Annotated in this window: 40 protein-coding genes and 1 pseudogene (1 of these 41 running past the window's edge); 27 read left to right on the plus strand and 14 right to left on the minus strand. The window is 74.7% G+C overall.

Annotation, left to right across the window (positions count from 1 at the left end; translation table 11 throughout):
- From K7B10_RS11140 to K7B10_RS11170, 8 genes and pseudogenes are all read left to right on the plus strand, one after another.
- Positions 1 to 1,078: pseudogene (locus K7B10_RS11140) on the plus strand (hypothetical protein); the annotation flags it as partial.
- 1 nt (position 1,079) lies between these two features.
- Entirely contained in the window at positions 1,080 to 2,387 is a 1,308-nt protein-coding gene (locus K7B10_RS11145; RefSeq protein WP_229335953.1) for a TRAFAC clade GTPase domain-containing protein, read from the plus strand.
- On the plus strand, positions 2,384 to 4,900 hold the full coding sequence (locus K7B10_RS11150; RefSeq protein ID WP_229335954.1) for a GTPase-associated protein 1-related protein: 2,517 nt from the start codon (positions 2,384 to 2,386) through the stop codon (positions 4,898 to 4,900). The genes K7B10_RS11145 and K7B10_RS11150 overlap by 4 nt, the downstream gene beginning before the upstream one ends.
- Positions 4,897 to 6,588 (plus strand): TRAFAC clade GTPase domain-containing protein, encoded by a 1,692-nt coding sequence (locus K7B10_RS11155; protein WP_229335955.1) that lies wholly within the window; start codon positions 4,897 to 4,899, stop codon positions 6,586 to 6,588. Before K7B10_RS11150 ends, K7B10_RS11155 begins: the two co-directional genes overlap by 4 nt.
- Positions 6,589 to 6,634: 46 nt before the next feature.
- Complete coding sequence (locus tag K7B10_RS40810) at positions 6,635 to 6,763, plus strand: hypothetical protein (RefSeq protein WP_267501371.1); 129 nt, start codon at positions 6,635 to 6,637, stop codon at positions 6,761 to 6,763.
- Between the two features lie 36 nt (positions 6,764 to 6,799).
- Positions 6,800 to 7,462 carry a vWA domain-containing protein gene (locus K7B10_RS11160; protein WP_229344935.1) on the plus strand — a complete coding sequence of 221 codons (663 nt, stop codon included), beginning with the start codon at positions 6,800 to 6,802 and terminating at the stop codon, positions 7,460 to 7,462.
- A gap of 92 nt (positions 7,463 to 7,554) precedes the next feature.
- Positions 7,555 to 8,601, plus strand: coding sequence for a PP2C family serine/threonine-protein phosphatase (locus tag K7B10_RS11165; RefSeq protein ID WP_229335956.1), 1,047 nt, complete (start codon positions 7,555 to 7,557; stop codon positions 8,599 to 8,601).
- Complete coding sequence (locus K7B10_RS11170) at positions 8,598 to 9,929, plus strand: protein kinase domain-containing protein (RefSeq protein WP_229335957.1); 1,332 nt, start codon at positions 8,598 to 8,600, stop codon at positions 9,927 to 9,929. The genes K7B10_RS11165 and K7B10_RS11170 overlap by 4 nt, the downstream gene beginning before the upstream one ends.
- A 13-nt stretch (positions 9,930 to 9,942) precedes the next feature.
- Here K7B10_RS11170 and K7B10_RS11175 read toward each other — a convergent pair whose 3' ends face one another.
- The 3 genes from K7B10_RS11175 to K7B10_RS11185 form a co-directional block, all read right to left on the minus strand.
- Entirely contained in the window at positions 9,943 to 10,269 is a 327-nt protein-coding gene (locus tag K7B10_RS11175; protein WP_229335958.1) for a hypothetical protein, read from the minus strand.
- A gap of 29 nt (positions 10,270 to 10,298) precedes the next feature.
- Positions 10,299 to 11,801, minus strand: coding sequence for a PspC domain-containing protein (locus K7B10_RS11180; RefSeq protein WP_229335959.1), 1,503 nt, complete (start codon positions 11,799 to 11,801; stop codon positions 10,299 to 10,301).
- Between the two features lie 171 nt (positions 11,802 to 11,972).
- Positions 11,973 to 12,176 (minus strand): MbtH family protein, encoded by a 204-nt coding sequence (locus K7B10_RS11185; protein ID WP_229335960.1) that lies wholly within the window; start codon positions 12,174 to 12,176, stop codon positions 11,973 to 11,975.
- Between the two features lie 231 nt (positions 12,177 to 12,407).
- Here K7B10_RS11185 and K7B10_RS11190 point away from each other — a divergent pair, with 231 nt between their 5' ends.
- From K7B10_RS11190 to K7B10_RS11230, 9 genes are all read left to right on the plus strand, one after another.
- Complete coding sequence (locus tag K7B10_RS11190) at positions 12,408 to 14,759, plus strand: lantibiotic dehydratase (RefSeq protein WP_229335961.1); 2,352 nt, start codon at positions 12,408 to 12,410, stop codon at positions 14,757 to 14,759.
- On the plus strand, positions 14,759 to 16,270 hold the full coding sequence (locus tag K7B10_RS11195) for an amino acid adenylation domain-containing protein (RefSeq protein WP_229335962.1): 1,512 nt from the start codon (positions 14,759 to 14,761) through the stop codon (positions 16,268 to 16,270). The genes K7B10_RS11190 and K7B10_RS11195 overlap by 1 nt, the downstream gene beginning before the upstream one ends.
- A gap of 128 nt (positions 16,271 to 16,398) precedes the next feature.
- Positions 16,399 to 17,409 (plus strand): threonine ammonia-lyase, encoded by a 1,011-nt coding sequence (locus tag K7B10_RS11200; RefSeq protein ID WP_229335963.1) that lies wholly within the window; start codon positions 16,399 to 16,401, stop codon positions 17,407 to 17,409.
- 131 nt (positions 17,410 to 17,540) lie between these two features.
- Complete coding sequence (locus tag K7B10_RS11205; RefSeq protein WP_229335964.1) at positions 17,541 to 17,822, plus strand: acyl carrier protein; 282 nt, start codon at positions 17,541 to 17,543, stop codon at positions 17,820 to 17,822.
- Between the two features lie 10 nt (positions 17,823 to 17,832).
- Entirely contained in the window at positions 17,833 to 20,124 is a 2,292-nt protein-coding gene (locus tag K7B10_RS11210; protein ID WP_229335965.1) for a lantibiotic dehydratase, read from the plus strand.
- A 198-nt stretch (positions 20,125 to 20,322) separates the two neighbouring features.
- Complete coding sequence (locus tag K7B10_RS11215) at positions 20,323 to 26,676, plus strand: non-ribosomal peptide synthetase (protein ID WP_229335966.1); 6,354 nt, start codon at positions 20,323 to 20,325, stop codon at positions 26,674 to 26,676.
- A 52-nt stretch (positions 26,677 to 26,728) separates the two neighbouring features.
- Entirely contained in the window at positions 26,729 to 34,060 is a 7,332-nt protein-coding gene (locus tag K7B10_RS11220; RefSeq protein WP_229335967.1) for a non-ribosomal peptide synthetase, read from the plus strand.
- Positions 34,057 to 35,403 carry a cytochrome P450 gene (locus tag K7B10_RS11225; protein WP_229335968.1) on the plus strand — a complete coding sequence of 449 codons (1,347 nt, stop codon included), beginning with the start codon at positions 34,057 to 34,059 and terminating at the stop codon, positions 35,401 to 35,403. The genes K7B10_RS11220 and K7B10_RS11225 overlap by 4 nt, the downstream gene beginning before the upstream one ends.
- A gap of 32 nt (positions 35,404 to 35,435) precedes the next feature.
- Positions 35,436 to 36,713, plus strand: coding sequence for an MFS transporter (locus K7B10_RS11230; protein WP_229335969.1), 1,278 nt, complete (start codon positions 35,436 to 35,438; stop codon positions 36,711 to 36,713).
- A 47-nt stretch (positions 36,714 to 36,760) separates the two neighbouring features.
- Here the strand turns inward: K7B10_RS11230 and K7B10_RS11235 are convergent, their stop codons facing one another.
- The 3 genes from K7B10_RS11235 to K7B10_RS11245 form a co-directional block, all read right to left on the minus strand.
- On the minus strand, positions 36,761 to 39,679 hold the full coding sequence (locus tag K7B10_RS11235) for a helix-turn-helix transcriptional regulator (RefSeq protein ID WP_229335970.1): 2,919 nt from the start codon (positions 39,677 to 39,679) through the stop codon (positions 36,761 to 36,763).
- A 109-nt stretch (positions 39,680 to 39,788) separates the two neighbouring features.
- Positions 39,789 to 40,016, minus strand: a complete 228-nt coding sequence (locus K7B10_RS11240; RefSeq protein ID WP_229335971.1) for a hypothetical protein — start codon at positions 40,014 to 40,016, stop codon at positions 39,789 to 39,791.
- Between the two features lie 71 nt (positions 40,017 to 40,087).
- Complete coding sequence (locus K7B10_RS11245) at positions 40,088 to 43,324, minus strand: type 2 lanthipeptide synthetase LanM family protein (RefSeq protein ID WP_229335972.1); 3,237 nt, start codon at positions 43,322 to 43,324, stop codon at positions 40,088 to 40,090.
- A 321-nt stretch (positions 43,325 to 43,645) separates the two neighbouring features.
- Between K7B10_RS11245 and K7B10_RS11250 the strand changes: the two genes are divergently transcribed.
- From K7B10_RS11250 to K7B10_RS11265, 4 genes are all read left to right on the plus strand, one after another.
- Positions 43,646 to 44,281, plus strand: coding sequence for a helix-turn-helix transcriptional regulator (locus tag K7B10_RS11250; protein ID WP_229335973.1), 636 nt, complete (start codon positions 43,646 to 43,648; stop codon positions 44,279 to 44,281).
- Entirely contained in the window at positions 44,278 to 44,715 is a 438-nt protein-coding gene (locus tag K7B10_RS11255; protein ID WP_229335974.1) for a helix-turn-helix transcriptional regulator, read from the plus strand. The genes K7B10_RS11250 and K7B10_RS11255 overlap by 4 nt, the downstream gene beginning before the upstream one ends.
- Positions 44,716 to 44,817: 102 nt before the next feature.
- The gene (locus tag K7B10_RS11260) at positions 44,818 to 45,735 is read left to right on the plus strand and encodes a hypothetical protein (protein WP_229335975.1); all 918 of its coding nucleotides are present in this window, start codon (positions 44,818 to 44,820) and stop codon (positions 45,733 to 45,735) included.
- Positions 45,736 to 45,754: 19 nt separating this feature from the next.
- A complete protein-coding gene (locus tag K7B10_RS11265; protein ID WP_229335976.1) occupies positions 45,755 to 46,498 on the plus strand; it encodes a hypothetical protein in 744 nt (247 codons plus the stop codon).
- Positions 46,499 to 46,504: 6 nt separating this feature from the next.
- On the opposite strand, the gene msrB is transcribed toward K7B10_RS11265, so the two are convergent.
- The 4 genes from msrB to K7B10_RS11285 all read right to left on the minus strand — a co-directional run bounded on the left by msrB (position 46,505) and on the right by K7B10_RS11285 (position 49,867).
- Positions 46,505 to 46,912, minus strand: coding sequence for a peptide-methionine (R)-S-oxide reductase MsrB (gene msrB / locus K7B10_RS11270; protein WP_030863244.1), 408 nt, complete (start codon positions 46,910 to 46,912; stop codon positions 46,505 to 46,507).
- 21 nt (positions 46,913 to 46,933) lie between these two features.
- Positions 46,934 to 48,331: a UDP-N-acetylmuramate--L-alanine ligase gene (murC, locus tag K7B10_RS11275; protein WP_229335977.1), complete on the minus strand. Its 1,398-nt coding sequence runs from the start codon at positions 48,329 to 48,331 to the stop codon at positions 46,934 to 46,936.
- Between the two features lie 107 nt (positions 48,332 to 48,438).
- Complete coding sequence (locus K7B10_RS11280; RefSeq protein WP_229335978.1) at positions 48,439 to 48,906, minus strand: indole-3-glycerol phosphate synthase; 468 nt, start codon at positions 48,904 to 48,906, stop codon at positions 48,439 to 48,441.
- Between the two features lie 148 nt (positions 48,907 to 49,054).
- Positions 49,055 to 49,867 (minus strand): pyrimidine reductase family protein, encoded by an 813-nt coding sequence (locus tag K7B10_RS11285; protein ID WP_229335979.1) that lies wholly within the window; start codon positions 49,865 to 49,867, stop codon positions 49,055 to 49,057.
- A 36-nt stretch (positions 49,868 to 49,903) separates the two neighbouring features.
- Here K7B10_RS11285 and zapE point away from each other — a divergent pair, with 36 nt between their 5' ends.
- From zapE to K7B10_RS11310, 5 genes are all read left to right on the plus strand, one after another.
- Positions 49,904 to 51,016, plus strand: a complete 1,113-nt coding sequence (gene zapE, locus K7B10_RS11290; protein ID WP_372481398.1) for a cell division protein ZapE — start codon at positions 49,904 to 49,906, stop codon at positions 51,014 to 51,016.
- A 72-nt stretch (positions 51,017 to 51,088) separates the two neighbouring features.
- Positions 51,089 to 51,514 carry an OsmC family protein gene (locus tag K7B10_RS11295; protein ID WP_229335980.1) on the plus strand — a complete coding sequence of 142 codons (426 nt, stop codon included), beginning with the start codon at positions 51,089 to 51,091 and terminating at the stop codon, positions 51,512 to 51,514.
- A gap of 89 nt (positions 51,515 to 51,603) precedes the next feature.
- Positions 51,604 to 52,944 (plus strand): alkaline phosphatase PhoX, encoded by a 1,341-nt coding sequence (locus tag K7B10_RS11300; RefSeq protein ID WP_229335981.1) that lies wholly within the window; start codon positions 51,604 to 51,606, stop codon positions 52,942 to 52,944.
- Between the two features lie 246 nt (positions 52,945 to 53,190).
- Positions 53,191 to 54,021 (plus strand): PPK2 family polyphosphate kinase, encoded by an 831-nt coding sequence (locus tag K7B10_RS11305; RefSeq protein ID WP_229344941.1) that lies wholly within the window; start codon positions 53,191 to 53,193, stop codon positions 54,019 to 54,021.
- 84 nt (positions 54,022 to 54,105) lie between these two features.
- Positions 54,106 to 55,035: a polysaccharide deacetylase family protein gene (locus K7B10_RS11310; protein ID WP_229335982.1), complete on the plus strand. Its 930-nt coding sequence runs from the start codon at positions 54,106 to 54,108 to the stop codon at positions 55,033 to 55,035.
- Positions 55,036 to 55,048: 13 nt separating this feature from the next.
- On the opposite strand, the gene K7B10_RS11315 is transcribed toward K7B10_RS11310, so the two are convergent.
- The 4 genes from K7B10_RS11315 to K7B10_RS11330 are packed head-to-tail and all read right to left on the minus strand — an operon-like array spanning position 55,049 to position 57,406.
- Positions 55,049 to 55,249 carry a hypothetical protein gene (locus K7B10_RS11315; protein WP_229335983.1) on the minus strand — a complete coding sequence of 67 codons (201 nt, stop codon included), beginning with the start codon at positions 55,247 to 55,249 and terminating at the stop codon, positions 55,049 to 55,051.
- Between the two features lie 14 nt (positions 55,250 to 55,263).
- Positions 55,264 to 55,923 (minus strand): ABC transporter, encoded by a 660-nt coding sequence (locus K7B10_RS11320; protein ID WP_229335984.1) that lies wholly within the window; start codon positions 55,921 to 55,923, stop codon positions 55,264 to 55,266.
- A complete protein-coding gene (locus tag K7B10_RS11325) occupies positions 55,920 to 56,735 on the minus strand; it encodes an ABC transporter ATP-binding protein (RefSeq protein ID WP_229344942.1) in 816 nt (271 codons plus the stop codon). Before K7B10_RS11325 ends, K7B10_RS11320 begins: the two co-directional genes overlap by 4 nt.
- On the minus strand, positions 56,732 to 57,406 hold the full coding sequence (locus K7B10_RS11330) for an AIM24 family protein (RefSeq protein WP_229335985.1): 675 nt from the start codon (positions 57,404 to 57,406) through the stop codon (positions 56,732 to 56,734). Before K7B10_RS11330 ends, K7B10_RS11325 begins: the two co-directional genes overlap by 4 nt.
- Positions 57,407 to 57,477: 71 nt before the next feature.
- Between K7B10_RS11330 and K7B10_RS11335 the strand changes: the two genes are divergently transcribed.
- Positions 57,478 to 57,671: the beginning of an aminoacyl-tRNA hydrolase gene (locus K7B10_RS11335; protein ID WP_229335986.1), read on the plus strand. The gene runs 574 nt beyond the window's last position; 194 of the gene's 768 nt are visible here — the first part of the coding sequence; the start codon lies at positions 57,478 to 57,480; the stop codon falls past the right edge of the window.

The raw sequence follows: 57,671 nt of genomic DNA on the forward strand, positions 1-57,671 counted from the left end.
CGCCGGGCCGGCCGGCCACGCGACCGGCCGCGAGGGTGTGCGGGCCGAGGGGATCGGGCCCGGGGAGTACGTCCTGCGGGTGCGGTGCCGGTACGCGGGGGCCGGGGGCGAGGTGGTGTCCGGCGGGATCGAGGCCGCCGCCACCGTGCACCCCTGGCCGGAACCGGTGGCGGGGCTCACGGCGACCGCCCGCGGCGCCGGTGGGCTGGAGCTGCGGTGGACGGGGGGCGACGGGGGCGACGTACGGTTCGTCCAGTGGCCGGGACCGGCTCCCGCCGAGGGGGCCGAGCTGACGGCCGCCGAGCTGCCTGCCGCACTGACCTGGGTGGACGCCGCCGGGATCGCGCAGCCGCCGCCCGGCACGCTGGCCACCGTCAGCGCCGTCGCCGTCCTCGGCGAGCGGGCGCTGGCCGGGCCCGGCGTGGCGGTCGAGGCCCCCGAGGCGGTCTCGGGGCTCACGGTCCGGCGGACCTCCGCCGGACGGGCCAAGGTCAGCTTCGACTGGCCCGAGGGCGCCGGCCGGGTCACGGTCGCGGTCACCCCCGAGTCCGGCGGCGAGCGCGCCGAACACCGCGTCGTACGGGCCGTGTTCCTGCGCGAGGGGCTGGAGCTGCCCGTCGGCCCCGGCGCCGCCCGCGTCACCGCGTACGCCGCCCCGCGCAGCGCGCACGCGGTCGCGGCCGCCCCCCTCGACGCCGGGCAGGCGGCGCTCCCGGCCGACGTGGCCATCGCCTACCGGCTCCTGCCCGGGCCCCGGCGGATGCTGCGGCGCGGTCCCGCCGTACTCCGGGTGAGCCTGCTCTGCCCCGGCGGGGACCCCGGCTCCGGGCTGCCCGACTTCGTCCTCGTCTCCGGAGCCGGCGGTGGCGGCCCCCGGCCCCGCCGGCCCGGCGACGGAGCCGAGTTGTGCCGGGTGACCGGCGCCGAGCTCGCGGACTCGGGGACCGTCGAGCGCGAGATCCTCCCCCACCCATCCGGCGGCGGCGGCCCGTACGCCGTACGCGGTTTCCTGCTCGGCGGCCGTGCCGCCTCCGTCCGGCTCGACGAGCCCTCCCTCACCTCCCTGGTGGTCCGCTGACATGACCTCCGTCGTCTGCCCCTACTGCTTCGACCGCTCGGCCGCCGCCCGGCTGCCGTTCCGCTGCCAGATGTCCGCCACCGGGGTACGGGGCGGCAAACCCTGCACCGCCGAACTCGACGACACCTGGGCTGAGTTCATGGGCCCGAGCGTGCCGCCCGCGCTCAAGATGCGCGGACCGGTCTTCACCGCCCCGCGCGGCCTCGCCGGCCGCCTCGTCAGCGGCGGGGGCACGCGCGCGGACTGCCCGCACTGCGGGGTGTCCACCCCCGTCCGGGTCTGCCTGCGCTGCCACAGCGACTTCCCGAGCGACTACACCGACCAGGACACCCGGATCATCGCCCTCCTGGGCCCCAAGGCGTCCGGCAAGAGCACGTACGTCTCGGTGCTGATCAACGAACTGCGCAACCGGGTGGGCCGGGCGTACGGCGCCTCCATCACGGCGATGGGCGGCGAGACCCAGCGCCGGGACCGGGAGATGGCCGAGGACCTGTACGACCGGCTGCGACTGCCGGAGGCGACCAGACCAGCGGCGCTCGGCTTCAACGACCCGCTGCTGTACCGGCTGAGCCTGCCGCTGCGCCGGCGGCTGCGCGGGGACGGCAGCCGGCACACCGCACTGGTGTTCTTCGACGCGGCGGGCGAGGACCTGGGCAGCGCCGAGGCCATGGACCGCTACACGCACTACCTGGCGGCCGCCGACGGGATCATCCTGCTGGTGGACCCGCTCCAGATGAGGGCCGTACGGGACCAGCTGCCGGTGGACGCGGACCTGCCGCTGCCCACGGTGGAGACCCCGCCGCAGCAGATCGCGGCGGACCTCGCGGCGCAGCTGCGGGCCCACGGGCGGGGCACCACGCGCGGCCGGGTCACCACGCCCGTGGCGGTGGCGGTGACCAAGACGGACTCCCTGTTCTCGCTGGTGGGGCCGCACTCCCCACTGCGGCGCAATGCCGACCACGCGGGCGGGGCGGTGGACGACGAGGACCGGCTGGCGGTGCACGAGGAGATGCGGGGGCTGCTCGACGGCTGGGACTCGGGGGCGCTGTTCCGGCAGCTGGACCGGGACTTCGCGCAGCTGTCGCTCTTCGGGCTCTCGGCGCTGGGTTCCCCGCCTCCCGCGCACGCCCCGGCCGACGCCCCGAAGTCGGGGCCGCAACCGCTGCGGGTCGAGGACCCGCTGCTGTGGCTGCTGGGGCTGGGCGGGCTGCTGCCGCGCTCCGGTACCGGCGGCGGCGCGGGCCGTCGCACGGAGGCCGCCGCGGGCGGGGCCGAGGGCCTGCGTCACGGTTCGGGAGGAGAGGCGTGAACCTCGCGCAACTGCACTACACCTCGGCGCCGCCCGGTCCGGACGGCTCGGGTTTCCGGTTCACGGCGGTCAGCCCCGGTGTGCCCGCCTCGCTGCTGCGCGAGGCCGAGCAGCTGATCGGGTACGAACCGCCGCGGGACGCGCCCCCGCGCCCGAGCGCCGACGAACTGGGCTCCTTTCCGCAGGCCTTGAGCCTGAACGTGCTCTCCGACGGCAGCCGGCTGCTGGCCCGCTCCGTCTACACCGGCGCCGACTACAGCGGCCGCTGGGGCAATTTCCACGCCCACGCGATCCATCTGCCGCAGCCCGCCGACGCGGACCGGCCGGCCGGCGGGCAGCTGCCGATCACCGCCTGGGGCTCCCCGCAGTGGGCGGCCGACTCCCCGCCCGCCGGGGCGCCCGTACCGCCGCTGGCTTCGGTGCCCGCCCCGGGTCCGCTGGACCTCGGGGCGCTGGCGGCCTTCGTGGCCGCCCGGGGGCGCTGGCTCGCGGGGTTCTTCGCCGACGTGCGCCGTCTCGCCGAGGAGCCCGCGGCCCCGCAGCTGGTGCTGGTCGAGCGCGACAGCGAGGCCGTGGCCTGGTGGATCATGCTGGCCTGCAGTGTGCTGCCGCACCGGCGCGGGCAGTGGCTCACTTTCACCACGTACACCCGGAGGCCGCAGCTCGCACGGCAGCAGATCATCGGCGTGGTGCCGGAGGACGGGCTGGGCCTCGCCGGACAGGAGCAGCGCTACCGGGTGTACGACGCCGCCCGCGCGGCGGCGCCCGCCCCGGCCCCCGACCCGTGGGCGCAGACCGCCGCGCGGATCTGGCAGGCACAGCGGCAGGAGCTGTTCGCGCACGTCCGGCGGCTGCCGTCCGGACCGCCCGGCGCCTCGTCGGGCGGTCCGTACGAGGCGGGGCCGCTGGCCGCGCTCGCGCTCGCCGCCGGGGTCGGCCTGGATTCGTCGGGCCGGGCCGCGGCCGCCGACTGGGCGGCAGGACACCGGGATGCGCTGGACGACGTACAACTGCACGCGCTGGCCCGGGCGCTGGCCCGGCCGGCCGGCGACCGGGGGCCCGAGGAGGCCGCCGCGAGCGGGCGGCTGCTGTCGGCCCTGGCCGGCTGGGCACCCCCGGCGGTGAGCGAGCCGCTGGTGGAGCTGGCGGTGGCCGGGGCGGTCCGCTCGGGCGGCGCCGCGCCGCCCGCCGGACTGCTGGGCGAGCCCGCCCGGCTGCGGCTGGCCGCCGAGCTGGAGCCGGAGCTGCGGGCGGCGCTCACCGACCCGGCACGCGAGCCCGCCGACCGGGTCGCCCTGCTGCGGGTCTCCGCGCAGCTCGGAGTGGACACCGAGGCCCTCCTGCCCGATGTGGCGGGGCAGTTGGCCCGCGCCCTGATCCGCGATCCGGAGTCGGCCTACGGGGAGGCGGTGGGGGCCGCGCTGGCGGAGCTGCCGCGGCTGCGGGAGCTCGTGCTCGACCGGCTCGACGGACTCGCGGCGGGGGATCCGGCCGCAGGGGCCCGGCTGTTCGCCGTCACGCCGCTGCGGCCGACCGGGGCCGGGGCGCTGCCGCACCTGCGGATGTGCGCGCAGGCGCCCGGGGCTGCTGCCGGGGACCGGATGAAGGTGCTGACCCGGCTCGTGGAGTGCTCCGGCGTCTCGCTGGAGGAGGATCCGCTGGTGCTGCGGACGGCGATGCGGCTGGTGTGGGGCGCGGAGCCGCCCACCGCGGGTGAGGCCTGGCTGGCCCTGTCGGCGCTGGGCGAGCGGGCCCACCGGGAGGCCGGCACCTGGGAGTCGCTCGCACGGGCGGCCGTGTCCGCCCCGGCCGGGGACGGGGACGCGGAGGCCCTGGCGGTGGAACTGCTGCGCCATGGCTCCGCCGGACTCCCCGCCCCGCTGCGGGCATCGCTGCTGCTGCTGGAGCTGGCCCGGAACCTGCGGATCCGGGAGATCGGCCCGGGCTGGGTCCGCCAGGCCATGGCCCTGGGCACGGCGGGCCCCTCGCCGACGGCGCGGGAGCACGCGTACGCGGCGGTGGCCGCGCACCTGCTCGCCGAGGACCGGCCCGAGAGCGAGCTGCGGGCCCTGATCGAGAGCAACGACGCCGAGCTGCTGGCGGCGTACCGCCGGGAGGCCCGCCAGCCGCGGGTCGCGGACCGGCTGAGGCTCGACCCCCGGTACGCGGCGGAGTGCTTCGCCACCTGGTCCTCTCAGCCCCAGGCGGGCCCTGTGTGGCAGGAGGCCCGCACCGACCTGCTCGACGGGGTGCTGCGGCCGGTCGTACGTAGCCTGCCTGCGCCGCAGCTCGCCGCGCTGGAGGAGGCCCTGGCCCGGCTGGGCGGCCGCTGGGCGGAGGACTTCCGCGGCTGGCAGCGCCCCGGCGCCTTCGGGCGGCTGAGGGACCGCTTCGGCGGTTCGGGCCGGCGCGGCGCGAAGGGCGGGACCGGCAATCCGCCGCTGCGGGGCGCCGGTGGACCCATCGCACCCGGGGACGCCGGCGGGTCCGGCGACGACGGGAGGCGGCCGTGACCACCGGCGGCGTGGACCCCGTGGTCGTGGCGAGGATCTTCGGGTTGGCCACCGTGGCGATCGGGGTGCTCATCTGCCTCGGGTACGGGCTGTGGCGCTTCCTGGGGCTGGCCCTGGGGGCGGCCGCGACCGCCTTCTCGCCGCGCACCCCCGGCTCCCCCGACCCGCGGATCTCCCCCTACACCGGCCCGGAGCCGACCCAACCGGCCTACTGGGCGCGGCAGATGTGGATCGACGCGGTGGCCGCCGGGCAGACGGCCGCGCACGCCGTGTGGTACCTGCTGGTCCACCACTGGCTCGACGAACTCGTCCGCCGCCGGCTGCTGAGCGGGCGGGGCGCATCGAGCGGGGAGCGTGCCGAACACGTCCTCGGGCGGCTCGTGCTGCGGCTGCTGGCCCCGGCGACGGCACTGGCCGCGCTGCTGTCGGCGCTGCTCGCCGCCGCGCTGCTCCTCGGCGTCGCGGTGGCGTTCGCCGCCCAGCTGGCGCTCGTCGGGGGCGTGGCGCTGGCCGGGGTCCTGGGCGGGAGGGGCGCGGAGCGGCTGTGGAAGCTGGCCCGCGGCATCCGCATGAAGTGCCCGTACCCGGGTTGCTACCGGCCGTTCCCGCTGGCCGTACACCTGTGCCCGGGCTGCGGGGCCGCCCACCGCGAGCTGCGGCCCGGCCGGTTCGGGGCGCTGCGGCACGTCTGCCGGTGCGGGCGGGCGCTGCCCACCACCGCCCTGGGCGGCAGGCGGGGGCTCGCGCTGCGCTGCCCGCACTGCGATCAGGAGCTGCCGGCGGCGGTGGGCACGACCCGGGTGGTGCACCTGCCGCTGATCGGGGGCACCTCCGCGGGGAAGACGATGCTGATGGCGGCGATGCTCGACGGGCTGCGGTCCTGGTCGCACGAGTCCGCTCTCACGGTCGAGTTCGCGTCGGCAGCGGACCGGCGCGAGGCCAACACCCTGGGCCGGCAGCTGGGGGCCTCGGGGTGGGCGCTCAAGACGCAGGGCGGGCAGCCCCGGGCGCTGATGCTGCTCGTCGGGCGCGGGCGCGGCCCGCTGAGGCGCCGGCGGCTGTTGTACCTGTACGACCCGATGGGCGAGTCGCTGCGCGACGCGGCCACCACGCGGCTGCAGCAGTACCTCGCGCACGCCGACGGGGTGGTGCTGGTCGCGGACGTGCTGGCCGCGCCCGGCGTACGGCGCGCCCTGCGCGAGGGCGACGGGAGGCTGGCGGTGGCGGCCCGGCCCGCCGACCTCGGTCCGGTGGACACGTACGCGGCGTTCGCCGGGGAGCTCCAGGGCCTCGGCGGGCGGCGGGGGCGCCTGGGGGTGGCGGTGGTGGTGACCAAGCGGGACGTGCTGGACCGGCTGAGCTCGCTGCCGCGGCCGGACGGGCCGGTCGACGCCTGGCTGGGCGAGATCGGGCTGGACGGGCTGGTCCGTACCCTCGACCACGATTTCGCGGCGGCCCGGTACTGGGCGGTCAGCGCCCACGCCGCCACCGGGGCGGGCGCCTTGGTGGCGGAGCAGCGGCGGGCGGCGGAGCCGCTGCTGTGGCTGCTGTCACGGACGGGCCTGCGGTTCGGCGGGCCGCCGGCAGCGGCCCGGCGGCCCCTGCTGCCGCGCCCGCGCGGCCGTACCCGCCCCACCGGCCCGATCGATCCGATCGACCCGCCGGCACCGGATCGATCAAGCCTGTGACGTGGGGCAAACGACCCCCTAAGGTCACTGAGAGGAGCAAGTGCCCATGGTGACACCGCAGATCGCACGGGGGCGGCTGCTCATGCTGATCCTGTCGGTGGCGGCGGTCGTGATGACGACGGCCGCCGGGGTGGCGGCGCTCGTGCGGTGCGTACCGCAATGGTTCGGGAGTTGAAGGAGATTAGCGGTGAGTGACATCCCCGGTGGGCCGATGGCGAACCGGCCCGTCCACTTCATCTGGCTGCTCGACTGCTCGTATTCGATGCAGGGCGAGAAGATCGGCCAGCTCAACTATGCGATCAGAGAAGCCGTTCCGGAGATGCGCTCGGTGGCGCAGGACAATCCGGCGGCCCAACTGCTCTTGCGCACCATGACGTTCTCCACCACTGCACGGTGGCACCACCAGGACCCGGTGCCGGTGGAGAACTTCACCTGGCAGGACGTCCAGGTGGACGGCATGACCAACCTGGGCGAGGCGCTCCAGATGGTGGCCCGGGAGCTGGACACCCCGCCGATGCCGCAGCGGGCGCTGAAGCCGGTGCTGGCGCTGGTCTCCGACGGGGTGCCGACGGACGACTGGAAGACGGGGCTGCGGGCGGTCGACGCGACCCCGTGGGGGCGCAAGGCCGTACGGGTGGCCATCGCCATAGGCGCGGACGCCGACCGCACCGTGCTCCAGGAGTTCCTCGGCAATCCGGAGCTCCAGCCGCTGGACGCGAACAGCCCCAAGCAGCTGGCGGCGGCGATCCGCTGGGCTTCGACGGCGGCGGTGAAGGCGGCCTCGCAGATGGTGGCGGGCGCGACGGACCCGCTGGCGAAGCAGCAGGCGTACGCCCCGCCGGTGCTCGACGACGACGATGACGACGTGTGGTGAGCGGGCCCGTGTCACCGGAACCACCGCCGGCAACTCCCCCGGCACCGGCATGGCCGGTGCCCGCGCACGAGGCGGGCCCCGTGCCTGCGGGCGTGACCCCTGTGCCGCTGTGGGCCACGCTCCTCGAAAGCGTCCAGGGCGTGAACAAGACCCGCAACCAGGACTACTGCGAGGTGCAGGGCCGCGGCACCGCCGAGGAGCCGCTGATCATGGCGGTGGCCGACGGCCACGGCTCGGCGGCGCACGCCCGCAGCCATCTGGGCTCCCGCTTCGCCGTGGACCTCTTCGTGGAGGAGGCCCGGCGGTTCGGGGCGCTCGCCCAGCCGCCCGGCGACGAGCGGCCGCCGAGCCTGGCCTGGCTGATGCACTACGCCGAGCACGCCTTCCCCCGGCAGCTGGTCAGCGCCTGGCGGGGAAGGGTGCTCGGCCACTGGACGCGGACCAGCTCCCACGAGGAGCCGGGCGTGTCGGAGGAGCACAAGGTGCTCCTGTACGGGAGCACGCTCATCGGCGCCGTGCTCACGCCCCGGGTGTTCGCGGCCTGGCAGCTCGGCGACGGCGAGCTGACGGTGGTGGACGAGGCCGGGCAGGTGACCGTACCGCTCGCGCCGGCCGAGGCGGACCTGGGGGACGAAACGGAATCGCTGTGCACCCCGAAGGCGTGGCGCCGGATACGGACGCACTGGGCTCCGGTGACGGCCCCCTGGCGGGCACCGCGGCTGATCGCGGCCTCCACCGACGGGCTGTCGAAGAGCTTCGCCTCGGACCGGGGGTTCCTGCAGTTCATGGCCGGACTGGACGACCGGCTGTCGGCGGAGGGCGCGGACAGCGTACGGGCCGTCCTCCCGCAGTGGCTGGCCAGGGCCTCCCGGCATTCGGGGGACGACACCACCCTCGTGGCCGCCTGGCACCAAGGGGATCCGCCGGTACCGGGGCCGGCCGTGGCTCCGGAGCCGGTCGCGGCTCCGGAACCGGCCCTGGCCGCTGATCCGGTCGCGGTTCCCGACCCGGCCGCGGCCGCGGGTACGGGTACGGGTCCGGCGCGGCGGCCGGAGCCGGAGCCGGAGCCGGCCGAGCAGCCGTCCCCGGCGACCACCGACCCGGCACCACCGACCGACCCTCACGGGAGAGACGAATGAGCGGCATGCTCGACAGCGGGACCCTGCTGACGACCGACAGCGGTCTGCGCGTGGAGGTGTTCGACCTCCTCGGGGCCGGTGGGCAGGGAGAGGTCTACCGGGTGCGGACCTCCGCCGGGTACCAGGCGCTCAAGTGGTACTACCCGGCCTGCGCGACCCCCGCGCAGGAGGCCATCGTCCGCCAGCTGGTGGGCCGCGGCTTCGCGGACGACCGCTTCCTGTGGCCCCTGGACTTCGTGGCCGACGCGCGCGGCGGGTTCGGATACCTGATGGACATCCGCCCGGACCGGTTCAAGGGCCTGCCCATGCTGTTCCGGCGGCAGCTGCGCACTTCGCCGCGGGCCCTGCTGAAGGCCTGCCTGTACACGGTCGAGGCGTACCAGGCCCTGCACTCGCGCGGGATCGCGTACCGGGACATCTCCTGGGGCAACATCTTCTTCGACCCGGACACCGGTGACGTGCTGGTCTGCGACAACGACAACGCGGTGGTGGAGGGCGACAGCACCGGCATCTCGGGGACCATGGAGTTCATGGCGCCGGAGCTGGTGCGCGGCGATCCGGGGGTCGCCCCCGGCACGCAGAGCGATCTGCACTCCCTGTCGGTGCTGCTGTTCATGCTGCTGATGAACCACCACCCGCTCAAGGGGCGGCGCGAGTTGGCGATCCACTGTCTCGACGAGGCCGCGGAGCGCAAGCTGTACGGGAAGCAGCCGCTGTTCGTCTTCGACCCGCAGGACCAGTCGAACGCACCCGACCCGACCGAGCAGGCGACCGTACTGGCCACCTGGGCGGCGGCGCCGGACTCGCTGCGCGCGCTGTTCACCAAGAACTTCACCGCGGGCCTGCACGATCCCACGACCCGGGTCCGGGAGTCGCAGTGGCGGGACACCCTGCGGGCCGTGCTCGACGCCGTCGTGGAGTGCGCCCGGTGCGGGAAGCAGAACATGACCGAGCCCCGGGCCGCCGATCCGGGCACCTGCTGGAGCTGCGGGAGCACGCTGGTGCTGCCGCCGCGGCTGGTGCTGACCACGCCCCCGCCGCGCACCGAGCACCACATCCTGCTGCACCGCTCCTCGCGGGTGCAGGCACACCACCTGGACCCGGAGCCGGCCCGGCACGACTACGGCGACGGGACGCTGGTGGCGCTGCTGACCGAGCACCCGCAGAAGCCGGGGCGGTTCGGGCTCGCGAACCGGTCGGCTTCGCCGTGGACGGGCACCCGCGCGGACGGCTCCACCCAGCGGATCGACCCGGGGCAGACCGTGCCGCTGCGCTCGGGCCTGGAACTGGACTTCGGCGGCGCGCGGGCCGTCGTACGGTCGAAGTAGCTCTCCGGCGTGGTCAGTTGCCCAGGAGGCGGCTGATCTCCTGGGCGAGGGCGAGTCCGCCGCTGCCGACTCCGAGGCCGAGGGTGATGGTCTCCAGGGAGCGGCGGATCACCCCCGGCTCGGCGGGGCGGCCCTCCTGCGCGGCCCGGTCCAGCTCCCCGCGCAGGACGTCCGCCGCCTCGATGCGGGCCGGGGCCGCGCCCTGGTCGCGGAGCCACTGGGCCAGCTCGGCGGCCAGCCGCAGGGTCTGGGCGGCGCCGTCCTGCTGCCCGATGTTGAGGGTGCCGTTGTCGCCGATGATGCCGGCGTTGACGTCCCCGTTGAAGTTGAAGGTGCCCATGGGCTCTCCTGTTTCCGCTGGTGGTGGGGTCAGGGCGCGCCGCGGCCCGGGCCGCCCGGGGGGCCGCCGGGCGACGCGCCCGGCCCGCCTTGGTGGTTGACGGTGCCGTTGTCGCCGATGACGCCGGCCTGGACGCTGCCCTGGAAGGTGTAGGTGTGGGTGTTGATGACCTGCTGCGCCTGGTCGTAGGAGCTGGTGTCGACGTTGTGGTCCTTCAGGAACCGCTCGGTCGCTATCAGGACGCCCTGCTGGAGGCGCTGGAGGAAGTCCTGGGAGTCGGTGCGCTCGGCGTAGCCCAACTGGTCCCAGTCCGCCACCCGTTCGCGGATGCTGTCGACGGCTCCGTAGTCGTACAGGACGTGCCGCTTGTCGATCTCGCGGCGCACCTTCTCCAGATCGCGGGCGCGCCGGCGCCGGGCCGAGGAGCGGCGGGAGATCCGTGCGGCGGCGCCGAGCAGCGCGGGACCGGCCGCGCCGGTGGCGTGGGCGACCAGGCTCCACCAGCGCTCGAACCCGTCCACCGGCAGCCGGTTCACCCGGTCGAAGCGCTCCTGGAGCGGGGGGATTCCGTACGCGGAAACCTCCCAGGTGAGGCTGGGGTGGTGGAGGCGGGCGCGCAAGTGCATGGAGACGATGGCGCGGCCGCCCTCGCCGGCCCGGACCAGGCTGAGGTAGGTGCGCATGCCGGCACCCGACTGCATCAGGCCCGCCTGGACGAGCTGCTTGGGGATCTGGGCGAGCGGACGGCTGAGCCGGTCCGGCAGCAGCTCGGCCCCGACGTACGGCACGTGATTGCCCATGACGTAGAGCCGGTTGCGGACCTGGAGGCCCTTGAGGCCGGCGATGTGCTCCATCTCGCGGGCCACGTAGGTGTGCAGGTCGACCGCGTCGAAGGGCTTGATCGGCAGTTTGGCGCCGCTGCCGGCCGGGTCGTCGGCGGGCCGGCTGACGTCGATGGGCTGCCAGACCACCTCCTTGAGCTTGGAGCCGCTGCCGACGAAGGGGTTGGTCCGCTCGGCGCTCGCGGTGTACGGGACCACGTTGGCCCGCTTCTGCTCCAACAGCCGCTTTTCCACCTCGGGTTCCACGGCGGGGGCCAGGTCGGCGGGGCGCTCCGCGCCGTGCTCGACGGTGAGCGCGGCCGTGCGGGCCCGGCTCTCGGCCTGGTGCACCAGCCACCAGGCGCTCGCGTACGCGAGGACGACGAGCCCGAGCGCCGCGCAGGCGAGCGCCCAGACCCCGTTGACGACGGCGTACAGCAGCAAGGGCACGGCGAACCACACCCCGACACCGCAGATCCAGGCCAGCCACCGGTCCCGTACGTCGATCCGCCGGACGGCCGCCCGCCCGTGGCGGGCCAGCGCCACCAGATCGATGCCGAGGGAGAGTCCGGTGGCGCGCAGCCGGTCCTCCGTGAGCTCCACGTCCACGTCCCGCGCGAAGTCCTCGTCCAGATGCGTGCCCGCGCACAGATGGCGCGTCACCGCATCGGTCCGGTACTGCGCGAGCGCGGGTAACTGCCGTGCCCCCATGCACCCCTCCCCCATGTCCCCGCCACCCTACGGAAACGCACGGCCCGTGTCCCGCCGTTGACCACGACCGGCGCGGGCGTGGCCGGCGCGGATCGCGGGGTGGACTGCACCGGTCGGCGGGGCTCCGTTCCCCCGCGGCTCAGCCACGCCGACCGGCGTTCGTGGCCCCGTTCAGGAGGCCGCCATCCGGCGGCGCAGGCTCAGCGGGCGCATGTCCGTCCACACCGCGGCGATGTGGTCCAGGCACTCCTGGCGGGTGCCCTCCGTGCCCTCGGCCTGCCAGCCCGCCGGGAGCTCCCGGTCCGCACGCCAGATGGAGTACTGCTCCTCGTCGTTGCGCACGACCCGGTAGCCGTTCTCGTCGGTCTCGGTCATTGGTCCGGCCCTCCCCTTGTTGTTCGGCTGTTCCGTGATGGGTCACAGCGTGCCGCGCCGGAGCGGGGCGCCATAGGGACAAACGCGCAGAAGGACCGGCGGTCGGTGCTGCCGCTCCTTCCCTGGTGGCGCCGGTGCGCGCGGCGGCAGTGTTCGGGGCAGCCAGGGTGGCGACCGAGAGGTACAGCGCCGCCGGCCACGTCACCCCATCAGGCTGGAAGGAGCTCCGCCATGTCGGACACCCCAGAGATCGTGCACCTGCCCACCGGCGGGTGGCGGTTGTGGGAGCACTTCGCACTCCGCGGTCCGGGTTTCCCGGCCGAGGGGGTCCTGCGCATGGCCCCGCCCGGACTCGCCCTGGCCGCCGACAAGTTCGGTCCCGGCGAGGTCCTCGCCGGCCCGGACTGGGAGGCGTTCACCGGGGCCTTCGACACCGGCGCCGTCGGCACCGCCGGACTGCTCCAGGAGATCGCCGCCTCGCCGCGCTTCCGGGCCGCCGTGGCCTGGCAGAACCCGGCCGTGCTGCGCACCGGCATCGCCCCGTTCCTGAACTGGACGCCGACCGCCGCGAGCCGCACCAGCATGCCCCGCCAGCGCGAGGAGCTCGTCGCCCACTACTGGCAGCGGTTCTGCGTCAAGAACGACACCATCGGGTTCTTCGGGCCCGTGGGGTGGGGCCGCTGGGACCTGGCCACCGACGGGGTCCGCGTCGACCCCGGCAGTGGCGGGTTCCTCGCCGACTCCCGCGTGTACTTCGCCAGCTGGGCCATCGACGCCCTGGCGAAGTCGCTGAACGCCGACCCCGCGATGCGGGCGTGGATCCCGCCGCGCCGGGTGTCCTTCGTGCGGACCGAGGGCTTGACCGTGCACCTGCCGGGCCGGCCGCCGCAGCCGATCGGCGAGGGCGCCCGCGCCGTACTGGACCTGTGCGACGGGACCAGTCCCGTGACCGCGATCGCCGAGACGCTGGGGATCCCGGCGGCGGAGGCGGCCGAGACCGTGCAGTGGCTGCTGGCCAAGCGGTGGGTGCACTGGCGCCTCGACGTGCCGACCGGCACCTATCCGGAGCGGGAGCTGCGGGCCGTGCTCGAGCGGATCGGTGACCCGGCCCTGCGCGAGCCGGCCCTGGAGAAGCTGGCCGTCCTGGAGCGCGGGCGGGACGCCGTGCAGGCGGCCGGTCTCGACGCCGAGGCGCTGACCTCGGCGATCGCCGCCCTGGAGGCGGACTTCGCGGCGCTGACCGCCACCGACGCCCAGCGCTCCAAGGGCGAGCGCACCGCTCCCTGCCGGGGGCTCGTGTACTCGGACGCCCGGCGCGCGGCGACGGCCACCCTCGGCACCGCCCTGCTGGACGAGCTGACCCCGCTCGCGCAGTGCCTGACCGCGGCGCGCTGGATGACGAACCGCTTCGCCGAGCGGGTCCGCCCCCGGCTCCGCGAGGTGTACGAGCGGCTGCGCGCGGCCGGCCCGGTGGACCTGGGGGCGATGTGGCTGGGCTGCCTGCCCTCCCCGTACCCGGAGGCGGCCCGCGACCTCGACGCCGTCCAGGCCGAACTGCGCGCGAAATGGGCGCGGATCCTGGCCGTGCCCGAGGGGGCGCGCCGGGTCCGGGTGTCCTCGGCGGACATCGCGGAGCGGGTGCGCGAGGAGTTCGACGAGCCCGGCGCGGGCTGGTCGCTGGCCCGCTACTTCAGCCCGGACGTCCTGCTGCTCGCCGACAGCGCGGACGCCGTCGCCCGCGGGGACTTCGAGATGGTGCTGGGCGAGATGCACAGCGCGCTCAACACCATGGGCGCCTCGCTCTTCGTCCACCAGCACCCCGACCGCGAGGAGCTGATCGCGGAGACCAGCCTCGACTTCCCCGGGCCCCGGCTGCTGCCCATGCTGCCCAAGGAGCTCCCGCTCAAGTGGTCCACGCGCAGCAGGCCTTCGCTGGACCGGCCGCAGGACTACTACGTCTCGCTGGTCGACGACACCGGCGACCCGCACCGCCCGCGCACCGTCCTGTGCGCCGACGTCAGGGTCGAGGACCGGGACGGCCTGCTGATGGCGGTGCTGCCCGACGGGGCCGCCTTCGACCTGCTCGACGTGTACGCGAACACCCTGACCCAGCGCGTCATGGACCGGTTCACGCTGCGCCCGGAGGGCGACCACACCCCGCGCATCAGCATCGACAAGATGGTGGTGGCGCGCGAGACCTGGGCCTTCCCGGCGTCCGAACTCGCCTTCGCCGACGAGAAGTCCGAGGCCAAGCGGTACGTGCGGGCCCGGCACTGGAGGCAGGAGCACGATCTGCCCCGCTTCGTGTTCGTGGTCTCGCCCACCGAACCCCGCCCGTTCTACGTGGACTTCGACAGTCCGGTGTACCTGACCATCCTGGCGAAAGCCGCGCGCCGACTGGCCCGCAAGGATCCCGGTGCCAAGCTGAAGGTCAGTGAGATGCTGCCGACGCCGGAGCAGGCCTGGCTGACCGACGACGAGGGCGCCACGTTCACCTCGGAGCTGCGCTTCGTCGCCGTCGACCAGACCGTCACCGACGTCTCGCGGCCCGCGCGGGAGCCCGCCGCGGACGGGGGCGCGTGATGCGGACCTTCGTCGACGACATCGCCGCGCACGCGGCCCTCGACCCGGGCCGGGTCGCGGTGACCACCCCGGCCGGGGAGGTGACGTACGGGGAGCTCATCGCCCGCATCGACGCGCTGGCGGCGGTGCTCCGGGCCCGGGGCGCCCGGCCCGAGACGGTGTGCGCGGTGGCCGTGGAGCGCGGGGTGGACGCCGTGGTGGCGCCCGCGGCGGTGATCCGTTCCGGGGCGGCCTTCCTGAGCCTCGACCCGGAGCAGCCGCCGGCCCGGCTGGCGGCGCTGGTCCGCAGCGGCGGCGCCGACATGCTGCTGACCTCCTCGGCGCTGGCCGGCGGGCTCGACCTGCCGGTCCCGGGGAGCCCCGTACTGCTCGACCGCCCGGGGAGCACGGCCGGAGCCGGACGGGATTCCGGGGCGGGCGGGCCGCTCGGCGGGCGGGCCCTCGCGTACGTCAGCCACACCTCCGGGAGCACCGGGGAGCCCAGCGCCGTCCTGGTCGAACACGCCGGGCTGGACTCGTACCTGCGCTTCGTCGCCCGCGACTACGGACTCGGCCCGGACACGGTGGCGCTCCAGGTGGCCCCGCTGGGCTACGACGCCTCCCTGCGGGACACCTTCGCCCCGCTGCTGGCGGGCGGTCGGCTGGTCGTGGTGCCGCGTTCGGCGCTGCTGCGGCCCGAGGAGTTCGGCGCCGCCGTACGGGAGCACGCGGTGACCGCGCTGCTGAGTGTGACCCCCTCCTTCCTGGCCTTCCTGGCCGGGCAGCCGGACGCCGGCCGGCTCCTGGCGGGCGTACGGGTGGTGGTGTCCAGCGGGGAGTCGCTGCGGCCGTTCCTGACCGCCGGCGGCCGGGCCCTGGTGCCGGGCGCGCTGGTCAACCAGTACGGGCCGACCGAGTGCACGATGACCTCGACCCGCTACGTCGTGCCCGCCGAACCGGACGTGCTGACCGACAGCGTGGGCACGCCGATCGACGGGGTCGTGGTCCGGCTGCTGGACCCCGGGCTGTCGCCGGTGCCCGACGGCCGCGTCGGGGAGGTCTGCATCGGCGGGGTGGGGGTGGCCCGCGGCTACCGCGGGCGGCCCGCCCGTACGGCCGAGTGCTTCGTGCCCGATCCGCTCGGGCCGCCCGGCGCGCGGATGTACCGGACGGGCGATCTCGCCACCCTGGGCCCGAACGGGCTGGAGTACCTGGGACGCCGGGACCGCCAGGTCAAGATCCGCGGCTACCGGGTGGACCCGGCCGAGGTGGAGGGCGCGCTGCTGGCCCATCCCGGGGTGACGGGGGCGGTCGTCACCTCCGACACCGACGCGCAGGGGCGGGTGTTCCTGATCGCGCACGTCACCGGGGAGCTGGCGGAGGTGAAGGACGCGGCGCTGCGCGCCCATCTGGGCGCGACGCTGCCGCCGCATCTGATGCCGCGGCGGTTCGCACGGCTGGCGGAACTGCCCACCACCCGCGGCGGGAAGGCCGACCGCCGCGCCCTGTCGCAGACCGGAGGCCGGCCATGACCACCGCACCGAGCGCGCCGCGCGCGCCCAGGACGTCCATCGCGCTGCCCGGGCCGCGCGCCCCCATGACCCCCAGGGCACTGGCCGCGTCCACCGCTCCCGTCACATCCATCCCTTCTGCCACATCCATGACATCGACGGCACCGGCCGCACCGGCCGCACCGGCCGCCCGGGGCGTCCCGCTCGGCCGGGCCGACGTGGAGGCCGCGGCCGCCCGGATCGCGGGCCACGTACGCAGGACCCCGCTGCTGGCGGGGCCGGCCGGGCCCGAACTCCCCCGCGCCGGCCGGCGACTGCTGCTGAAGGCCGAACACCTCCAGCACAGCGGGTCGTTCAAGCTGCGCGGGGCCGCCAACGCCGTCCTGGCGCTGGGCGCCCGCCGGATCGTGACCGGCTCCTCCGGGAACCACGGCATCGCGCTGGCCCGGCTGGCCGCGCCGCTCGGCGCCGAGGTGACCGTGGTGCTGGCCGGCGGGGCGCACCCCGCGAAGATCGCCGTGATCAAGGCGCTCGGCGGGCGTACGGTCCGGGTGCCGGGCGGGGTCGCCGAGCGCGACGCCCGGGCGCGGGAGCTGGCCGAGGAGACGGGCGCGGTGCTCATCCCCTCCTCCGACCACGAGCTGGTGGTCGCCGGGCAGGGCACGGTCGGCCTGGAGATCCTCGCCGAGGCGCCCGACGCCGAGACCGTGTACGTGCCGACCGGCGGGGGCGGGCTGCTCGCCGGGGTGTGCCTGGCCGCCTACGGGCACCCGGTGCGGGTGGTGGGCGTCGAGCCCGCCGGCACCCCCCGTTACGCCCGGTCCCTGGCCGCGGGGCACCCCGTACGGCTGGCGCCCGGCGACACCGTCGCCGACGGGTTGCGCGGGCAGCAGCCGGGGGCGGTGCCGTATCCGATCATCCGGGACCGGGTCGACGACCTGATCACCGTGTCCGACGCGCAGATCCTCGACGCGGCCGCGCTGTTGCGCCGGCGCGGGTTCGAGGCCGAGCCGTCCGGCGCGGTCGCGCTGGCCGGGGCGATCCGCGCGGGCCGCGGCACCGGCCTCGCCGTCGCCGTCATCTCGGGCGGCAACACCAAGACGGCGCTGATGACGGCCGCCGCGGCCGGGCCGCCTTCCCGTACCCACCGCACCGCCTGAACCACCGAACCACGAAGGCACGAAGGCACGAAGGCACGAAGGCACCGGACCACCGAGCCACCGAGCCACCGGCACGACCCACCACCCACACCGCGGACGCCATCCGTACGTCCGCTCCCGGAGGAGAACCCATGACGATGACCGCGAACGAGACCGCCGCCCTGACCGCGCAGCTGACCGCCACCGCCCTGACCGAGCTGGTCGTGTCCGTCTACCGCGAGACCCTCGGGGTCGCCGACCTCGACGAGCAGAGCGACTTCTACGAGTGGGGCGGCGACTCGCTGACCGCGTTCCGGATCACCGCACGGCTGGAGGAGGCGCTCGGGGCGGAGGTCCCGGTGGCCCTGGTCTTCGCCTACCCCTCGCCCGCGGACCTCGCCGACGTCGTCCACTCCGACTTCGTCCAGGCATGAGGGGCCGGTCATGACGGACACCTACGTACCCGGCGGCCGCTGGCGGCTGTGGGACCAGTTCGCCCTGCGCGGAGCGGGCTTCCCGGCCGGGGGCGTGCTGCGGCTGGCCCCGGACGGGCTGGCCGCGGCCGCCGACAAGTTCGATCCCGAAGAGGGCCCGGCCGGCCTCGCCGGTGAGCGGTGGGGGGAGTTCACCGCCCTGTTCGCCGACGCCCAGGTGGAGGTGGCGCACGCGCTCCAGGACATCGCCCGGACGCCCGCCTTCCGGGAGGCGGTGGCCTGGCAGAACCGCCCGGTCCTCACCTCCGGGATCACGCCCTTCCTGAACTGGACGCCCACCGCGGCGGGCCGGACCAGCATGCCCCGCCAGCGCGAGGAGCTGGTGGCCCACTACTGGCAGCGGTTCTGCGTCAAGAACGACACCATCGGGTTCTTCGGGCCCGTGGGGTGGGGCCGCTGGGACCTCGCCACCGACGGGGTGCGGGTCGACCCCGGCACCGGCCTGATCGCCGGCTCTCAGGTGTACTTCGCCAGCTGGGCCATCGACGCCCTCGCCGCGCGGATCGACGGCGATCCGGCGGTACGGGAGTGGGTGGCGCCCCGGCGCGTGCCGTTCGTCCGCCAGTCCGGCACGGACGTGACGGTGCCGGGACGGCCGCGCCAGGCGCTCGGCGAGGAGGGGCGCGCGGTGCTCGCGCTGTGCGACGGCGTCCGCCCGGCGCGGGAGATCCGCGCCGCGCTGCCGGGCGTGGACGTGTCCGCCGTACTGGCCGACCTGGTCGCCCGCCGGTGGGTGGTGTGGAAGCTGGAGGTGCCCGCCGACGCCCGCCCCGAGCGGTACCTGCGGGCCTGGCTGGACCGGGTCGGGGACGCGGGGCTGCGCGAGCCCGGCCTGGCCGCCCTGGACGCCCTGGAGCGGGGCCGGGACCGGGTGGGCCGGGCGGACGGGCCCGAGGCCCTGGTGGCCGCGCTGACGGAGCTGGAGGGCGAGTTCGTCGCGCTGACCGAGACCGCCGCCGTACGCGAGAAGGCGGCCGGTACGGCGCCCTGCCGGGCGCTGGTGTACTCCGACTGCCGGCGGGCGGCGACCGCCACGCTCGGGCGGAGCGTGCACGAGGCGCTCGCCCCGCTGGACCCGCTGCTGACCAGCGCCGGCTGGCTCACCGCGCGGCTCGCCGACGCCGTGATGGCCCGGGCGCGGGAGGTGTACCGGCGGCTGGCCGGGCAGGGTCCGGTCGACCTGGCCGCGTTCTGGTTCGCCTGCATGCCGATCCTGCACGGCGCCGCCCGCACGGAATCCGCCGAGCTCCAGCAGGAGTTCCGCAGGCGCTGGGACGGCATCCTGTCGCCGCCGCCGGGCACCCGCCGGGTCAGGCTGCCGCTGGAGGCCGTCGCGGGGCCCGTCGCCGAGCAGTTCGGCGGCCCGGGCGGGGGCTGGACCACCGCGCGGTACCTCAGCCCCGACATCATGATCGCTGCGTCCGGGGAACAGGCCGTGGCCCGGGGCGACTTCGAGCTGGTCCTCGGTGAACTGCACGTCGCCGCCAACACCTTGGGCTCCTCGCTGTTCGTCAACCAGCACCCGGACGCCGAGGAGCTGCTCGGGCTCACCGGCCGGGACCACCCCGGTCCCCGGCTGCTGCCGCTGCTGCCCAAGGAGCACCGCTCCCGGCTCTCCGCGCGGACCCGGCAGGTCCTGGTCCGCCCCGAGGACCACTACGTCGCCCTCGTCGACTTCACCGCCGATCCGGCCCGCCCCCGTACGGTGCTCAGCGCCGACGTGGCGGTGACCGAACGCGCGGACGGCGAGCTGGCGGTGGTGCTGCCGGACGGCTCCGAGTTCCCCGCGGTGGACGTGTTCTCTCACGTGCTGACCACCCTGGCGATGGACCTGTTCCAGATCCTGCCGGACGGGACGGACCACTCCCCCCGGGTCACCGTTGACCGGCTGGTGGTGGCCCGGGAGACCTGGCGGCTGCCGCCGTCGGACATGGACTTCGCCGAGGAGAAGGACGAGGCGCGCCGCTTCGTACGGGCCCGGCAGTGGCGGGAGCGGCGCGAGCTGCCGCGGTTCGTGTTCGTCGTGCTGCCGACCGAGACCCGGCCGTTCTACGTGGACTTCGACAGCCCGGTGTACGTCAACATCCTCGCCAAGGCGGTCCGCAGGATGACCCGCAAGGAGCCGGAGGGCCGGGCGGTGTTCACGGAGATGCTGCCGAGCCCCGAACAGGCCTGGCTGACCGACGACCAGGGCGAGGCGTACACCTCCGAGCTGCGGTTCGTGGCGGTGGACGAGGGCTGACCGCGGCGGCGTGCCCAGCGGCACGGTCACATACGGAGCGACGCGTACCGGCGGCGCGCACGGCGGAACGACGAGCCGTGCGGGGCCGCCGTTGCGCGTTCTACCCCCCGGCGGCTGCGCACGCGGCTGCGTCTTCTTCCCTACTGACGGATCTCCGCGGACAGCAGTGTTGTGGAAAACACCGCTTGGAGGCCCACAGTGAAGGTTGTCGCAGCGCACGGCGGACCGGCGAGGCACGGCAGCGAAGCCGGCGACGTCGTACGTGACGGTGACGGAGTGTCGTTCGCGCAGCGGAGGCTGTGGTTCCTCGACCAGCTCACCGGAGGCTCCGCCGAATCCCTGCTCCCGCTGGCCCTGCGCATCCGCGGCGCCCTCGACGTCCCGGCGCTGGAGCGCTCGCTGGCCGGCATCGTGGACCGGCACGAGGTGCTGCGCACGCGGTTCACGGCCGTCGACGGGGAGCCCGTGCCCGTCGTGGACCCGGCGGGCCGCACCCGGCTGGCGCGGACGGAGGCGGGCAGTACCGAGGAGCTGTTCGACCGTGAGCTGGCACGTCCGCTGGACCTGGCGAAGGAGCACCCGCTGCGGGCCACACTCGCCCGCCTCGGGGCCGACGAGCACGTGCTGCTCCTGGTGGTCCACCACATCGCGGTGGACGGCTGGTCCTGGGACGTGCTGCTGCGCGAACTGGACGCCGGCTACCGGGGCGAGGCGGTGGACGCGCCGCCGCTGCAGTACACCGACGTCGCCCGGACCGAGGCCGAGCGGCTGAGCGGGCCGCGGATGGAGCGGCTGCTCGGGTACTGGCGGGAGCGGCTGGCCGGGGTCTCCCCGCTCGCGCTGCCCGCCGACCGGCCGCGGCCGGCGTTCTGGGACGGCTCGGGCGACGTGGTCCGCTTCGAGCTGCCGGCCGAACTCGTCGCCGAGGTGGACCGGGTGGCCCGCGAGCAGCGAGCGACCCGCTACATGCTGCTGCTCGCCGTGTACCAGGCCCTGCTGGGCCGGTACTCCGGCCGCTCCGACATCGCCGTGTGCACCACCCTGGCCGACCGCGGGCGGGCCGAAGTGGCCTCCCTGATCGGCCCGTTCGTGAACACGATCGTGCTGCGCACCGACCTGGCCGGCGATCCGAGCTTCGCCGAGCTGCTGGGCCGGGTGCGGTCCGGGGCCCTTCGGGACTTCTCTCACTCCGAGGCCCCGTTCGACCGGGTGGTCGGCGAGGTGGTCACCGAGCGCGACCTGTCCCGCCACCCGCTCGCGCAGGCCTCCTTCACCCTCCTCAACACCGTCCCGTCGGCGGCCCGCCTGGACGATCTGGACGTCGCTCTGGTGCGGACCCCGCTGACCGGCACCCCGTTGGACGTGTTCCTCGACCTGAGCCTGCGCGCCAACGGGGACATCGCGGCGCGGCTGCAGTACTCGACCACCCTGTTCGACCAGAGCACGATGGTCCGCTTCACCGAGGGGTACGTGGAACTGCTGCGTGCGGTGACGGCCGCGCCGCAGACCCCGGTGACCGAACTCGCGGGCCGCCTGGAGCCCCTGCCGGGCAAGGAGCGGGCCCGGCTCGTCGAGATGGCGGGCTCGCAGCGCCCCGCACCGGCCCCGGCGCCGTTCGTCGTGGCGGGCGAGGCGAACGCGGTGGCCCTGGTGTGCGGGGAGAAGATCCTGCGCTACCGCGAGCTGGACGCCCTCGGCGGCGGTCTGGCCACCGCCCTGCGCGCGGCCGGCGTCGGCCCGGGCACCCCGGTCGGCGTGTGCATGAAGCGCGGCATCGGGTCCGTGGCCTCGATGACCGCGATCTGGCGGGCCGGCGGGGTCTACGTGCCGCTGGATCCGGCGCTCCCCGAGGAGCGGCTGCGGTTCATGGCCGAGGAGGCCGGGCTGGCCTGCGTGCTGACCGATGCCGCCACCGCGGAGCTGGCCGGAGCGCTCGGCCCGCGGGTGCTGCGGGTGGAGGACGCGGAGCCCGACGCGGGCGCCCCGCACCACACCCCCGACCCGCGGGACCTCGCGTACGTCATCTTCACCTCGGGCTCCACCGGCCGCCCCAAGGCCGTCGGCATCGAGCACGGCGCGATCGACGCGCACGTCGCCGCCGCCCGGGAGGAGTTCGGGATCACCGCCCGGGACCGGGTGCTCGCCTTCTCCTCCTTCTCCTTCGACGCCTCCCTGGACCAGCTGCTGACCGCGCTCGGCTGCGGGGCCACCCTGGTGGTCCGGCCCGACGAGCAGTGGCTGCCCGCGCAGATCCCCCTGGTGGTCGAGCGGTACGGGATCACCGTGCTGAACCTGCCGCCCACGTACTGGGCCGAGCTGGCCTTCTCGCTCACCGACCGCACCGCCGCCTCCCTCGCGCCGCTGCGCCTGCTGATCCTCGGCGGGGAGTCCGTCCCCGCCGCGGCGCTGGCCGCCTGGCGGGCGCGGGCCCCGCACGTACGGGTGCTCAACGCGTACGGCCCGACCGAGACCACCGTGACGGCGACCACCCACGAGATCGGCGCGGACGGGGAAGGCGGCCGGGTGCCGATCGGGCGGCCGCTGGGCTCCCGCAGGGTGTACGTGGTGGACGCGCACGACGAGCTCGCGGCTGTCGGCGTGCCCGGCGAGCTGCTGATCGGCGGCCCGGAGCTGGCCCGCGGCTACCTCGGCCAACCGGCCCTGACCGCCGCGAAGTTCGTACCGGACCCGTTCGGCGAGGAGGGCGGACGGCTCTACCGCACCGGCGACCTGGTCCGCCGGCTGCCCTCCGGGGAGCTGGAGTTCCTCGGCCGCACCGACGACCAGGTCAAGATCCGCGGCTTCCGCATCGAACTCGGCGAGGTGGAGGCGGCCCTGGGCGCGTGCCCCGGGGTGGTGGCCGCGGCGGTCGCCGTCGGCGCGGACGCCCAGGGCGGCAAGAGCCTGACGGGCTACGTGGTGGCGGGCCCCGACGGCCCGGTGGAGCCCGCCGTGCTGCGCTCCTTCTGCGCGGGCCGGCTGCCGCACTACGCCGTACCCGCCGACTTCGTGGCGCTCGACGCGCTGCCCGTGAACGCCTCGGGCAAGCTCGACCGGGCCGCCCTGCCCGCGGCCCGCCCGGACGGGGAGCGGGCGGAGCGGGACCGGGCGGCCGCGGGCGGCCCCGAGTTCATCGCGCCGCGGGACGCCACCGAGCAGGTCGTCGCCGACATCTGGTCCGAGGTCCTGGGCGTCGACCGCGTCGGCATCGACGACGGGTTCTTCGACCTGGGAGGCCACTCGCTGCTCGCCACCATGGCCGTGTCCCGGATCGCCGAGCGCCTCGGGCGCGAGGTCGAGCTGCGCACCCTGTTCGAGAACCCCCGCATCCGCGAGTTCGGCCCGCTGGTGGCCGCGGCCCGGCAGGCGGGCGCCGCCACCGTCGTCCCGGTGGACCGGTCGGGACCGCTGCCGCTGTCCTTCGCGCAGGAGCGGATGTGGTTCCTGGACCGCATGTCCGACGTCGGCGACGAGTACGTGCTCTGGTTCTCCTGGCGGATGCGCGGCGGGCTCGACCGCGACGCCTGGCAGGGCGCCCTCAACGAGGTGGTGGCCCGGCACGAGGCGCTGCGCACCGCCCTGGTCGAGGTGGACGGCCGGCCCGCGCAGCGGGTGGTCGCCGGGGTCCGCGTACCGCTGGTGTGGCAGCCGGCCCCGGCCGGGGACGACGAGGCCGTACGGCTGGAGCGGCTGCGCGCGGTGGCGGTCCCGTACGCGACCCGGCGCTTCGACCTGGCCGGGCCGCCGCTGCTGCGGGCCGGGGTGTGGGAGCTGGACCCGGAGGACCACGTGGCCGTCATCGCCTTCCACCACGCGGCGACCGACGGCTGGTCCAAGGACGTGATCATCGGCGAGCTGGCCGAGTCGTACGCCGCCCGCGTGGCCGGGCGCCCGGCCGAACTGCCGCCCGTCCCCATCCAGTACGGGGACTTCGCGGTCTGGCAGCGCGACCGGATGGCCGGCGAGGTGTTGGAGCGGCAACTGGCCTACTGGGAGCGGGCCCTGGCCGGCGTGCCCGTACTGGAGCTGCCGACGGACCGGCCGCGCCCGGCGGGCTGGTCGGGCCGGGGCGGCGCGGTGGAGATCGACCTGCCGAAGGAGCTGGAGGCCGCGCTCGGCGAGCTGGCCCGCAGGCACGGGGTGACCCGGTTCACGGTCCTGCTGGCCGTGGTGCAGATCGTGCTGGGCCGCTGGTCGGGGCAGCACGACGTGGCGGTGGGCACCCCCGTCGCGGGCCGCGGACAGATGGAGCTGGAGCGGCTGGTGGGGCTGCTGGTGAACACGGTGGTGCTGCGCGGGGACCTGTCCGGCGCGCCCTCGTTCACGGAGTTCCTCGGCCGGGTGCGGGAGTCGGTGCTCGGGGCCTTCGACCACCAGGAGGTGCCGTTCGAGCGGCTGGTGGAGCAGCTCCGCCCGGAGCGGGACCCGTCCCGCAACCCGCTGTTCCAGGTGATGTTCGACGTGCAGGAGAGCGCGGCGGGCGGGCCTCGGGTCGAGGGGCTCGACGTGGAGCACTTCGTCCTGCCGTGGGGCTCGGCCAAGTTCGACCTGACCGCCACCTTCCTGCTGTATCCGGACCGCTTCGCGCTGAACGTGGAGTACGCGAGCGATCTCTTCGACGCCGCCACGGTCACCCGGTTCGCCTGGCACGTGGGCCGGGTGCTGGAGTCGGTGGTGGCCGATCCGGAGCAGGCCGTCGGGCGGCTGGAGCTGCTGTCGGCGGCCGAGCACGCGGAGCTGGCCCGGACGGCGGGCGCGGCGGAGGCCGCCCCGGTCGCGGCGCCGTTCACCGTTTCGGGCGCTCCGGACGCCGTCGCCCTGCTCTGCGGGGACGAGAGCCTGACCTACGGCGAACTGGACGGCCTCACCGGCGGGCTGGCCCGGGCACTGGCGGCCGCCGGAGTACGGCGGGGCACGCCGGTCGGCGTGTGCCTGCGGCGCGGCATCCGCTCGGTCGCCGCGATGGCCGCGATCTGGCGGGCCGGCGGGGTCTACGTACCGCTGGACCCGCGGCTGCCCGAGGACCGGCTGCGGTTCATGTGCGCCGAGGCGGGCGTGCACAGCGTCTTCAGCGACGCCTCGACCCACGGACTGGCGGCCGGGCTCGGGCCGCTGACCGTCTCCGTCGACACCGTCGCCCCGGACCCGGACGCACCGCACCACACCCCCGGCCCCCGGGACCTCGCGTACGTCATCTTCACCTCGGGCTCCACCGGCCGCCCCAAGGCCGTCGGCGTGGAGCACCACGCGCTGGGCGCGCACACCGCCGCGGCCCGCGAACTGTTCGGCATCACGGCCGAGGACCGCGTCCTCGCCTTCGCCTCCTTCTCCTTCGACGCCTCGCTGGAGCAGGTGCTGCCCGCGCTCGGCGCGGGGGCCTCGGTGGTGGTCCGCCCGGACGAGGTGTGGTCGGTGGAGGAACTCGCCGAGGCCGTCCGCACCCGGGACATCACGGTCATGGAGGCCACGCCCGCCTACTGGGAGGAGATCGTCGCCCGCCTGGACGCGGTCGCCGGGGACCTCAAGGGCCTGCGGCTGCTGGTCACCGGCGGCGAGGCACTGCCCTCGGCTCCGCTGGCCCGCTGGTTCGCCCACCTGCCCGACGTGCCCGTCGTCAACACGTACGGCCCGACCGAGTCGGTCATCTCGGCCACCGCCCACACCGTCACCGCGCCCGTCGAGGGCCGGGTGGCGATCGGACGGCCGCTGGGCTCCCGCCGGGCGTACGTCGTGGACGCCCTCGACCAGCTCGTCCCGGTGGGCGTGCCCGGCGAGCTGCTGATCGGCGGCCCGGAGCTGGCCCGCGGCTACCTCGGCCAACCGGCCCTGACCGCCGCGAAGTTCGTACCGGACCCGTTCGGCGAGGAGGGCGGACGGCTCTACCGCACCGGCGACCTGGTCCGCCGGCTGCCCTCCGGGGAGCTGGAGTTCCTCGGCCGCACCGACGACCAGGTCAAGATCCGCGGCTTCCGCATCGAGCCGGCCGAGATCGCGGCCGTCCTCGAACAGCACCCGGACGTGCACGCGGCGACCGTCCTGGTCCGCGAACTGCGGGGCGAGCGCGCCCTCGTCGGCTACGCGGCCGGCCAGGACCGGAGCCTGGACCCCGAGGCGCTGGCCGCCTGGTGCCGGACCCTGCTGCCCGGCTACATGGTGCCCGCCGCCTTCGTCCTGCTCGACGCCCTGCCCCGGACCGTGCAGGGCAAGGTGGACACCGGCTCCCTGCCCGATCCGCAACTGCCCGCGCCGGCCGCCTCCGTGGCGCCGCGCACCCCGACCGAGGTGGTGACGGCCCAGATCTGGGCCGAGGTCCTGGGCCTGCCCGAGGTCGGGATCCGGGAGGACTTCTTCTCCCTCGGCGGCCACTCGCTGCGCGCCGTGGCGGCCGCGTCCCGCCTGCGCACCGCGTTCGACTGCCCGATCCAGGTGCGCGACCTGTTCGACCACCCGACCGTCGAACTGCTCGCCATCGAAGTGGAACGACAGCTCATCGACCAGATCTCCTCGATGAGCGACGACGAGATCGACCTGTCCCTGACCTCCGAGTTCTGACCGCCGCCGCGCTCCGAACCTCGATCCCAGCCTTGATTGGACGGCACTTGCGATGACCACTGCACAGGTCGAACCCTCCACCACTTCCTCCACGGCGCCCGGCGGTCTCTCCCCGGCGGCCCGCAGGCTCCTCGAAATGCGCCTGCGCGGCAAGGCCACCGCCGCGCCCGCCGGGATCCCCCGCCTCGACCCGCGCCCCGCGCAGGCCCCCCTGTCGGCAGCCCAGCAGCGCCTGTACTTCCTCGACCAGCTCGACCCCGGCGGCGTCGAGTACCTGATGCCCGCCGCCTGGCGGTTCGCCGGTCCGCTGGACACCGCCGCGCTGGGCGCGGCGATCGGGGACCTCGTCGCCCGCCACGAGCAGCTGCGGGTGGTGTTCTCCCACGAGGACGGCGTGCCCGCCCAGCGCGTGCTCCCCGCCGCCGAGGCGGCCGGCCTCGACGTGGTCGACCTGCCCCCGGCGGTCCGCGAAGGCGGCCCCGAGGCGATCGCCGCGGCCGTACGGGAGGTGGCGCTGCGCCCCTTCGACCTGGCCGCCGCGCCCCCGTTCCGGGCCACGCTGCTGCGGATGGCCGACGAGGACCACGTACTCGTCCTCGCCATGCACCACATCGTCTCGGACGGCTGGTCGCTGGACATCCTGACCGCCGACCTGGACGCCTGCTACCGCGCCAGGGCCCTGGGCCGGGCTCCGCAACGCACCGAGCCTCCGATCGACTACACCGACTACGCGCACTGGCAGCGCGGGGCCGACGAGAGCACCGACCTCGACTACTGGCGTTCGGCGCTGGCCGGCCTGACCCCGCTCGAACTGCCCACCGACCACCCGCGTCCCGCAGTCCGCAGCTCCGCCGGCGCCGTGCACACCGTGGAGCTCCCCGCGGCGCTGACGGCGGCCCTGGCCGAGCTCGGCCGCCGGGCCGACACCACCTCGTACATGACGCTGATGGCGGCCTTCCAGGCGGCGCTCGCCTTCCACACCGGCCAGGACGACATCGCGATCGGCACCGTCGTCGCCAACCGGGAGCGCCCGGAGATCGAGCAGCTCGTCGGGTTCTTCGTGAACACCCTGGTGATCCGCACCGATCTGTCGGGCGACCCGACCTCCGCGCAGCTCCTGGCCCGGACCCGGGAGAGCGTGCTGGGCGCCCTGTCCCACCAGAGCCTGCCGTTCGAGCGGGTCGTCGACGAGCTGAGCCCCGAGCGGGACCTGTCGCGCAACCCCCTGTTCCAGGTGCTGTTCTCGCACTCCGCCGGGGCGCGGCAGGGTGGCGCGTACACCCTCGGCGGGGCGAGGGGCACGGTCTTCCCCATCGACCTGACCACCGCGAAGTTCGACCTGACCCTGGACGTCAGCGAGGACGCGGACCGCCTGCGGCTCCAGTTCGTCTACCGCCCCGACCTGTTCGACGCGGCTTCGGTGGCGCGGCTGGCCGAGCACACCGTCGCGGTGCTGAGGGCCTTCGCCGAGGCCCCGGACGTGCCGCTCGGCATGGCCGACCTGCTCACCGCGGGCGAGCGGGCCGCGCTCCTGGGCCCCGAAGGACCGGCGAACCGCGTGCCGGCCGGCGCCGCGCCCGAGCCGGCGCCGCGGCTCGCGATGGAGCGCCTGGCCGAGCGGATCCGGCTGGCCCCCGCCGCCGTGGCCGTCTCCGGGGGCGGGCGCAGCCTGACGTACGCCGAACTCGACGCGGCTTCGCTGGCCCTGGCCCGGCGGCTGCGGGCGGCGGGCATCGGCGCGGAGTCCCTGGTCGGCGTGTGCCTGGGCCGCTCCGTCGACCTGGCCGTCGCGCTGCTCGGCGTCTGGCGGGCGGGCGCGGCGTACCTGCCGCTGGACCCGGCCCACCCGCGGGCCCGGCGGGAGTTCACGGTCGAGGACGCCGGGGTGCGGTGGGTGGTCGCCGACGCCGTCGGCCACGCCGCGGTGGAGGGGCTGCCGGTGGGCGTGATCCCGCTGAACGACCCCGACGACGACCCCGCCGACGACACCTCCGACGACACCGAGGACCTGCACTGCGCCGCGCTGCCCGGAGCACAGGCACTCGCGTACGTCATCTACACCTCGGGATCCACCGGGCAGCCCAAGGGCGTCGAGATCACCCACGGCAACCTGGCCTGGCTGCTCGGTGCCGCCGACCATCACTTCGACTTCGGCGCCGACGACGTGTGGACGCTCCTGCACTCCCCCGCCTTCGACTTCTCCGTGTGGGAGCTGTGGGCCCCGCTGACCTCCGGCGGCCGGGTGGTGGTGCTGACCGAGGACGAGGTCCGCGACCCCGCCGCCGTCCACGCCGTGCTGCGCGACGAGCGCGTCACGGTGCTCAACCAGACCCCGGCCGCCTTCAAGGGGCTGCGGGCCCATCTGGCGCAACAGGGCGCGGAGTTCGGCGCGCTCGCGCTGCGCACGGTGATCTTCGGCGGGGACGCCTTCGACGCCCGCGACTACCGCGACTGGTTCGCGGTGCCCGAGGACGGGCGGCCCGCGCTGGTGAACATGTACGGGATCACCGAGACCACCGTGCACGTCACGTACCGGCTGATCACCGAGGAGGACACGGTCTCCCCCGTGTACTCGCCGATCGGCCGGCCCCTGGCCGGGCAGCACGGATACGTCCTGGACCGGGCCGGCCGCCTGGTGCCGCACGGCACCGTGGGCGAGCTGTACGTGTCCGGCGGCGGCGTGGCCCGCGGCTACCGCAACCGGCCGGAGCTGTCCGCCGAGCGCTTCCCCCTCGACCCCTTCGGTCCGGCCGGGACCCGCATGTACCGCACCGGCGACCTCGTACGGGTGCTGCCCGACGGCCAGTTGGCGTACGCGGGCCGGGCCGACCACCAGGTGAAGATCCGCGGCTTCCGCATCGAGCCCGGCGAGATCGAGACGGCGCTGCGCGCCCTGCCCGGCGTGCGGGACGCCGCGGTGGTGGCCCGGCCCGACGCGCACGGCGGCGCCCGGCTCGTGGCCCACGTGGTGCTGACCGAGGGCCGGCCGCTGGACGCGCCGGACCTGCGCGACCGGCTGCGGCTGACGCTGCCCGAGTACATGGTGCCCGCGCTGTTCGTCCGGCACCCGAAGCTGCCGATCACCGCCAACGGCAAGGTGGACCGCAAGTCCCTGGTGGCGGTGGCCGTAGAGGGGGCCGCCGCCCCCGCCGGGCACGTCCCGCCGGCCGGTCCGGCCGAGGAGGCGCTCGCCCGCATCTGGTCGGACGTACTGGGCGCCGAGCGGATCAGCCGTACGGCGAACTTCTTCGACCTCGGCGGCGACTCGATGCTGGCCCTGCGCGTGATCGGGCAGGCCCGCAACGCCGGCCTGGGCCTGAGCGTCCCCGACCTGTTCCGGGCCCGCACCCTGGGCGACCTGGCCGCGCTGGCGACGCAGGCGCCCGCAGGCACCGGCCCCGCCCCCGTGGAGCCCTTCTCCCAGCTGGACGCCGCCGACGCGGCCCGGCTGCCGCAGGGCCTCGACGACGCGTACCCGCTGACCATGCTCCAGGCCGGCATGCTGCACGAGATGCTCGCCGACCCGAGCCGCGGCGCCTACCACAACGTCACCGACCTCAAGATCACCGTGCCGGAGGGCTTCGACCTCGCCGCCTTCCGGACGGCGGTGGACACCGTCGTACGCGGCCACAGCATCCTGCGCTCCTCCATCGACCTGGTCTCCTTCTCCGAGCCGCTCCAGCTGGTGCACGCCACCGCCGCGCTCCCGGTGGGCTACAGCGACCTGCGCGGTCTGCCGCACGCGGAGCAGTGGGCCTCCGTACAGGGCTACGTGGACGCGGAGTTCGCCCGCCGCTTCGACCTGGCGGCCCCGCCCCTGGTCCGCATCCACCTGCACCACCTCACCGACCAGGAGCTGCGGCTCACGCTCACCGACTGCCACGTGGTGCTCGACGGCTGGAGCCTGACCTCCCTCATCGCCGACCTGCTGGACCTGCACCGGCAGGCCGTGGCCCAGGGCCGGACCCCGCAGCTGCCGCCGGCGCCCCCGTACGCCGAGTACGTCGCGCTGGAGCGGGCCGCGCTCGTCGACGAGGAGGGGCTGGAGTACTGGCGCTCGGCGCTGGGCGAACTGAGCCCGATCCGGTTCACCCGGCGCGGTACGGAGGCCTCCGACGGCGGGCAGTTCGTGCACGAGGCGCGCCGCTCGTACGCCTCCCTCGCCGAGCCGATCGGCCGCCTGGCGCGGCTGGCCGGGGTGCCGCGCCGTACCGTCCTGCTCTGCGCGTTCCACCACACCATGAGCCTGTTCGCCGAGCGCGACGGCTCCGCCGAGGGGCATTCGGTCGGCCTGGTCACCAACGGCCGGCCCGAGGTGCCCGGCGCCGACCGGATGCGCGGGCTGTTCCTCAACACCGTGCCGTTCGGCGTCCGGCGGCCCCGCGGCAGCTGGCTGGAGTACCTGCGGGCGGCGTTCGCCGCCGAGCAGGAGATGCTCCCCCACCGCAGGGTGCCGCTGGCCCGCCTCGCGCAGCTGCGGCCGGGCGAGCCGAGCCTGGCGGACACCCTCTTCAACTACGTCAACTTCCACCGGCTGTCCGGGGACAGCTGGGACGACTCGCTGGAGATCGCCCGCACCGCGTTCCCGCTGATGCTCAACGCGAGCGTGGAGTCCTTCACCCTCGACGTCGACCCGGACTACCTGGCCCCGGCCACCGCCGAGCAGCTCGCCGACCTGATGTGCGGGGTGCTGAAGACGATGACCTCGGGGCCCGAGGCCCCGGTCACGGCGCCGGCACTGGCCGGCGAGGCGCGGATGCGCGCGCTGGAGGAGTGGGGCCGCGGCCCCGAGCTGGTGAACACCCCGCTGATGTTCCACGAGTGCGTGGCGGAGCACGCGGTCCGCACGCCCGGCGCGGTCGCCGTCCGGCAGGGCGGGCAGGAGGTCACGTACGCCGAACTGGACGCCTCGGTGCACCGGTTGGCGGACCGGCTGCGGGCGCTCGGAGTCGGCCCGGAGGTCCCGGTCGGCATCTGCCTCGACCGGGGTCCGGAGATGGTCCGGGCCGTGCTCGGTGTGCTCCGCGCGGGCGGCGCGTTCCTGCCGCTGGAGTCGCAGCACCCGGCCGACCGGCTGAAGTTCATCGTCGAGGACAGCGGCATGCCGGTGCTGATCACCCAGTCCTCGCTGGTGGGGACGGTGCCGTTCGACGGCCCGACCCTGGTCGTGGACGACCCCGCGACCTGGGCGGAGCCGGTCGGGGACCCGGCCCCGGCGCCCGCCGTCACCGCGGACAACGCCGCCTACGTCCTCTACACCTCCGGCTCCACGGGCACGCCCAAGGGCGTCACCATCGCGCACCGCAGCCTGACCAACATGCTGGAGGGGCAGCGCGACCTGTTCCCGGTGACCCCCGCCGACCGGGTGCTCCAGTTCGCCTCCCTCAGCTTCGACGTCTCGATCATGGACCTGACCTGGGCCCTGGCGAACGGCGCGCAGCTGTGCACACCGCCCAGGGAGGCGCTGCGGGCGGGCTCCGACCTCGCCGACACCCTGCTGGAGTACGGGATCACCGTCGCGATGCTGGCTCCGAGCGCCCTGGCGGCCCTCGGCGAGGACCGCTTCCCCGCGATCCGGATGCTCCAGGTCGCCGGCGAGGCCTGCCCGGCCGAACTGGCCCAGAAGTGGGCGCGCGGACGGCGGTTCTACAACGTCTACGGCCTCACCGAGACGGCCGTGTGGTCCGTCTCCACCCTCCTCAAGCCGGACTGCAAGCGGCCCCCGATCGGCTGGCCGATGCGCAACACCCAGGTCTACGTCCTCGACGAGGACCTCCAGCCCGTCCCCGTCGGAGTGCAGGGCGAGGTCTACCTGGGCGGGCGCGCCATCGGCCGGGGCTATGTGAACCGCCCCGACCTCACCGCCGCCGCGTTCGTCCCCGACCCGTACGGCGCCCCCGGCGGCCGGCTGTGCCGCACCGGCGACATCGGCGTCCAGCTGCCCGACGGCGCGGTGGAGGTGCTCGGCCGCCGCGACAGCCAGGTGAAGCTGCGCGGATTCCGCATCGAGCTCGGGGAGATCGAGCACGGGCTGCGGGAACTGCCCGACGTACAGCAGGCGGTGGTCCTGCTGCGGCGGGACCTGCCGGAGCCCGCGCTGGTGGCGTACGTGGTGCCGGAGGCGGGGGTGGAGCCCGTCGTCGAGCCCTTCCGCGAGGCGCTGCGGGCCAAGGTGCCCGCGTACATGGTGCCCGCCCGCTTCGTCTTCCTCGACGCGATGCCGGTCAACAGCAGTGGCAAGGTGGACAAGAAGGCCCTGCCGCTGCCCTCGGCCGACCGGCTGGGCAGTGCCGGCGAGTACGTCGCTCCCGGTACGCCGGCCGAGGTGGTCCTCGCCGAGGTGTGGCGCACGGTGCTCGGCATCGAGCAGGTCGGTGTCCACGACGACTTCTTCGCCCTCGGCGGCAGTTCGCTCTCGACCGTCCGGGTCGCCGCGCAGGCGGCCGCCCGCGGGCTGAGCGTCTCCGTACGGGACCTGCTCGAACTGCCCACCATCGCCCGGCTCGCCGCCCGCGCCACGCAGACGGCGGGGGCCGCGGAGACCTCCGGCGCCGCCGGGGCCGTCACCTCCGAGGTCCGGCTGCGCGAGGGCGAGGGCGCCCCGCTGTGGTGCGTGCACCCCAGCGGCGGCAGCGGGGCCTGGTACGTGCCGCTCGCCCGGGCCCTCCCGCCCGGCCAGCCGGTCCGGGCCTTCCAGGCCCGGGGCCTGCTCGGCGGGGTGGACCCGACCACCATCGCCGGGATCGCGGCCAACTACGCCGCCGAGATCGCCGCCCACGGCGGGCACGGCCCGCACGACCTGCTGGGCTGGTCCATGGGCGCCAACATCGCCCTGGAGATGGCCACCCAGCTGCACGAGGCCGGTCACACCGTCGCACCGCTGACGCTGATCGAACCGCACCTGCCCCACCCGGCGGCCGGCGAACGCCTCGCGGCGATCGGCCGGGACATGGAGCGTGGCCTGCGGATGCGCGACCGCCTCCGTACGCTGCCGCCCTCCCCGGAGCGGGAAGCCGCCGTGGCCGAGCTCACCGCCCTGCTGCTGGGGGCCGGTATGAGCCCCGGCGAGGCGGCCCTGGTGGAGCAGGCCCCCATCGAGGTCTGGCACTCGCTGCTGACCGCCCTGTCCGACTACGCACTGCGCCCCTACCCCGGCCACGTCCACCTGCTGGTGGGCAGCGCGGCCGCGGAACTGCCCGACGGCGAACCGATGCCCGGGCTGGACGTGGACTTCCGCACCTACGTCGAACGCTGGCGCGAGATCGCGCTCGGCGGGCTGACCGTCCACGTCACCGAAGGCGACCACATGTCCATGATGTCCGAACGGCTGATGCACAAGACCGCTGCTGTGCTCGGCCGGATCCAGTCGGAGGCACGCCGATGACCGTCCTGACCACGAACACGAACACCACCGCGGACACCACCGCGGACACGTCCCCGCTGGTCTGCCCGGTCACCGGGCGGACCGCGCCGCCCGCCGCCCGGCCCGCCGCCCCGCCGACCACGCCGCCGGCGGCCCCCTTCACCGAGCGGTACCTCCTCGACCCCTCCGTCAACGCGGACCCGTACGGGTACCTCAACTCCCTGCGCGACCACGATCCCGTGTACTGGTCCGCCATGCACCGGGCCTGGCTCGTCACCGGACACGCCCAGCTGATGCACTGCCTGCGCGCCCCCGCCGTCTCCGCCGAGCGGGTGCGCCCGCTGATGGACGCCGTGCCGGAGGGCGCCCGCGAGGACGCCGAGCGGGCCTTCGGGATCCTCTCCCGCTGGATGGTGTTCAACGACGCCCCGCAGCACCGGCGGCTGCGCCAGGTCTTCCAGGAGCAGTTCGCGGCCCGCTCGATCGGCCGCTACCGGGCCTTCGTCGAGCGTGCCACCCGCGCCATGCTCACCCGCCGCGCCGTCCCCGGCCGGATCGGTGACCTCGTCGCCGACATCGCCCGGCCGCTGCCCGCCCTCGTCTTCGCCCGCTGGCTGGGCGTCCCCCAGGCGCACGGCCCGTCCTTCTGGTACTGGAACGCCCGTGTCGGCGACCTGGTCCTCGGGGCCGCCCAGGAGGAGCGCGAGTACCGCACCTCGCTGCAGTCCCTGGTCAACTTGGACGACTACCTCGCCGACCTGGTGAAGCAGCGCCGCGCCGATCCCCAGGACGACCTGATCAGCGCCGTGCTGGCGGGCGGCCAGATCGGGAAGTCGGTCAGCGAGGAGGAGTTCGTCGGGATGCTGACCCAGATGGCCTTCGCCGGCGGCGAGACCACCAGCAACCTCATCGTCAACGCCGTACTCGCCCTGCTGGAGCACCCCGAGCAGTTGGCCGCCGTGCGGGAGGACCCGGCGCTGGTGTCGATGGCGGTGGAGGAGGCCATGCGCTTCGACGGCCCGTCGAAGATGTCGATCCGCACCGCCGCCCGGGACTTCGACCTCGACGGGCGCTCCGTCCGCGCCGAGGATCGGCTGTTCCTGGTCACGGCCGCCGCCAACCGGGACCCGGCGCGCTTCCCCGACCCGGACGTGTTCGACGTCCGGCGCGGCAGCGCCTCGCACCTCGGCTTCGGCTTCGGCGCCCACTTCTGCATCGGGGCGGCCTTCGCCCGGCTGGTCGCGGGCGCGGTGGTCGACGTACTCGTCCGCGAGTACCCGGGCCTGGAGCTGCTCGACGGGCAGCACACCTGGCAGCCGTCCCTCCTCAACCGCGCGCTGACGGCCCTGCCCGTCCGCTACTGACCACGGACGTCCCTACGGAGGGGATTCACCTCATGGCTTCCACCCTGGTGGACGCGCGGGACCGGCTGAGCGCCCCCGCCCGGCTGCCCTCGTTCCGCCTGCTGTGGCTCGGGCAGTCCCTGTCCCTGCTCGGCGACGGGTTCAGCTACATCGCCTTCTCCTGGATCACGCTCGGCCTGACCCAGTCCACGCTGGCCCTCGGCTACGTCCTCGCCTTCCAGGCGGTGCCGCGGGCCCTGCTGACCCTGGTCGGCGGCTCCCTCAGCGACAAGTGGTCCTCCCGGACCCTGATGAAGCTCTCCAGCTGGGCCCGGGCCGCCCTGATGGCCGGGGTGGGCCTGGCCGGCCTCGCCGGATCCCTGACGCTGTGGATGCTGTGCTGCGCCGCCGCGGCCTTCGGCGCGGTCGACGCGTTCTTCCAGCCCGCCCGGGCCTCGATCCTGCCGTCGGTGGTGGACGAGGAGCAGCTCGCCCCGGCCAATGCCCTGCTCGGGGTCGCCGCCAAGGTGTCGGCCGTGCTCGGCCCGGCCGTCGGCGGCATGGTGGTGGCCTTCTCCAACGCCCCCATCGCCTTCCTCGTCGACGGGGTGTGCTTCGCGCTCTGCGGTGTGTGCGTGGCGGGGATCCGCCCGCTGCCGCGCCCCGCCGCCGAGGAGGAGACGGCGGAGGAGGGCGCGGCCGGGAGCGCCGTTCCGCCCCGGGCCGAGGTCTCGCTGGGCGCCCGGATCCGCGCCGGGCTGCGGTACGCCTTCGAGGACCCGCGGATCCGGACGATCCTGGCCGTCGACGCGGCGGTGACCTTCTGCCAGGCGGGGCCGTTCACCGTCGGCTTCGCCACCCTGGCCAAGGTGGAACTGCACGGCGGCTCGGCCACCCTGGGCCTGCTCAACGGCGCGCTGGCCGGCGGGGCGATGCTGGGCACCCTGGTCGGCGGCGCCGTGAGCAGCCGCCCCCGGATCGGCCTGCTGATCGCCGCGCTGGCGGGCTGGCTGGCGATCGGCACGGGCCTGCTCGGACTGGTCGGCAATACGGCGGGTGCGCTGGCGACGGTGGTGGCGATGGGCTTCGGGATGGGCTTCCAGGGGGTCTTCGGCCTCAGCTGGATCCAGCGCACGATCGACGGCTCGGTGCTGAGCCGGGTGATCTCGGTGGACATGGTGATCGGCTACGCGGTGGCGCCGCTCTCCCTGATCGTCTGCGGGGCCCTGGCCCAGTCCGGCACCGCCCCGATGTTCGCCGTCTCGGCGGCGGTCCTGGCGGTGACGGCGATCGGCATCCTGAGCTCGCGCACGGTCCGCGAGATGCGGTGACCGGGCGGGCCGGTGCCGGTGCCGGCACAGGCATCGGCGCCGGTGGCTCAGGGCGCCGATGCCTCCAGGGAAGCCGAGAGTTCGCAGAGCGCGGCCCGGTTGGCACGGCCGGTCTTGGCGCCGAGGGCCGCGATGTGCTTCTCGACCGTGCGCGGGGAGATGTAGAGGCGGTCGGCGATGTCCTTGTTGCCGAGCCGCTCCGCGAGGAGGCGGAAGACCTCGTACTCGCGGACCGTGACGCCCTGTGCCCGCAGGACGTCGGGGATCGTGCTCGATCCCGTTCGGCGCTGGCGGCCCGGGGCTCCCATCCGGCGCAGCGCCGCGCGGCAGGCGCCCGCGACCGCGGCCACGCCGCCCTGGTGGAAGTGCTCCTCGGCCTGGCGCAGCCAGGCCACCGGCTCGCCCCAGCCGTCCTCGTACGCCGCGTCGGCGATCAGCCGCAGGCCCAGGTGGAGGGCGGTGGCGTACGGGGCGGCGACGCGCAGGGCATCGGCCACTGCGGCCGCGGCCTCCTCGGGGCGGCGTTCGCGGCCCAGCAGGACGGCCCCGGCGAACAGGACGAACTGCCGGTTCCAGCGCATGCGGCCGGGCGCGGTCGCGGCGATCTCCTCGAACGCGGCGCGGTCGGCATCTCCCGACAGCACGTCCAGGAGCAGGCCGATGCCGTACCGCCCGCTGAGGTAGTACGTACTGGGGTTGGTGTCCTCCAGCTCGGCGACGGCGCGCAGTTCGCCGACGGCCCCGGGCAGGTCCTCCTCCATCAGCGCGCAGAAGGCCCGGGCGAGGCCGCGGGTCAGCGGTTCCTCCTGGGAGCCGGCCCCGTCCCACTCGGCGAAGGCGGCGAGGGCGCTCTCCATGGCGGGCCGGTCGCCCCGGTGGGCGGCCAGTGCCGCCCGGGCCATCAGGACGTACCGGGTGGCCGGGGCCAGCCGCAGGCGCTGTACGACGGCCAGGCACTCCTCGGCGGACCGCTGCGCGTCGGTGAACTCGCCCCGCAGGACGGCGTCCAGGATCAAGATGCCGTCGATGGTGTGGACGATGTTGGCCGAGCCGAGCCGCTGGGCCTCGCTCCGGGCGGCCAGCAGGGGGGCGGTGGCGCCGTCGGTGAGCCAGTAGTTGCCGCCGATCCGGGTCAGCGCGTACATGCGCTGGAGCGGGAGCTGGTGCTTTTCGGCGGTCTGCAGGGCCGATTCCAGCAGGGCGGTGGCCTCGTCGAAGTCCCGTTCGCGGGCGAGGGTGGCGAGGAGTTCCAGGGCCTGGCAGGCGACGGTGGCCAGGCCGTGGCGCTGGGCCGCCTGGAGGGCGGAGTTGCCGAGCTTCTCGGCCAGTTGGGTGCGGTCCGGGCCGGGGGTGTCGAGCGCGAGGTAGGCGGCGGTCACGTCGATCGATGCGGTGGTGTGCTCGTCGGGATGGGCGCCCAGGAGGGATCTGGCCTGGGCTATCTGTCTGTTGCCGTCCTCCCAGCGGCCCGCGGTGTGGGCCACCTTGGCGAGCCGGGTGTGCAGCGCGGCGAGCCGGGTGGCGCTCAGGCCGCTGCCGCCGAGGGTGTGCAGGTTCTCCGCGAACCCGAAGGCCCGGGTGAAGTCCCCGGCTTCGGCGAGCGCGGGGAGCAGGGCCTCCAGGGCGTCGGTCCGCCCGGCGGGGTCCTGGCTGGCGGCGAGCAGCCGTTCGGCGCGGCTGAGCAGGGTGATCGCGGAGCTGATCCCCCCGGCCGCGAGGGCGCGCCGCCCGGCGTCGGTGAACAGGCGCCCGGCCTCGGCGTCGTCGCCGGCCTGGGAGCGCAGCTCCGCGACCAGGGGGCACCAGTCGCCTTCGAGCTCGGGGTAGAGCGCTTGCACGGCGTCGGCGGCGCGGCCCGACATCTGCGCCCGGTTGCCCGGTGTGAGCTGGGTGTGCAGGGCCTCGGCGGTGAGCGAGTGGCGGAAGGCGTACCAGTCGGGGGCGGGTTCGTCGGGGACGACGAGCTGGGCCGCGACCCCGGCGTGCAGGTGGCTGAGCAGCCCGCGGTCGTCGATGCCCGTCATCCGCTGGAGCACGGTCAGCGGGAAGCGGCGGCCGATCACCGCGGCGGCGGAGAGCAGGGTCAGGCCCTGCGGGCCGAGCCGGTCGATGCGGCGCAGGATGCCCCGGGCGAGGGCGGTGGACACGTCGCTGCGCAGGTCGCCGACGACCCGCCAGCCGTCCTCGAAGCGGACGAGGGCTCCGCTGCCGATCATGCTCTGGAGCAGTTCCTCGACGAGGAAGGGGCTGCCGGCGCTGTCGTCCCAGAGGCGGTCCAGGGCCGGCTGCGGGACGAGTTCGGGCTCGGTGTCAAGCTGGGCGGCGATGACCGCGCCGACCTCGGGTCGGGTGAGCGGGGCCAGCTCCAGTACGGTCCCCACGCCGCGCCGGCGGGCCGAGTCGGCCATGTCGAGCGCGTCGCAGGGCTCCGTACGGATGGTGGCCAGGAGCACCACGTTCGTGTACTCCAGGTTGTCCACGAGGTACTCGACGACCGCGAGCGTCTCGGGGTCGGCGTCGTGCAGGTCCTCCAGGAGGAGCAGCTGGCCGTGCTCCTTGCCGGTGGCGATGAGCAGCCGCAGGACGGCCTCGCCGAGGATGACCATGGAGCTGTTGTTCTGGGCGTCGCTGCTCCAGTCCGGGATGATCCTGCCGAGCGCGGGCCGGTAGGGGCCGAGCGGGAGGTCGTCCAGGGGTTCGCCGCTGCGGAAGAGCGACATCAGGGCTTCGGTGAGTGGCCGAAAAGGGACGGTGGGGCCGGTGGTGCTGCTGCGGCCGCGCAGGGCCCGCATGCCCATGCCGAAGGCCATGCCCACGGCTTCCGCGGCGAGCCTGGATTTCCCGATCCCGGCCTCGCCGACCAGGAAGACGACCCCGCCCCGGCCTTCGCCCGCGTCGGTCAGTGCCTGCTTGATCTCACGCAGTTGCGGGTCACGACCGACGATGTACCGCGAACGGGAACGCATGTCCGCAATCTAGTTCATGGGATCGGCCGATTGTGCGACGAAAGTTGGCCGTTTCGAACAGAGGCGGGGTGAAGATCCGGGAGAGATCCGGAGAAGATCGGACACGCCCCTACCAGGTGACGTTGGGGGCCGAGACGCTCGTGTCGATCGAGCTCAGGGTGATGACGATGCCGCTGGTGAGCACCACCCCGGCCAGGGCACGGGCCCGGGCGCACGCCTTGTTCCGTCCCGACAGGGTGATCCCGCCGGCCGGGTCCTCGGTCCGCGCCTGGTCGGCCGCCGTGGCGGCGGCCTCGTCGGCGGCGACGGACTCGGCGATGACCTGGGGCTTCTGCATGGTGGTGAGTACCTTTCTCGATGCCTGATGGGGAGTGGTGCTCAGTGCCGAAGTGCGGGAGTACGGGTGAGCTAGGCGGTCTCAAGGAGCAGGACGGACGGGACGCTCGCCGGAAAGCCCAGCCTGAGCAGGGCGTATCCGATGCCGGAGAGCCCTGTGAGGAAGCCGGGGGACGGTACGTGGTCGGGGGTGCCGCAGCGGTGGCCGTGGTCCTCGAGTCGGCCGAGAATCTCCCCGGCGCGGAGGTCGAGGGCGGCCTTGGCCCCGTCGTGGCCCTGCCCGGCGAGCACGCCCAGCAGTTCCAGGGATCCGAGGGCGCCGCTGTGCAGGCTGAGGTCGGGTGAGGTGCTGGGCGCGCCCAGCAGGGCGGCGCACCGGTCGAGTTCCGCCCCGAGGATCCGCTGCCCCTCACCGCCGAGGGCGCCGGAGCCGAGTACGTCGGCCGCTGCCACCGCCGTGCCCGCGAGGCCCGTGTGCCAGTCGAGATCGGCGGGGCGGAGCAGGGCCTCGTCCAGCGCCGGGCGCAGCAGGGCCGCGCCGGTCCGGGCGTACGCGGCCCCCGGCTCCCCCGCGTCCTCCAGGACGGCGGCGTAGCGCAGCAGGGCCCAGCCGATGCCGGCGTCGCCGTGGGCGAAGCCGGGGGCCGCGGGGCGCTGTTCGGCGAGCCCCTTCTCGGCCCGGACCAGCAGCCGGTCGGCGAGGCGCCGGGCCACGCCCTGCGCCACCGCCCCGTACGCACGCTGAGCGGCAACGGCGGCGGCCAGGGCCCCGGCGAGGCCGTCGGCCAGATCGGCCGGCCCCTCGTCGCCTCCCCCGGCGCCTTCCCCCGTGTCGGCCAGGGCGGCGTGTTCCAGGGCGGCGAGCGCGTCGGGAAGGCAGTCGCGCAGGTCCTCGCCGAGCAGCGGGGCCAGCCGGGCCACCGTGTAGACGATGCCGCCGATCCCGTGCAGGGCGCCGGGTCCCACCGTCGCCCCCAGCCCGGGGTCGGCGGCGAGCGCGGCGAGCAGCGCGGGCAGCGGCCGTAAGGCCTGCCGGGCCAGCGCGGTGTACCGCTCGGCCCCGGTCAGGGCGCCGAGCTGGGCCAGGAAGAGGGCGACCCCGCAGTAGCCCTGGGCGAGCCCGCCGCCCATCGGCAGGACGGCCCAGTGGTCTCCGGACACCTGCTCCAGGCCGAGCCAGTTGACGCGCTCACCGCCGTGCACGGCGCGGGCCGCGATCCCGTCGGCGATCCCGCAGGCCGCGGCCAGCAGCCGGGAGGGCTCGGGGACGACGACCGGCCCGGCGGGGCCGGCCAGGGTCGAACGGGGCCCGCCGACGCTGAGGTTGGCCCCGGTGACGGCCAGCGTCGCCGAGATGATCCACTCCTGGTCGTGGCGGTCCACCTCGCCCATGGCGGCGATCTTGGCGCGGGCCGCGTGCAGGCTCGGGGCCGGCAGGATCCCGTCGAGGCGCGTGCCCCGGGAGGTCCGCAGCGCGGTGTCCGAGGGGTGGTGGTGGAAGAGGGGCACGTCCCCGGACCACAGGTCGGCGATCTCGTCCTCGATGAGCCGCTGCCGTGCCGGGTCGTGCTCGGATTCCGTCCAGAGCACGGCGAATACGGTGTCCCGGGTGAGCGCGTCGCGCAGCAGGTCGGGGTGGGTGGACTCGTCCAGCAGGGTCGTGTAGAGGCGGGTCGAGCGGGCGATCAGGCGCCCGGGGCTGGTCGCCCAGCGGGCCAGCAGCCCGCCGTCACCCCCGGCCCCGGACCCGGACCCGGCCTCGGCCTCGGCCTCGGCCCCACCGTCGCCGAGCAGTTCGGCCCGGTGCTCGGTGATCGCGTCGTACCCGGCCCGGAACCCCTCCAGCAACGCCGCGCGGTGGTCGGCGTGGCCGGCCGTCCTGCCCTGCGGCCCCGGCCGGTTCTGCCCGGCCTCCGTGGCCACCGGGGCCCGCAGCAGCCGCATCTCGTCCGTACCGGCCGCCTCCCAGCGCAGCCCGTCGCTGGGGTACGAGCCGCCCTCCCCGCCGCCGAGGGCCGAGATGTCCATGGCGCCGTTCTCGCCGATCAGCAGGCTCGGCAGCAGGCAGGTGCGGTACACCGAGGCGGCCAGGGCGTCCGCCGCCGGGTCGGTGCCGCAGGTCACGGCCGCCGGCAGCCCGGCGTGCAGCAGGGTCTCGGCGTCCACCAGCACCGGCTGGTCGCCGCAGGCGATGACGTTCTCGTAGTGCATGTCCACGCCGTCGACCGCGTAGAGCAGGGCGAGCAGCGCGCCCTGGCGCCGGTAGAACCGGTCCAGTTCGGTGGGCGAGGCGCACCAGCCGTGCTCGATGAACTCCAGCCAGCCGTAGCCCTCGCAGCGGACCGAGCGCGGGGTCCGCAGGCCCAGGCCCGCCACCTTGGCGTTGGCCCAGCCGACCGCCTGGTCCAGCAGCAGGTGCTGGTCGATCGGCCGGGGCTTGTAGACGACGGTCGCACCGCCGGCGAAGCGCAGCAGGGCCACGGACCGGTTGCCCTGGTGGACGTCGCCCCGACCGAGGTCCACCCGTACGAGGGCGCCCGGGTCGGTGCCGTGCAGCAGCCCCGCGACGATCTCCGGCCGGTCGGCGGTGAAGCGCTGGAACAGCTCCGCCGTGGCCGCGGCCGCGTGGCCGCAGGCCTGGCCGAGCATCCGCGCCAGCACCGGGTAGCGGGTGAACAGCTCGGCCAGGCCCTGTCGGGTGCCGAGCCGGGCGAGGAAGCCGGCGAACCGCTCCCGCGGGGTGTCCCCCGCCAACAGGCCCTCCGTACGGGCCCGGTGGAGCTCGCGGACCAGGGTGCGCGCCGACTGCCGGATCAGCCGGTCGCCGAGCCGCTCCTCGAAGGCGGCCCGCACCGCGGCGAGTTCGCCGTCGGCGAGGTCCACGTGTGCGGCGGTCCCGGCCCAGGCGGTGTCGATCAGGGGGCGCAGCGCGGGCAGGAACACCGCGGCGCCGTCCGCGTCCCCCGCGGGGAACGCGGCGGGGGCTTCGACGGGGGCCGCGGCCACCGCCCGTTCGATGGAGCGGACCCACTCGGGCTCGGCCGTACGGGCGGCCAGCCGGCCGGGGGCCTCCGCCGCGAGGGCGTACGCCACGTCCTCGGTGGTTCCCAGGCTCGCCAGCCGGGCCGCGAAGCCGTCCGCGTCCCCCAGGGACCAGGACGCCGGTCGGCTGTGGGGGGCGTCGGCCGGTGCGGGTACCGGGGCACCCGGGGCGGCGAGCCGCTCCCGCAGGTTCAGGGCCCGGGCCCACCAGGAGGGGGCCAGGCCGCCGACCTGGGATTCTTCGGCGGTGGTGGCGGTGTCAGTCACAGGAGAAAACTCGCAGAGTGCGGGGGCGCGCACATGGGGGCCGATCCCCCATATTCCGTGGACGCGCCCCCATGGGGGTCGTGGGAGCGGCGTACGGGGTGGTGGGCAGGCCCCCGGCCGGGGCCGCGGCGCACGGGTCGCGGCAGGTCGCGGGCGGCTTCGAGGCCCGCCCGCGCAGGATCCGGGCCGGTGCGGGCGCCGCCGGGCAAATGTGGGGGCCGGGGCCCGATGCGGCACCCGGTCCCCCACCCGCAGCCTGTGTGCAGTGCCCCTTCCGCCTTGTCCGGCACCCCGGCCGGCGGATGATCATCGGAGGACCTGGTGGGAGTACCCGTCCCTGTCGACGTCGTCGCGTTCGACCCCGTGCTGGAAGCCGGAACCAAGAGCACCCTGTTCGCCTGCCCGGAGGTGTCGCTGACCGCCCCGGGCGAGGCCCCGCGGGTCGTGGTCATGACCGTGGACCAGGTCGGCCGGCCGGAGCTCGACGTCCTGCGCACCGTCCGCGACGCCCCGGCCCGCCCCGATGTGGTGCTGGTGGCGGGCGAGTTGGCGCCCGACGGCGCCCTGCACGCCATCGCGGCCGGCGCCCGAGGGCTGCTGCGCCGTCGCGAGGCGGACGTCACCCGCCTCTCGCGCGCCGTACTGGCCGCCTCCCGCGGCGACTGCACGCTGCCGCCGGACCTGCTGGACCGGCTGCTGGAGCGCTCCGGCGCGGGCGGCCGGGCGGGGAGCGGCTCCGACGGGGGCGCGGACCCGTGGGCGGCGGCGGGCCTGAGCGACCGGGAGCGCAGCGTGCTGCGGCTGGTCGCCGACGGCCACGAGACGAACGAGATAGCCAAGCAGCTGTGCTATTCGCCGCGGACCGTGACCAGCGTCGTCCACGACATCACCCAGCGGTTCCGGCTGCGCAACCGCGCGCACGCGGTCGCCTACGCGATGCGGGTGGGCCTGCTGTGAGCGCCGTAGCCGAACTGACGCGTGAGACGTACGAGATGTACGGGACGCGCGAGATCGCACCCGTACGGATCCCCGCGGCCGCGGACCGGCTCAGCCTGCTGCGCCAGGCCGGTGACGGCCGGATGCCCTACCCGGCCCTGATCCGCCTGCTCGGCGCGGCCACCTCGGCCGGAGCCACCTCCCCCGGAGCCCCTTCCGCGAGCACCCCGGCCGCCCGGTCCGCGGCTGCCCCGCCGGACGCCCCCCGGCTCACGGCCCGCCAGACCGCCGTGCTCACGCTGATGGCGGAGGGCCACGGCAACGCGGTGATCGCCCGCACCCTGTCCTGCTCGGAGCACACGATCAAGAACGTGATCTACGAGCTCATGTCCCGCCTCCAGGCCCGCAACCGCGCCCACGCGGTGGCCTGCGCCGTCCGCCACAGCCTCATCTGACGCGTTGGCCGGAAAGTCGCCCTTGCCCGTCGAGCCACGGGTGTACGGTCATCGCTCAGGCGGGAGGCTCGGGCCGGGGGTCGGGGGAACATGAGCGACGCAATGCGCCGTCGGAGTGCGGACGTACGGCGGAGGGTGGAGCAGATAGCGCTCGGCCTGATGGCCGCGTCGGGTGTGGTCGTCCTGCTGGCCGACCTGTTCGGATGGCTCGACGCGCTCGCCCCCGGAGGTGCGCTCCCCAAGGTCACGCTGCTCATCCTGAGCACGGTGACGGTCTTCCTGTTACTCGAACTCGACCGCCTGAAACGGCTCGACGAGGTCCACGACGACGTCAAGGCCCTGGACACCAGCGTCCAGACGAAGATCGACACCTTGAACGCCAACGTCGAGGCGCACCTGTCCAAGCTGGACATCGACGCCATCGCCCGGCGTCTCAAGCGGCAGCACTACGGCGGCGTGGTCGCGGTGCACAGCCGCTTCCCCGAAGACGTGTTCACCGGGTTCCTCGGGGACGCCGCGGACGAGCTGGTGATCCTGCAGACGTGGATCCCCAACCTGCACCACCTCAAGGCCGCGATGCACAAGGCACTCGCCGACCAGCAGGTCCACGTACGCATCCTGCTCCTGCACCCCTCGTCGCCGGTGGCGGGGCTGCGGGACGAGGCGCTCAGGGCGGTGCGGGATCCGGCACTCGCGGTGAACGTGCGTGCCAGCGTGGAGTACTGCCTCGCCGGGCTGGCCCAGCTGAACGCGGAGATCCCGGCCGGGAGCCGGGCGCGCCTGCAGGTGAGGCTCTACAACTCCCTGCCCTCGATCGCCGTGTTCAAGGCCGATCAGCATTTTCTGGTCAGTTCGTTCCTGCACGGCCAGCTCGCCATCGACTCCACCCAGATCGAGATCGACGGCGCGGACACCGTCATGGGCGAAGAGGTCCAGCAGGAGCTGCGCACGCTGTGGAGCATCGGCAAGGACGTGGATCTCCTCGACTGGCGCACGTCGGTGGCAAGCATCAGCCTGTGATCCACGGAGAGGTACGGCCATGCACGATCTGCACGCCCTGGACGGGTTCGAAGACGCACTGATCGAACGGTTCCGGGCGCATCCGGTCCTGGCGAACGTCACCGGCCTCCCGGAGGGGGACTTCGCCGCGCTCCTGCTCCAGCGGCGCTTCGTCTCGCTCGCCTTCACCCCCTCCTACGACCTCGCGATCGACCTGCTGCGCGACGAGGCGGGGCTGCGGATCGCCCGGGTCATCCTGCGGGAGGAGTATCCGGACGGCCACGGCCACACGCCCTCGCACCGGGAGGACATGACGCGGGACATGCGGCGGCTGGGGATCTCCCGCTCGGACCTGGTCGCGTCCCGGCCCACGGCCGGCACGCAGGAGGTCATCCGGGACACCCTGGAGCTGATCGCCGACGCGGGCGGCCACGCCGACGCGGACCTGCGGCTGCTGACGATCCTGCGGTTCTGGGGCGAAGTGCTGGTGTCCGTCGAGTACGGGCGGCTGTGGGAGCGGATGGCGCCCCTGCTGACCGAGGAGGGCAGGAACCGCTCCCGCTTCTACTACCCGCACCACGTCCACGACGCGAAGACGCACTCGCTGGCGACGGTGTCCCTGCTGTCCGGCTCCCACTCCGACCGGCTGGCCGCGCGGGTGACCGAACTCCTCGCCCAGGAGGAGTCCACCGAGCGCTTCCGGGAGCTGGAGGAGCGGGCCCTGCGCCTCAAGACCCGCTTCTACGACCAGTTCCTGCCCGCCGTGGACCGCCTCGCGGTGTGAGCCCCGTCAGCCCGCGTCGGGCGTGAGGCGCAGCGAGATGGAGTTGATGCAGTAGCGCTGGTCGGTGGGGGTGGGGTAGCCCTCCCCCTCGAACACGTGCCCGAGATGGGAGCCGCACTTCGCGCAGAGGACCTCGGTGCGGACCATCCCGTGCGAGACGTCCGCCTTCAGCTCGACGGCGTCGGAGTCCTTCGGGTCGAAGAACGACGGCCAGCCGCAGTGCGACTCGAACTTCTCGGTGGAGCGGAAGAGCTCGGAGCCGCAGGCGCGGCAGGAGTAGACGCCGGCCGTCTTGGTGTCGGTGTACTCACCGCGGAACGCCGGCTCGGTGCCGGCCAGGCGCAGCACCTGGTACTCGGCCGGCGTCAGCTCCGCCTGCCACTGCTCGTCCGTCTTCTCGACCTCGTACGACATGACTCTCCCGCTCCCTCGTTCTCAGTCCGACAGGCGGGCGAGGATCGCCGGACCCAGGTCCGTGACGTCGCCCGCGCCCATCGTGAGAACGAGATCACCGGGCTTCGCCATTCCCGCGATGACGTCGGCGACCTCGGCCTTGTCGTGCTCGGCGGTGACGTCGGCGCCGGCGCTGCGGGCGGCCGCGATGATGATCTCGCTGGTCACACCGGGGATCGGGTCCTCACGGGCCGGGTAGATGTCGAGGACCACGGCGGAGTCCGCGAGGGCGAGGGCCTGGCCCATCTCCTTGCCGAGCTCCTGGGTGCGGGAGAAGAGGTGGGGCTGGAAGACGACCAGGATCCGGGAGTCCCCGGCGGCGCCGCGGATGGCCTCCAGGTCGGCCGCCATCTCGGTCGGGTGGTGCGCGTAGGAGTCGATGACCTGCACGCCCGAGGCCTCGCCCTTGAGCTGGAGGCGGCGCTTGACTCCGGTGTACTTGCCGAGGGCGGAGGCCAGGTTGTGCACCGGGATGCCGAGGGCCACGCCGGCGGCGAGGGCGGCGACGGCGTTGTGCGCGTAGTGGCGGCCGGGCACGGAGACGGTGAAGGTGAGCATCCGGCCGTCGATGAGCACGGTGACCTCGCTGGTCAGACCGCGCGGGGCGATCTTGGTGATCCGGACGTCGGCGCCCTCGTCCTCGCCGTACGTGACGACGGTCAGGCCTTCCGTGCCGCGGACCCGGGCGGCGATCTCCGCGGCGCCCTGCTGGCCGTGGGCGATGACCAGGGTGCCGCCGGGCACGATCTTGCCGACGAAGGTCTCGAAGGACTCGTAGATCTCGTCCATCGACGCGTAGTTCGCGTGGTGGTCGAGCTCCGCGTTCAGGATGATCGCGACCTGCGGGGTGTACTTGTGGAAGCTGCGGTCGCTCTCGTCCGCCTCCGCCACGAAGATGTCGCCCTCGCCGTGGTGGGCGTTGGAGCCGGGGGCGTCCAGGTCCCCGCCGATGGCGTACGAGGGGTCCAGGCCCAGGGCCGACAGGGACACCGCCAGCATCGAGGTGGTGGTGGTCTTGCCGTGCGTACCGGCGACCGCGATCGGCCGCAGGCCGGCCATCAGGCCGGCCAGGGCGTCGGAGCGGTGCACGACGGGGACGCCGAGCTCGGCGGCGCGCGCCAGCTCCGGGTTGTCGGCGCGGATGGCGCTGGAGACGACGACGCAGGTGGCGTCGGAGGCGAGGTGCTCGGCCGCGTGCCCGATGTGGACCGTGGCGCCGTGGGCGCGCAGCGCCCGGGCGGTCTCGGAGTCCTTGGCGTCGCTGCCCGCGACCTGCGCGCCGCGCTGGGCGAGGATCTTCGCGATGCCGGACATGCCGGCGCCGCCGATGCCGATGAAGTGCGGGCGTTCCATGGCGTTCGGCAGGCCGGGCGGCGTCATACGGGATCTCCCCAGAGTGCGGGTCGGTACGGAGCGGTGGTGCCGGGGGTCCGGGCGGTGCGGACGGCCGTCCCGCCGTCGCCCCGGCGTGTGTGTCGGACGCCAGCCTATTCGTTGTGGGCGAAGAGCTTGAGCACCGGAACCCCGACCTTGTGGCGCGCGCGGGAGGCCCAGTCCCGGTGGAAGAACTCCTCGACGAAGTGCGGGGCGGTCAGGACGATCACCTCGTCGGCGTTCGACTCCTCGACGACGGCCTTGAGTTTGTCGAGCGGGTGGTCCTCGATGATCTGCCCGCTGGCCTTGGCGCCCTTCTTGCGCAGGGCCTCCAGGGAGAGGACGAGGGCCTGCTCGGCCGGGCCGCGGGCGGCGTGGCCCTCGGGTACGTCGGCCTCGCGGAGCGCCTCGGGGAGCTCGCCGAGTGCCACGTCGTCGATGGCGCGCAGCAGCCGGTCCTGGTCGCCCCGGGGCTGCATGAGGACGAGGAAGGAGACCGGGTCGTCCCCGTGCAGGCTGGTGACGAAGTCCACGTCGACGCTGGTCAGCGGCTGCTCGATCATCAAAACGCTCGTGAACACGGACGCCCTCTCCTTCATGGGCCAGGGCCGGTCGGCCGGCCCCTGCGGAAACCATCCTGCCCCGCTCTCACACGGGACCCTGCGTGGATACATCTGCCCAGGTATGTGCCCACCGGAAGCTAAGCGGAACAACAAATTCCGCTCCTTCTCAGATCCGACGGTAACTCGTGTAGAGGAACCCGGCCTCTTCCAGTACGGAGGCGGGCGCCAGCCGGTGCGGCACCGCCACCGGAGGCCCTCCGGAGATGCGCTGGGCCCCGCCCGCGGCCAGCATCGGGGAGATCGTCAGGCACAGCTCGTCCAGCGCGTCGGCGGCCACGAACTGCCCCAGCAGCCGGGGCCCGCCCTCGGTGAGCTGGCGGCGCAGCCCCCGGGCCGCCAGTTCCCCCACGATCCGGACCGGATCCACGGCCGCCCCGTCACCCGCCAGCACCACCTCGGCCCCGGCCGCGGCGGCCGCCGCCACCCGTTCGGCGGGTGCAGCCGCGCCGGTCACCACGAGGGTCGGCACGAGGGGGGAGGTGAACAGGGGCAGCGAGAAGTCCAGGTCCAGACTGGCCGTGACCACCGCGATCGCGGGGGCGGGGCCCTGTCCGGAGGCCGCCCGGCGGGCCGCGAAGGCCTCCCGGGCCCGGGCCGGGCGGTACCCCTCCTGGCGAACCGTTTCGGCGCCGACGACCACCACATCGGCCAGCGCCCGCAGGGTGCCGAAGATCCGCATGTCGGTCTCGCTGGAGATCGGCTGCGAGCGGCCGTCGTGCTGGGCCGCGCCGTCCAGCGTGGAGACCATGTTGGCCCGCAGCCAGTGGCCCTCCGGGCCGAGCGCGGGGTACGCGTACGCCTCCGCCAGCTCGTCCAGCGACCACTCGCGGTCACTGCGCTCACCGCCGTCCCCGCGCTCCGCGGAGGCCGCGGCCGGGTCGGCCGGTGTCTGATCGGTCACAGGGAACAGGCGTCGCATCGGTGCAGTCTGCCACGCCCCGTAGAGTTAAGAGCTGTGTCAACATCACTCTCCACCTCCGGATCCACCTACGGGCGACCCCCGATAGCCGGCCCGGCCGAGGCCGGCCCGCAGGCCCTGTGCGCCCGCGAGCCCCGGGTGCCCGCCGAGCGGCTGGTGGCCGAGATGGTGCCGCCGCCGCGTTTCGACTCGGTGCGCTTCGACACCTACGACCCGGACCCCGGTCAGCCCAGTCAGTCCGAGGCCGTCACCGTGCTCGGCGGCTTCGCCGCCGGGCTGGGCGGATCCCACGCGAGCGGCGGCGGCAAGCGCCGCTGGTTCGCGAAGAAGGCACCCGTCCCGGCCGCCCCGCGCGGGGTCTACCTCGACGGCGGCTACGGCGTCGGCAAGACGCACCTGCTGGCCTCCCTCTGGCACGCCACCCCGGCCGAGCCCGCGCTCAAGGCCTTCGGCACCTTCGTGGAGCTGACCAACCTGGTGGGCGCGCTCGGCTTCCAGCAGACGGTCCAGACCCTGGGCGGCCACCGCCTCCTGTGCATCGACGAGTTCGAACTGGACGACCCGGGCGACACCGTCCTCGTCTCCTCGCTGCTGAGCCGGCTGGTCGAGCAGGGCGTGGCGCTGGCCGCCACGTCCAACACCCTGCCCGGCAAGCTCGGCGAGGGCCGGTTCGCCGCCGCGGACTTCCTGCGCGAGATCCAGGGGCTCTCGGCGCACTTCCGCCCGCTGCGCATCGACGGCCAGGACTACCGCCACCGCGGCCTGCCGGAGGCGCCGGCGCCGTTCTCGGACGAGCAGGTGACGAAGGCCGCGTACGCGACCGCGGGCGCGAGCCTCGACGACTTCCCCGGGCTGCTGGAGCACCTGGCCCGCGTCCACCCCAGCCGGTACGGCGCCCTCACGGACGGCATAGCGGCGGTCTGCCTGACCGACGTCGGCCCGGTCCCGGACCAGTCGACGGCGCTGCGGCTCGTGGTCCTCGCCGACCGGCTGTACGACCGGGAGATACCGGTCCTGGCGTCGGGCGTCCCCTTCGACAAGCTCTTCAGTGAAGAAATGCTGAACGGCGGCTACCGCAAGAAGTACTTCCGGGCCATCTCGAGGCTCACCGCACTGGCACGCGACGCGAAACCCCTGGTGTCCCAGTAGGTTTGGGGGCGCCGGACCGGCCCCTCACCGGGACGGTCCGGCAGTTCCCAACATCTTCCGAAGGGATCCACCATGGCCACCACGCGTACCGCGCACACCAACTGGGACGGCAACCTGCTCAAGGGCGCCGGTGTCGTCACCCTCGACTCCTCGGGTCAGGGTTCGTTCGACGTCTCCTGGCCCTCGCGCGCCGAGGCCGCGAACGGCAAGACCAGCCCGGAAGAGCTGATCGCCGCCGCGCACTCCAGCTGCTACTCGATGGCCCTCTCGCACGGCCTGGACGGCGCCGGCACCCCGCCCACCCGGGTGGAGACCAAGGCCGATGTGACCTTCCAGCCGGGCGAGGGCATCACCGGCATCCACCTGACGGTCCGCGCGGAGGTCCCCGGCCTGGACCCGGAGGGCTTCGCCGCCGCGGCCGAGGACGCCAAGAAGAACTGCCCGGTCAGCCAGGCCCTGACGGGCACGACGATCACCCTGAGCGCGGAGCTGGTCTAAGGGTCCGGCGGCCCCGGCGCGTCCGGGGCAGGGGGGCGCGGGCCCGTGGTAACACGGGGCCCTCACCCCCCTCGCCCCGGGAGCCGCCGATGTCCGTCACCCGCCGCACCCTGCTCGCTGGTATCGCGTTCAGCGGAGCGCTCGGCTCCCTCTTCGCCGGGGGCTCCCCCGCCGTCCCGCTGCCCCGCCGGGGGTACGGCCCCCTGGTCCCCGACCCCCACGGGCTGCTCGACCTCCCCGCCGGCTTCCGCTACCGCGTGCTCTCCCGGGCCGGCGAACCCCTGCGCTCCGGCGAAGGCCCCGTACCGGCCAACTGCGACGGCATGGCCGCCTTCGACGCGGGCTCCGGCCGCGTCCGTCTCGTCCGCAACCACGAGAACCGCACCACCGCCGCGCTCCGCGTCCCCGCCGTCGACGGCCTCACGTACGACCCCCGGGCTCTCGGCGGCTGCACCCTCCTCGATCTCGACCCCGGCGGCGCGGTCACCTCCGAGCGCGTCGCCCTCGCCGGCACCGCCGTCAACTGCGCGGGCGGCCGAACCCCCTGGAACACCTGGCTCAGCTGCGAGGAGACCGAGGACCGCGCCGGGACCTCCGGCTACACCAAGGACCACGGCTACGTCTTCGAGGTCGATCCCGCCGACCCGCACCGCTGCGGAGCCGTCCCGCTCACCGCCATGGGCCGCTTCGCGCACGAGGCCGTCGCCGTCGACCCGTACCGCGGGACCGTCTACGAGACCGAGGACGCGTTCATCGAGCCCTTCGGGCTCTTCTACCGCTTCCGGCCCGCGCGGCCCCTCGCAGGCCCCGGCTCCCTGCGCGCCGGCGGCACCCTCCACGCCATGCGCGTGCCGGGACTGGCCGACCTCTCCGTCGTGGACGAGACCGGCGCCGAGTTCCCGGTCGAGTGGGTCCCCGTACCGGACCCCTCGGCGGCGCGGACCCCCATCCGCTTCCAGGACTTCGGGCCGGGCGGGATCACCCACGCGCAGAAACTGGAGGGCTGCTACTGGGGCGACGGCGGCGTCCACTTCGTCTCCAGCTACGCCCGCCGCCTCGAAGGCGCGCCCGCCGACCACCACGGCCAGGTCTGGTTCCACGACCCGCGGCGCTCCACGATCCGCCTGGACGTGCTCTTCGGCCCGGCCACCGACATCCAGCTTCCCGGGGACTCCCCCGACAACATCTGCCTGGCCCCCGACGGCGGCCTGATGGTGTGCGAGGACGGCGGCGGGGCCCAGTACGTCTTCGGCGTCACGCCCGGCGGCGAGGTCTACCCGATGGCCCGCAACGCCGACGACATCGGCAGGCCCGGGGCCCCGGAGTGGGGCGAGTTCGCCGGGGTCACCTTCGCCCCCGACGGGCGGACCATGTACGTCAACGCCTACGCCCCGGGGACCACCTTCGCCGTGACGGGCCCCTGGCACTGACCTGCGGCCCGTCGGCCCCGCCCTCGCGACCCCGCCCGTTCTGATGGACTATCGGAGGAATCGACCGGATCGGGGTAAGTGGCTGTGGCCAAGGAGAGCAAGAAGGCCGACAAGAGCAAGAAGAGCGGCAAGAGCGGCAGGGACGGCAGGAACGGCAAGGGCGAGAAGAGGGACAGGAAGGACGGGCGGGCCAAGGGCCGCGCGGCCGCGGAATCCCGGCCCGCGCCGGGGCGGCGGGACACCCCCCTGCGCCCGCTGCTCCGCGCCCCCGCCGGTGAGCGGCTCGACCTCGGTGCCTTCGATCCCGCCTCGACCCCCGGCGGCCCGGCCGGCAAGGCCGAGGGCATCGCCGCCACCGCTCAGCTGGCCGCGCCGCTCGCCGCCCTCCAGGAACGGCTGTACGCGGCGAGCACCGCCGGCGACCGCCGCCGCGTCCTGCTCGTCCTCCAGGGCATGGACACCAGCGGCAAGGGCGGCACGGTGAAGCACGTGGTCGGCCTGTTCAACCCCGCCGGCTGCCGGATCAGGTCCTTCAAGGCCCCCACGCCGGAGGAGCACGCGCACCCCTTCCTCTGGCGCATCCGCAAGGCCCTCCCGGTACCGGGCGAGATCGGCATCTTCGACCGCTCGCACTACGAGGACGTCCTCATCGCCCGCGTCCGCGAGCTGGTGTCGCGCAGCCAACTGAACCGCCGCTACGCCCAGATCAACCGGTTCGAGCAGTCCCTCGCGGACGACGGCGTCACCCTGGTGAAGGTCTTCCTCCACATCAGCCACGAGGAGCAGCGCGAGAGGCTGCTGGAGCGGCTCGACAACCCGGACAAGCACTGGAAGTTCAACACGGGCGACATCGACGAGCGCGCCCTGTGGCCCGAGTACCGGCACGCGTACGAGCTGGCCCTGCAGCGGTGCTCCATCGACGCCGCACCCTGGTACGTGGTCCCCGCGGACCGGAAGTGGTACCGCAACTGGGCGATCACCAAGCTGCTGCTGGAGCATCTGGAGGAGCTGGATCCGCGTTATCCCGAGGCCGCTTTCGACGTGGAGGAGAGCCGCGCGCGGCTGCTGCAGACCTGATGACCGTCACGCGGTCGGGCGATTCGTATGCCCGGGCCCGCGCCGCTGCGGTCCGCTTGGCAGATGGTCATATATTTTGCGTCCGTGACCCTTTCTGTGCGCAATGTGGCGGTCGCGGCCGCCCTCGGTGCCGCGCTCTGCACCACCCTCGCCGGATGCGGAGGCGGCGGCGACTCCGCGTCCGGCTCCGGTTCCGGCCACCAGGCCGCCCGTATGGGCACCCCCGGGACCTCCACGGCGCCGTCCTCCGCCGCCTCGCCCGGCGCCCCGCAGGCCGCCGGCTCCTCTCCGGCCGCCGCCCCGCCGCCCGCCAAGGCCCCCACCCTGGCTCCCGGCCCCAACGGCCTGACCCCGGTTTTCGAGCGGGCGAAGCAGCAGAGCGACAAGACGGTCGCGCTGACCTTCGACGCCGATATGACCTCCGACCAGGGACCCCGCGCCGCGGACGGGGAACACTTCGACAACCCGCAGCTCGTCTCGACCCTGCGCACGCTGAAGGTGCCCTCGACGATCTTCATGACCGGCCGCTGGGCCGAGGAGTACCCGGACCAGGCCAAGGCCATCGGGACCGACCCGAACTTCGAGATCGCGAACCACTCGTACAGCCACCACGCCTTCACCTCGCCCTGTTACGGGCTCCCCGCGCTCGACGCCGCCGCAGCCCGGGCCGATGTGGACCGGGCCTTCGCGGCGTTCCGCACGGCCGGCGCGGTCAACACCGTCCCGTACTTCCGCTTCCCCGGCGGCTGCTACAACGACCAGGCGCTGCGGGCCATCTCCACGGCCAAGGTCACGGCCGTCCAGTGGGACGTGGTCAGCGGGGACGCCTTCGCCAAGGACCCGGACGCGGTGGCCGAGCAGGTCCTCACCGGCGTGAAGCCCGGCTCGGTGGTGGTCATGCACTGCACGCGCAGCGCCGCACCCGTCACCGAGGAGGCCGTCCGGAAGATCGTCCCGGAGCTGCGCAAGCGCGGCTTCCGCTTCGTGAAGGTCTCCGAACTCATCGGGAAGTAGGCCGGGCCGGACCTCAGCCGGAGCAGGCGGAGCGCTGCGCGTCCTGCCACTCGCACACCGGGCACAGCACCCGGCCCGGTGTCGCGACCCCGTACTCGGTGGGCTCGCCGCACTCCACGCAGTCCGCGTACGGCGGCCCGGGCACCCTCCCGGCGGGCGCCGCCGGGGCGGGGCAGTACGACTCGGCTCCGGCCGGCGCGTCCACTTCGTCCATGCCCACGAGCGTACTCAGCCCCGCCGCGCGCTGACGAGGCAGGCCACGGCGCCCGCCCCGCAGGCCAGCGCCAGCGCCCCCGCGAAGGCCGCCACCGGCAGGGTCACGGCCTGCGCCCGGGAACCCTCCACCAGCGCGGTCACCGCGCTGCGTGCCGGGGAGCCGGCGATGCCCCAGGCCAGCAGCGAGCCCAGGCCGCCCGCCAGGACCGCGACCCCCGTCGAGCGCAGCAGCGGGCGGCTGCACAGCGCCCCCACGGCCGCGCCGGTCAGCGCGCACGCGAGGGCCGCCAGCACCCCGGCCAGGGCGGCATCCCCCGGATCCACGTGCTCCGCCCGGCCGGAGTCCCCGATCAGCAGCACCGCCGCCGTGCCCGCGGCCCCGGCGAGCAGCGCCCCGCCCAGCGCGGTCAGCAGGGCCGCGGCGTGCACCCGTACGGGACCAACCGCGGCGGCCGCGCAGTCGCGGGCGGCGGCGGGCTCGTTGGTCACGCAGACCCGGACCAGCCAGGCCGTGACCGGCACCAGCCCGGCGGCCGCGAAGCCCAGCGAGTCCAGCAGCGGATCACCCGGCCGCACCCCGGCGGCCAGGAAGGCCGCGTACAGCAGGAGCGGGGCGATCCAGCGCTGGGACCGCAGCAGCAGGGCGCACTGGTAACGCAGCAGGCCGGTCACGGGAGTTCCTCCACGGAGCGGATGTGCCAGGGCGCGGACGCGGTGAGCAGTTCGCGCAGCACCGCGTCGGACCGGGCGGCGGGCACCGTCAGCAGCAGGCCCCCGCCCGGCGCGGGCGCGGCGGTCAGCCCCGGCGGCAGCTCGGCGCCCGGCGCCCCGGCGGCCTCGATCCGTACGTACGCCGCCGCGCCGGCGGGCTCCCGTACGGGGACCAGCGCGGTCCCCTCGACCCGGTGGTGCGCGTCGGCGACGCCGGCGAGCCGCGCCGGGTCGTGGTCGACGAAGACCACGGTTCCCCCGGCCGCGGTCCGCTCGACGACGGCCCGGTCCAACTCGGCGCGGGCGGCGGTGTCGAGTCCGGTCCAGGCTTCGTCCAGGACGAGCAGCCCGGGATCGGCGAGCAGGGCCTGGGCGGCGGCCACCTTCTGGCTGCTGCCCTTGGAGAGTTCGGCCAGCGGGGTCTGCGCGTACGCGGCCGCGCCGAACCGCTCCAGCCAGTGGGCCGCCCGGTCCGCGGCCCGCGCCCGCCCGAGGCCGTGCACCCGGCCCATGTGGGTCAGGTAGGCCGTCGCGGTGAACGGCAGCGCCGCCGGGAAGCGTTCGGGCACGTAGGCCGCCCGGCGCGGGCGCCCGGTGATCCGCCCCTCGGACGGGGTGTCGATCCCCGCGACGATCCGCAGCAGGGTGGACTTGCCTCCGCCGTTGCGGCCTTCGACGCGGACGAGCGCGCCGGGCGGCAGCTCCAGGTCGACCCCGCGCAGCACCCAGGGCCGTCGCGGTCCGTGGCGCCGGCCCACGCCGGTCAGCTTCAGTGGGCCGCCGCCGTCTCGGTCACCTCGCTGGGGCGGACGATGACGAAGCCCTCGCCGCGCAGCATCAGCTGGACGGCCTCGCCGGAGCCGCCCCGGATCATCGAGCCGACCGACTGGGAGCGGTGCAGACCCGTCTCCAGGTGGGCGCTCCAGCCGACCACCGCGTCGGTGTCCACGTACACCGGGTTCTGCGCCGTGACCGGGATGATGATCGGGTGGCCGTCGCAGACCACGGCGAGCTTGCCGGTGCCGGTGAAGACGCTGTTGAAGAGGCCTCCGCCGGTCATGCCGGCGCCCTTCACCATCCGTATCTCGTAGGAGAGCGTGGGGTCGAAGCAGAGCACGTTGCGGCCGTTGACGGTCAGCGAGTCACCGGGCTCGAAGTCGATGACGAAGCACTGTTCGGCCCGGTGCGCGAACCAGGCCTCGCCCTGGCCGCGTACGGACATCAGCGCGAGGCCCTCGCCGGTGACGGCGCGCTTGAGCATGCCGCCTATGCCCTGGCCCTTGCGCTCGAACTGGAGGTTCCCCCGGAACGCGACCATCGAGCCCTGGCGGGCCAGCATTTCACCGTTGACGGTGTACTTCACGGACTTGGCGTTCTGCAGGCTCATGCCCGGGGCAGCGGCCGGCCGGGCCATGTTCTCGGACGCGAAAAGGTCGCTCTTCATGGGCTCGATCCTCACCCGCCCGAGCACCCCTCGGCATCATCCTGAAGGGGGAGCCTGGCATCCTTGGCGGGATGAGCAGCCAGCACCAGAACCACACTTCAGAGGTACCGGCGGTCGGGGCGGACAGCCCCTTCCGGCAGGAGCACGCCGCCCGCGACGAGGCGCCCCAGTTCGTCCTGCCCCTGGTGGTGCGGATCGAGAAGGCCGAACCGCCCGCCCGGACGGACGCGCTGGAGACGGCGGCCCGGGCCGTGCTGGTCCTGCT

This window comes from Streptomyces flavotricini, from assembly GCF_020639365.1.
GTDB classification, from domain to species: Bacteria; Actinomycetota; Actinomycetes; order Streptomycetales; family Streptomycetaceae; genus Streptomyces; species Streptomyces flavotricini.

What these genes read in the sequence shown, in the direction of transcription:
- K7B10_RS11145 (WP_229335953.1), top strand. Translation starts at nt 1,080, where the DNA reads ATGACCTCCGTCGTCTGCCCCTACTGCTTCGACCGCTCGGCCGCCGCC.
- K7B10_RS40810 (WP_267501371.1), top strand. Translation starts at nt 6,635, where the DNA reads ATGGTGACACCGCAGATCGCACGGGGGCGGCTGCTCATGCTGATCCTG.
- K7B10_RS11160 (WP_229344935.1), top strand. Translation starts at nt 6,800, where the DNA reads ATGGCGAACCGGCCCGTCCACTTCATCTGGCTGCTCGACTGCTCGTAT.
- K7B10_RS11170 (WP_229335957.1), top strand. Translation starts at nt 8,598, where the DNA reads ATGAGCGGCATGCTCGACAGCGGGACCCTGCTGACGACCGACAGCGGT.
- K7B10_RS11175 (WP_229335958.1), bottom strand. Translation starts at nt 10,269, where the DNA reads ATGGGCACCTTCAACTTCAACGGGGACGTCAACGCCGGCATCATCGGC.
- K7B10_RS11180 (WP_229335959.1), bottom strand. Translation starts at nt 11,801, where the DNA reads ATGGGGGCACGGCAGTTACCCGCGCTCGCGCAGTACCGGACCGATGCG.
- K7B10_RS11185 (WP_229335960.1), bottom strand. Translation starts at nt 12,176, where the DNA reads ATGACCGAGACCGACGAGAACGGCTACCGGGTCGTGCGCAACGACGAG.
- K7B10_RS11190 (WP_229335961.1), top strand. Translation starts at nt 12,408, where the DNA reads ATGTCGGACACCCCAGAGATCGTGCACCTGCCCACCGGCGGGTGGCGG.
- K7B10_RS11195 (WP_229335962.1), top strand. Translation starts at nt 14,759, where the DNA reads ATGCGGACCTTCGTCGACGACATCGCCGCGCACGCGGCCCTCGACCCG.
- K7B10_RS11200 (WP_229335963.1), top strand. Translation starts at nt 16,399, where the DNA reads ATGACATCGACGGCACCGGCCGCACCGGCCGCACCGGCCGCCCGGGGC.
- K7B10_RS11205 (WP_229335964.1), top strand. Translation starts at nt 17,541, where the DNA reads ATGACGATGACCGCGAACGAGACCGCCGCCCTGACCGCGCAGCTGACC.
- K7B10_RS11210 (WP_229335965.1), top strand. Translation starts at nt 17,833, where the DNA reads ATGACGGACACCTACGTACCCGGCGGCCGCTGGCGGCTGTGGGACCAG.
- K7B10_RS11220 (WP_229335967.1), top strand. Translation starts at nt 26,729, where the DNA reads ATGACCACTGCACAGGTCGAACCCTCCACCACTTCCTCCACGGCGCCC.
- K7B10_RS11225 (WP_229335968.1), top strand. Translation starts at nt 34,057, where the DNA reads ATGACCGTCCTGACCACGAACACGAACACCACCGCGGACACCACCGCG.
- K7B10_RS11230 (WP_229335969.1), top strand. Translation starts at nt 35,436, where the DNA reads ATGGCTTCCACCCTGGTGGACGCGCGGGACCGGCTGAGCGCCCCCGCC.
- K7B10_RS11235 (WP_229335970.1), bottom strand. Translation starts at nt 39,679, where the DNA reads ATGCGTTCCCGTTCGCGGTACATCGTCGGTCGTGACCCGCAACTGCGT.
- K7B10_RS11240 (WP_229335971.1), bottom strand. Translation starts at nt 40,016, where the DNA reads ATGCAGAAGCCCCAGGTCATCGCCGAGTCCGTCGCCGCCGACGAGGCC.
- K7B10_RS11260 (WP_229335975.1), top strand. Translation starts at nt 44,818, where the DNA reads ATGCGCCGTCGGAGTGCGGACGTACGGCGGAGGGTGGAGCAGATAGCG.
- K7B10_RS11265 (WP_229335976.1), top strand. Translation starts at nt 45,755, where the DNA reads ATGCACGATCTGCACGCCCTGGACGGGTTCGAAGACGCACTGATCGAA.
- msrB (WP_030863244.1), bottom strand. Translation starts at nt 46,912, where the DNA reads ATGTCGTACGAGGTCGAGAAGACGGACGAGCAGTGGCAGGCGGAGCTG.
- murC (WP_229335977.1), bottom strand. Translation starts at nt 48,331, where the DNA reads ATGACGCCGCCCGGCCTGCCGAACGCCATGGAACGCCCGCACTTCATC.
- K7B10_RS11285 (WP_229335979.1), bottom strand. Translation starts at nt 49,867, where the DNA reads ATGCGACGCCTGTTCCCTGTGACCGATCAGACACCGGCCGACCCGGCC.
- K7B10_RS11295 (WP_229335980.1), top strand. Translation starts at nt 51,089, where the DNA reads ATGGCCACCACGCGTACCGCGCACACCAACTGGGACGGCAACCTGCTC.
- K7B10_RS11300 (WP_229335981.1), top strand. Translation starts at nt 51,604, where the DNA reads ATGTCCGTCACCCGCCGCACCCTGCTCGCTGGTATCGCGTTCAGCGGA.
- K7B10_RS11315 (WP_229335983.1), bottom strand. Translation starts at nt 55,249, where the DNA reads ATGGACGAAGTGGACGCGCCGGCCGGAGCCGAGTCGTACTGCCCCGCC.
- K7B10_RS11330 (WP_229335985.1), bottom strand. Translation starts at nt 57,406, where the DNA reads ATGAAGAGCGACCTTTTCGCGTCCGAGAACATGGCCCGGCCGGCCGCT.